This is a genomic window from Nocardia sp. CC227C (genome assembly GCF_030767025.1).
Taxonomy (GTDB): domain Bacteria; phylum Actinomycetota; class Actinomycetes; order Mycobacteriales; family Mycobacteriaceae; genus Nocardia.
In genome coordinates this window covers 172,242-228,659 of the sequence record NZ_JASITE010000011.1, presented here as the reverse complement: position 1 = coordinate 228,659, position 56,418 = coordinate 172,242, and the positions used below count along the sequence as shown (strand labels likewise).

The following is a 56,418-nucleotide window of genomic DNA, read 5'->3' as shown; positions in this document are numbered from 1 at the left end:
CGAGCTTCTTGTACGCGATCGTCTTCGTAAGGCACTGGCCGACACGGCATTCGCGGTGTGCCTGCATGGCCTCGTGCGGATGCTCGGCCGCCCACCGAAAGCTCGCGTGGTTGATGATCGCCGCGATGGTCGAGGCGTCGATATTCGGGGGAAGATGAATCGCCATGGCTACCCCCGCATCGGTACGAACTTGCGTGCGGCCTCGGCGTCTAGGCGCGCCTTGATCTCGGCGACTGTGGGACCGCGGTGGCGGCGCGCGTGCGCAACGTCGTCGAGGACGGCCGCCGCGACGACCAGGAGGAGTAGCGCAATGACCGTGATTGCGAGGATGATTTCCATGTCGGGTGCCTCCAGTGCCCTGGAACGGTTTGGAGTGCACCCGGCGCCGAGGAATGACCGCCCACCGACCCTGCGGTTGCAGTGCGATCAATGGGGTGAGGGTCGACTGGTCCCTCCCGGCACCGGGGCAGGACGAACGTAGAACGCCCACCGTGCTGCAACCCGGTCTCAGGGACCGGGCTGACTTTCAGTCCGGGTCAGACTGGGATGCTGAGGCGGTCGGCCAGACCTGCAGCCTGAACACGGTTCGGAGAGCGATGGCCTTGGAGCAGACGGCGCACCATCTCGTGTGCCTCGGAGTTGTACTGCAGGTCTTCAGGGGAGATCTGCTCGGCGTTGAGAAGGTGCAGTAAAGTCCCGGTCTCCTGGCGGCGAAGCTCGTAGGCGCGGGCCAGATCGAGCGCGAAGGTGAACCGCCGCTCGACCGACAGATACTCCGATGTGTCGAGCTGCTCAGCTATCCGCAGTGCCTCGAGCGCGTCCCCTGCTTGAAGTTCGATCGAGATGGCGTGAAACCCGACATTCGTCGTACTGAACATCGTGTGCCCGACATTGCTCATATTCGGCGATCGCACCGCGACCGGATACACACGGTTCAAGCGGTCACGTGCTTCCCAGAGTCGGCCTGTTCGCGCTTCGGCCACCGTCGCCACTAGTTCGAGCGCGCCCGCCAGCACAATTGCAGCGGGTTCGGCCCTACTCTCGGCGAGGACTGACGCTGCGGCGTTGGTCGCTAGCTCGATGGCTGCCTCGTACTCGTTGGAGATCAGCAGAGTGTGGCCGAGATTCCATCTTGCTACCGCAAGTCGAATTGGGTTGTCGGCATCCTCGGCTGCTCGGATACCGCGATCGGCGACCAAGTACGACAGATCTGATCGACCGACGCGCCGCGTCACCGTGCGCAGCAACCCGTACAGGTCGCTGGCTACGCCAGCGGTCTCGCGATGCCGTGAATCATGGCGGCTGGCCCGCAAGGTCGCTTCAGTATTGCGGATCAACTCCGGCAATGTAGGCAACACATCGCTGTATCGGTGGTCGCTAGTCTGCCAGGTTCGCCACGCGAGATCTGTCCGTGCGGAAAGATCGGCCAGATCAGTCGGAACACCGCCGCCCGACAACAACGCCAGCGCCAACCGGTTGCCGCAACCGGCCGCAGGTGACGTGGGGGCTGCGGGCGTATCGCCCAGCAATACGCCTGCCGGAATACGCAGCGCGTCGGCGAGCGACTGAATCACGCGGGTGCTCGGAATTTTCCGCCCGCGCTCGATCTGTCCGAGGTAGTCCTCGCTGATCCCGGCGAGGCCCGCAACGACGGCCTGTGACTTTCCAGACCGCTCGCGATGTACACGGATCCGTGCGCCGATACTGTCATTGGGGCGTGGCGCTCTGGCCATGTCTGCCACAGTAGGGGCCGGAGGTGACGACCCGCATGTCATTCAGGCAGAACGACAGCGTTCTCGTGCTGTGGGATGTCGACCATACGCTCATCGAGACCCGTGGGGTCGGTCGCGCATCGTTCGCCGCAGCGTTCGAGGACGTCACCAGCCGCACCTTGGAGCGCATGCCCCAAATCACCGGCCGTACTGAACCGGACATCTACGCTGCCGCGGCAGCACTGCATGATATCGATCGGCCGCCTCTCTTTCCGGTGTTCGCCGAGTCGCTCGCAGCGGCGTATATCGAACGGCAGGAGCAACTTCGCGAGCAAGGTCGCGTGATGCCCGGAGCCGAGGAAGCGCTCGAGCACCTCGCGACGATCAAGGGAATCCGGCAATCGGTCCTCACTGGCAATACCCGTCGAGTCACACGCATCAAGCTCGAAACCTTCGGCCTGCACAAGCATCTCGACCTCGCCACCGGCGCCTACGGCGACGACGATAGGCATCGGCCCGCGCTCGTCCCCATCGCACAAGCCCGTGCCAGCAACGACGGCGAATTCGGCCAACACAATACGGTGTTGATCGGCGACAGTCTCGGCGATATCGAGACTGCCCGCCAGGGTGGCGCACGCGTGATCGCGGTCGCAGCAGGCGGTACAGCCGCAGCTGATCTCGAGACCGCCGACGCCGTTCTCAGCGACCTCACCGATGCGGCGGGAATTGAACACCTGATCCGTGCGCTGGCGCGGGGCTGAGGCGCAGCCGTGAGGAGCGCGCGGCTCATACCCTTTCAGCACGCCGTTGGCAGCACGCGGAGCGGCGGTTGCGCCCCGTGGACGCGGGCTCGTAGTGCGCGACTACGACCCGGTGTCGCCGGAAGCGCTGGAGTCGTTGGCGCAGGGGCCCAACGTGGCGGTACTGCCGCTGACGCGAGTCGAAGCGCCGTCGTACCCCGACATCTAGCCGCGCGCACCTACGCGACTGTGCCACCCGCCAGCGGCCCGGCCGTGCGGCCACCCATGCGCGCGCCTCATGCACCTCGGCGATTTGTACCAGCGTACAAGCCAACTCGTCGACGTCGCTGTCGCGGCCGAGTTCCGCGACAGGGTGCGACCTTTCATCACCGCGCCTGTATAGAAGTGGGCATGACTCGTATCGGTGTGACCGGACATATGAACATCACCGCCGACTCGGTTCCGCTCATCTACGACGAGATCCACCGCGTCCTCGACGAGCACGGCGATGCGGCCGACCTCGTCGGCGTCAGCTGCATCGCCCGCGGTGCCGACTCGGTGTTCGCGCAGGCCGTACTCGACGCGGGCGGCCGACTCGAGGTCGTGCTGCCGTCGCGGAACTACCGTGAGCGCAAGGTCAAGCCCGATCACACCCAGCAGTTCGACGGGCTCATCCGGTGCGCCGACACCGTCCGTGTGATGGAGTTCGACGAGGCGGGCCGTGAGGCATACGAGGCCGCGAACGAGGCAGTCGTCGGTACCTGTGATGCGCTGATCGCCGTATGGGATTCCCAGCCCAACGGGAAGGGCGGTACCGGCACCGTCGTCGAGCTGGCCCGCGACAAGGGCGTGCCTGTCGTCATCGTCTGGCCCGACGGCGCTTCGCGAGGCTGATCAACAGCGATCGGTCTCGGCGGGTAGATGTTTCCCGAACTGTGGACGCCGTCCACTGGCAGACGAATCGAATCGGGCGTAGGCGCCGACGGGCCACACGAGCCATAAGCGGCATGGGGCATACTTCGAGAACCCTTGCTGGGTGGTGCGGCACGAATCTATGTGCGGTCGCTGGTTGGGAACGTACGTGCAGGGTCCGAGGCATCGGCAGTCGATCGTGGTCGAGTCTTACGCCGGACCCCGACAGCCGCCGCGCCGGCAGCAACTGCAAAGGCGAGGTAAAACGAGCCCAGCCCAACACGGCCGTACCAATACGTCGCTGTATCGGTAGAGTCCGAGAAGCTATCGTGAGGAAAAAACACGGCTAGCAGGCAACCGAACGAGAAGAACGCGAGTAGCCACGTCGTAGCCCAACTCAGCGCCTTACGCAGGCCCACGCTCCACGGTTCAATCCGAGCCGTACCACGCCGATGAATCCATAGAGCGGACGCGGCGAAACCGACGGCTAGCGACAAAGACACCACCGCCCACAACACCCGTGTCTGAATACCGTTGTCGGGGCTCCGGTTCCCAGTAACACCGAGGTACACACTGCACACCGCGAATACGCCAAACGACACCACCCACGCCCATCTCAGCGCACCCAATGTCCGCTCGCGTACAGACCGGCCATCGACGTTCACAAGAACAGCATACTTGCAGCAAATTACTCTGAAGTGCCTATAAGAGTCGAGACACCAGGCCATGGAAACCTCATTCGGCAATTTAGTGCGTTCGGCCCGGCACCCGATCGATTCGGCCCGTTGATCTTCGCCTCGCCCGCGCTGGCCGGTTCGGTCAGCGCGACCAGCGGCAAGAGCCGAGTTCTTCGCTAGTCGTCTGCTGCAACGATCAGTGTGAGGACTCGAACAGGTTCATCGATCGCTACCAGTTCATGAAAGCCATCTACGCCCACAACCCAACCCCAGTCATGCTGGGCATCGGGGCGAAGGTCGGGCAGTTGAAACAACTTCGGTGCCTCCAGCAACGGAAACACTTGCGTGTTCAACTCGGCCTGGAGGCTCGATCCAGCACGATGGACCGCTCGCTGTCGAAGGTAAGCAGACTGTCCATGCCGTGAGCTTGCCACACCGATCGAGCCCGACCAGGGAGGCTCGATTCGGCATCCTGCATTCGGCAGACCAGTGCGTTCGGGCCCGCCGGTTGATTCAGGATGAGGTGGAGAAGCACAGGGTAGGGGAGGTGCTCCTTGCCTCGGTGTGGCAGCAGCGTCCCGCATAGCAGGAGCCCGACTTGTACGGCGAATCCGCTGAGTTCCGCCGCTCCGGGTCTTCGCCATGACATTGAGGAGCATCCCGAGTAGCCCGCCTGGAATGGCGGAGATCCCCAGTGCCATCAGTGCCGCGCCCTGGGGATAGCTCTGAGTATGGGTATCGGCGAGTTCGTCCGTCAGATCCCAATCGGACGGATTACTGTTCGGAAGAGGTAGCGCCACTTGCTCGCAACCAACTGCGCCGCCTCTATCCGTCCGGTCGACTCCATGACCACGAGTCGATCCGCCACACGGTGTTCTCCTTGACGACACCAATGACGGCCTCGAGCGGGGATTTCGACCAGCCCTCGGGCATGGTTGCCGTGGCGCGCACAGAATGCGGAGGCGATCCCCACAGGTCATACTCGATCGGTTCGATCTTGGCTGGTACCCGATGCCAGCACACGGAATCGCGGAGGTCGTTGAGGCCGGGTTGGCCAGGTCGCTGGTCGAACTCGTGACGCCATCGAGCCGACAGGGCATGGCGAATATACGCACGGTTCTGTGTCGAGATCCCTCGCAGCAGACGGCCGATTTGGAAGTACACGTCCGCGCGATCGTGCTGGTCGGACTCGACGCGCCCGTCATCCATGCCGCGTTCTTCGGCAACGTCGACCAGTTGGGCCAAGGTCTCGGTGAGATCTCCACGGATGTGAGGTTCGTAGCGACACTGGGCGATATCCCCGGGCGGCGCATCGGGATCTGTACTGGAGAAGTTGCATACCAGGGCCTCGGGCTGTAATTCGTCATCGCCGATCAGGACATGAATTCGTCCGGCCGGGGGCGGATGGAAGATCGGTTCGATCATTTCCCAGTTCCGCATCTCGAAGCCCGGCGGATCTCCGGTGAAGTACTCGATCTCGAGAAAAGCGGTCCACTCCAGCCATCGTGGCGAGGCACCGAGCTCATCGGCTGGGTACAGGAAGGAACCACCGATCGCCTCGATGCCGCTGCAGATCGACATCAGCTCTCTGTATTGGTGATCGAAGCGGACCCCTAGTCGCGACTCTGCCGCAGCGAGCTCGGCCGAGGAAGCTGGAAGTCCGGGTGTTGCCCCGATGCGTACAGCTCGAGCTACAAGATCACGAAGCTCCATGGCGCTGACGCTACCAACGGAACTGGGCGGCCAGCGGGAACGCCTCGTATTGCGCTGTCCCACCCGAGTGCCCCCAGCCTCCTGATTGGCAGACGACAAAGTCAAGACTGCCCGAACAACGCACCGAACACAGAAACTGCGAACGGAGGCCCCCAGAGGATTCGGCGCAGACCTCGAAGGGGCCGCCTCTGCCCACACGCCGCGTCTACACCGCCCTCGCCCGCTGGCAGGAATGCGGCGGGTCGAATGCGACGGCACCTGCCCGTGCGACCGCCAACTCTCGGGGGCGCGCGGTCCATCCCCAGCCGCGTTCATGTCGGATGGGGTAGCTGACGCCGGGCCGTGGATGTGTTCCGGGGCTGGTGGGCGCAGCGGCGACGTGGCGTGATCCTCGGCAGGAGATGACGGTCGGCGCGGCCTCGCGAACGGCGTGGTTCGGTCTGCTGCCGCCGCGAAACTACCGCGAGCGCGGATCTAGCAGGGCCCCGGGATCTGGTCGGCGGACCACCTCGCGAGTACATAGGACAACGCGCCGAAGGCAGCACCCGCCAGGGCGATCGGGATGGATCCGATGATGAAGACCGGCAACCCGAGGAAGAATCCGATTACCGCACCGATCGCCGCGCGCGTGCCGATCGAGTCCCCCGGCATCATGCACATTGCGACAGGCTCACCCGTCTCATCGATCGTGACCCCTATCGCTGCCGGAGCCTCGACCGACCCGGCCGAAACAGGAGCTGCGGCCGCTCGGCCACTGAATCCTGCGACCAGGATGCCAATGACAAGGATGCCGAGCAGAGTTAGTGCAGCGCGTTTCATGAATTCCCCTGTAGATGAACGAATGTCAACGGTCCCCGACTGCGGGCAATCATCGCGCCAGGCCACGGAACCCGCCAGTCGAGCCACAGATTCGGCGCAGAATGTCAGCTTGAGGGGACCGGCCGAGACAGCGGTCGTGATGTACGGGCCGGATAGTGCCGAGGTTGTCCGCACCCGTGTGCCGGACAGGGTTGCCCGGCCGGGCAGTGGGCCGCGAGGCACGTGCATCGGATCCCTCCGCTGGAGGTCCGTACTTGTCACAGGCATGAGCGCCGCGTCGTTCCCGGCTGGTCTGTGATCGGTCACCAGGCGGGTCGTGGCGGCGGCGTGGTGGGGGGTTCGCGCCGTAAGGTGGCCCCATGGCCTCCACCGAGATCTCCAAGTTGGTTCAGTCGGTGGTCGAGCCGTATCTGCTGAGCGGGGAGCGCAAGTACAACCGGCGGCAGGTGGCCGACCGCACCGGGGTGCCGTCGACCTTGTCGCGGCGGCTGTGGGTGTCGCTGGGGTTTCCGGCCGATCCGGATGACGAGGCGATCGAGTTCACCGATGCCGATGTGCAGGCGGTGCGCACCTTCACCAATCTGAGTGTGCTTGCGCGCGCGGATGTTCCGCGGCAGACGGCGGCGGCGCGGCAGTTGGGGCAGTCCATGGCGCGGCTGGCGGAGTGGCAGGTGGATCTGGTCACCGAGGAGATCCTGGACCGGATCGCCGCCATTGCAGAGGCCGATCCCGCGGCCGATCCGCAGGAGGCGGCGCGGGCGGCCACCGAGGAGGTCGTCACCGAACTCGAGCAGCTGCTCTCCTATGCCTGGCGGCGGCAGCTCGCCTCCTCGCTGGCGCGCTCGCTGGACGGCGGCGCGGTGGCGGGGGACCAGGTGCGGCAGTTGGCGGTCGGTTTCGCCGATATGGTCAGCTACACGCGCCTGACCCGGCACCTCGATCCCGAGGAGCTCTCGGCGCTGTTGGAGTCCTTCGAGACCGTCACCAGCAATGCGATCACCGCGGGCGGCGGCTGGGTGATCAAGAACGTCGGCGACGAGGTCATGTACGCGGCCGGGTCCGCCGATCAGGGGGCGCGGATCTCCCTCGCCATTCAGGAGGCGGCGGAAGCGTCGCCGGGCATCACCACGCAGTTGCGCATCGGCCTGGCCTACGGGCCGGTATTGCAGCGCTTCGGCGACCTCTACGGCGATGTGGTGAACGTGGCCGCCCGGCTCACCGGTGTGGCGCGGCCGGGCACCGTGCTCATCGACGACGGCGCGGCCGCGCGGCTCGACGGCGATCCGGAGTTCACGCTCCGGCATCTGCGCAGTGTGCGGGTGCGCGGGATCAGCCGACTGCGCGGGCATGTGCTGCGCCGCAACGAGATTCGCCCACTCGTCTAGATCGTATTGGTCTAGTCCGGCGAACCGACTCCAGAAAGGGGGGCGGGCCTCGGCGAAGGGGGGGAGTTAGCCGAGGCCCGCGATTGGTCGGCCCGGGGGGGAGGGGCCGACGGGAACGATCCTACGCGACGAATCGTGTTTGTGTGCGCACGGGGACCATCGCGTTGGAGATTTTTTCGCCGAACTTGTCGTACCCCGCTGCGAACATGTGTTCGTGCACGAGCTGTCGAGAACCGCGCGCCGCCGGATCCCCACGGGATGCGGCTCCGCGTGCCCGACAGGCGTTTCGAAACGGGGTAAATGGGATGAAATCACGATCAGCCTGGGCAATACTGGGGCAATAGCTTCCCGGTCACGGTCGACAGTATCTGCGCAGCTCACAAGCCTGTACGAGCTCAGAACCCATACGACACCAGGAGAAACATGCCCGACGCAATAGTCGCAGAGGGGCTGGTCAAACGGTACGGCCGCGTGGTCGCACTGGACGGACTCGACCTACGGGTGCCGGAGGGCACCGTCAAAGCCCTGCTGGGGCCCAACGGCGCGGGGAAGACCACCACCGTCCGAGTCCTGACCACCCTGCTCATCCCCGACTCCGGCCGCGCCACCGTCGCCGGGGTCGACGTGCTGAAGGATCCGCAGCTGCTGCGCTCCCGGATCGGCACCTCCGGCCAGTACGCGGCCGTGGACGAATACCTCACCGGCTTCGAGAATCTCGAAATGGTCGGTCGGCTGTACCACCTCGGGATTCAGCGCAGTAAGCAGCGCGCCCGGGAGCTGCTGGAGCGCTTCCGGCTCGCCGACGCCGGTGACCGCCCGGTGAAGGGCTACTCCGGCGGTATGCGGCGGCGGCTCGACCTCGCGGGCGCTCTGGTCGCCAATCCGCCGGTGCTGTTCCTGGACGAACCCACCACCGGCCTCGATCCCCGTGCGCGCCTGGACCTCTGGGATGTCATGGAGGAGCTGGTCGCCGGGGGCACCACCCTGTTGCTGACCACCCAGTACCTGGAGGAGGCCGACCGGCTGGCCGACTCCATCGCCGTGATCGACCACGGCACGGTGATCGCCGAGGGCACCTCCGACGAACTCAAGTCCATGGTCGGCGGCGACCGCATCGAGCTGACCGTGGACCATGTGGACAATCTGGCGGTCGCCGAGCAGGCACTGTCCGGGCTGGCCCACGGCGAGATCCGGCTGGAGCCGGGGCTGCGGCGCATCATCGTTCCGGTCAGCAATGGTTCGCAGGCGCTGGTCGACGCCATCGGTCAGCTCACCAAGCACGAGGTGGCGATTCACGACGTGGGCCTGCGAAGGCCGTCGCTCGACGACGTGTTCCTGACGCTGACCGGCCACGAGGCCGAGGAACTTGTGAACGGATCGGGTTCGGCCGAGTTGGAGAAGGAGGGACAGGCCCGATGAGCGCCACGCTGACGTCCGTCGAGAAGCCGTCGCTGGCCCAGCGGGCCACCATGTTGGCGAGTGACAGCCTCACCATCACCAAGCGCAATGTCATCAAGATCAAGCGCGTTCCGGACGTGCTGATCTTCACGACGCTGTCGCCGATCATGTTCGTACTGCTGTTCGCGTACGTGTTCGGCACGGCCATCCAGGTGCCCGGTATGGAGGGCGGCTACCGCGAGTTCCTCATCGCGGGCATCTTCGCCCAGACCGTCGTATTCGGCGGCACCTTCACGGGGTTGAGCCTGGCCGAGGATATGCAGAAGGGGATCATCGACCGCTTCCGCTCACTACCCATGGAGCCCGCCGCCGTGCTCATCGGGCGCACCGGCGCGGATGTGGTCATCAATGTGGTGAGCCTGGTGGTGATGTCGCTGGCCGGTCTGGTGGTCGGCTGGCGGATTCGCGGCTCGTTCGTGGACGCGGTGCTGGCGTATCTGCTGCTGTTGCTGTTCGCCTACGCGATCTCGTGGATCATGGCCGTGATCGGCCTGATCGTGCGAGCGCCCGAGGTGTTCAACAATGCCGTCTTCATCGTGATCTTCCCGCTCACCTTCCTGGCCAACACCTTCGTGCCGATGGAGAATCTGCCGGGTCCGCTGAAGCTGTTCGCGGAATGGAATCCGGTGTCGGCGCTGACCCAGGCCACCCGTGATCTGTTCGGCAATACCAGCGCGGCCATGCCGCCGCCGGACACCTGGTCCATGCGGCATCCCGTCGCGACCACGCTCATGTGGGTCGTGGTGATCCTGGTGATCTTCGTCCCGCTGGCGGTGCGGCAGTACAAGCGCTCGGTGAGCAGGTAGGGAACTTTCCGGTCTCAGCGCGTGGTTTCCGTGCCCGCTCCGGCGAGCGGGGTGGGTGCGGAGCCATTGCGCGAGTAACCCAGTCGCGGGGGTTCCGGGGCGGGGGCGGGCGGCTGGGGTCGGCGGTTCAGGACGACCGCGACAATGCTGCCCACCGCTCCGAGTAGTGCCGCCGCGATGATTCGGTTGCGAAAACTCCCCAGCTCCATCCGACCACTGTGACACAGCACGCGGTTTCGCGCAGCAAGGGGCGGTGACCGCAGGTCGCTGGGGGTTCTCCCGCCGGCCACGACATAGCATGGGCGGCGTGACCTCACCGAATCAGACCGCCGTGGCGACGCTGCACACCAACCTCGGCGATATCAAGATCTCGCTCTTCGGTAACCACGCCCCCGCGACGGTGCGCAACTTCATCGGCCTGGCCGACGGTTCCGCCCCGTACACCACCGAGAACGCCGCCGGCACCACCTCCGGGCCGTTCTACGACGGGGCCGTCTTCCATCGCGTGATCGACGGCTTCATGATTCAGGGCGGCGACCCGACCGGCACCGGTCGTGGTGGACCGGGCTACGAGTTCAAGGACGAATTCCATCCCGAACTGCGCTTCGACCGCGGTTACCTGCTGGCCATGGCCAATGCCGGGCCGGGCACCAACGGTTCGCAGTTCTTCATCACCGTCGGTGCGCAGCCGCACCTCAACCGGAAGCACACCATCTTCGGAGAAGTGGTGGATCCCGACTCCCGCAAGGTGGTCGACACCATCGCCACCACCGCGACCGACCGCAACGACCGGCCCAAGGATCCGGTCGTGATCAACAGCGTCACCATCGGCTGAACTCGAAAGCAGTAGAGATGAATCCATACCCACCCGCACCGTCGTGTTACCGCCACCCGGACCGGGCCACCGGTCTGGCCTGCACACGGTGCGGGCGGCCCGCCTGCCCGGAATGCCTGCGCTCGGCCTCGGTCGGGCAGCACTGCGTGGACTGTGTCGCGCAGGGGCAGAAGGACGTTCGGCAGGTGCGCACGGTGGGCGGGGCGCAGCTGGCGCGCAATCCCGTGCCGTTCGTCACCTACGGGCTCATCGCGATCAATGTGATCGTGTTCGGCATCACGGCCTTCCAGGCGCAGAGCGTGTCCCAGAACAGGTTCTCCGAGCTGTTCACCGATTGGGTGCTGTTCCCGGCCTACGTCGCCGACGGCCAGTGGTTCCGTGTCATCGGTTCCGGATTCCTGCACTACGGCGTGCTTCACCTGCTGGTGAACATGCTCGCGCTGTACATCCTCGGCCCCTACTGTGAAACGGCGCTGGGGCGCGGCCGTTTTCTGGCGGTGTACCTGACCTCGCTCATCGGCGGTTCCGCTGCGGCACTGGCGCTGGGGCCCGAGAACGCCGCCACGGCTGGAGCCTCCGGAGCGATCTACGGACTCTTCGGCGCGGTCGCCATCATCATGCTGCGCACCCGGCAGAACCTCACCCAGATCGCCGTCCTGCTGGCCATCAACCTTTTCATCAGCGTGTCGGTGCCGGGCATCTCGCTGTGGGGGCACCTGGGCGGTCTGGCGGCCGGTACCGCCGCGACGGCCGGAATCCTCTACCTGCCGCGCTGGCTGCGGGCCGGCAGTCAGTCGACTGCGTCGGCGATCGGCTGGGGCGCGGTCGGCGTGGTCGCGTTCGCCGCGCTGGCGGTCGCGGCGGTGGCGACGGCGATGGTGACCAGTTGACGATGCCAACCGATGGTGGCGAGCCGAGCCGGTGACACGCACGGCCGGTCGCGCGCACGGGCCGGTGAGACGGACCCGCGTCAGCGGCCCAGATGGGCGCGCAGGGTTTCCAGCACCTCGTCGGGCGCGGCCCCGAGATCCCAGCGGCCGAAGATGAGCAGTCTCTCCTCGCCGCCGTCCTCCACATCCAGTTCGAGCATGGGCATGCGGCGGCCGAGCCGCCGGTACTTGACCACGCGCGCCCGCAGCACCTGCTCGGGCGTATAGCGCTTGGGTCCGGCCACGCCGCGCACCACGATCGGATCGGGGGTGCCCGGTTCGACGGCCAGGCGTGGGCGCTGCCGCAGGCCGACTCCGGCCATGATGAGCAGGGCGACGGCGGCCAGGCCGATGAGCAGCCGACCCGGCGGATCGTCGGACAGGATTGCCGCCACGGCGAGCACGATTCCGCCGAGGGCGCAGACGACGAGGGCGGCGGGCGGGGTGGACCACGCCAAGGCGCGGGAATCGGCCGGTGTCACAGTCCCCAAACCCTCCTCGAGTTGTCCACAGATTCATCCACAAGTGTGTATGAATAACACTGTTGTAAGGCGATCGAGCTCACTAGCAGCCGCTATATGTAGCGGTGGCACCCATCCACACACCGCTCATCTTGTGGAGACTGGGGAAAACTAGCGCCAGCGCATGGTCATGATCAGGCCCACGACCATGAGGCCGAAGCCGATCAGGAAGTTCCACGCACCCAGATCGCTCATCCAGCTGATCTGCTCCGCCGCCAGGTAGTACACCAGCAGCCACACCAGCCCGGCCAGCATGAAACCGAGCATGATGGAGACGTACCACACCGGCGAGGGACCCGCCGCCTTCACTCTGACGGGCGTCCGGCTGGCCGGATTGATCGTGTAGTCCGTCTTCTTCCGGACCTTCGACTTGGGCATGGGCTGTTCCGCCTCTCCGTGACTTCAGCGCATGGCTGAGTGCCGTCGATATTCTTGCATGCGTGCCGGCGGGTGGTGCCGACCCCGATTCTGGGCGTACCCAGGAGTTACCCCGATCGTTGCGAAATCAGCCGTCGCGCCCGCATACGTTCACGGTAGGTAGTGTCCATAGTAGGTATTGCCTGGGCTAGCGGCGGACGCGCCCATTACTCTCGAACCATGCGTGTTCTGGTCGTCGACAATTACGACAGCTTCGTGTTCAACCTGGTCCAGTATCTGGGGCAGCTGGGTGTGGACGCGACGGTCTGGCGCAACGACGATCCACAGCTCGCCGATGTGAACGCGGTGGTGACCGAGTTCGACGGTCTGCTCATCAGCCCCGGGCCGGGGACGCCGGAGCGCGCGGGGGCCAGCATCGAGCTGGTGCGCGCCTGTGCGAAGCACCGGGTGCCGCTGCTCGGGGTGTGCCTGGGGCATCAGGCCATCGGGACGGCGTTCGGGGCCACCGTGACGCGGGCACCGGAGCTGTTGCACGGCAAGACCTCCGACGTCTACCACGTCGGCGCGGGGGTGCTGGCCGGACTGCCCGACCCCTTCACCGCCACCCGCTACCACTCGCTGACCGTGCTCGAGGAGACCATGCCGCCGGAGCTGGAGGTGCTCGGCCGCACCGAGAGCGGGATCGTCATGGCCATGCGGCATCGCGAGCTGCCCATTCACGGCGTGCAGTTCCATCCCGAATCCGTGCTCACCCAGGGCGGGCACCGGATGCTGGCCAATTGGCTCGGCGTCTGCGGCGCTCGGCCCGACGAGGGCCTGGTGCGCACGTTGGAAGCGGAAGTCGCGGCGCTGGTGTGAACCGTCCCGGCGATGTGGTGGGCCGCCGACCGCACGTGGTGCTGTCGGTGGCGGTGAGCATCGACGGCTATATCGACGACGCGCGCACCGAGCGGCTGCTGCTGTCGAACTCGGCGGATTTCGACCGGGTGGATCGGCTGCGGGCCGAATCCGACGCCATTCTGGTCGGCGCGGAGACGCTGCGCCGCGACAATCCCCGGCTGCTGGTGAACAGCGCCGAGCGCCGCGCCGCCCGGGTCTCGGCGGGTCGCCCCGAATATCCCCTGCGCGTGGTCGTCTCGGCCAAGGGCGAACTCGACCCGGAGTTGCGCTTCTGGCACAGCGGCGGGGAGCGGATCGTCTACACCACCGAGGCCGGTGCGGCACGGCTGCACGATCGCCTCGCGCGGTCGGCGACGGTGGTGTCGCTGGGCGGCACGGTCGATTTCGCCGCGCTGCTGGACGATCTCGGCGCGCGGGGGGTCGAACGGCTGATGGTGGAGGGCGGCGGCGCCATCCACACCGCCTTCCTGTCGGCGGGACTGGCCGACGAGATGCTGATGGCGGTCGCGCCGATCCTGGTCGGCGATTCGGCCGCCCCGCGATTCCTGCGTTCCGCCGCGTATCCCGGTGGGCCGCACCGGCGGCTGCGGCTGGCCGAGGTCAGCCAGGTCGGCGATATCGCCCTGCTGCGCTACCTGCCGAAGGAGGAGGGTCCCCATGTCGGATGAACACCGCCTGCACCGGCAGTGGATGCGGCACGCCATCGGACTGGCCCGGCTGTGCCCGATCAGCGCGACCGCGTTCTCGGTGGGTGCGGTGATCGTCGGCGACGACGGCGTGGAGATCACGCACGGGTGGTCGCGGGAGACCGACGAGAAGGTGCACGCCGAGGAATCGGCGCTGGACAAACTGGAACCGGACGATCCCCGCCTACCCCACGCCACCCTCTACAGCACCCTGGAACCCTGCTCGCAGCGCGCCAGCCTCGACCGAACCCCCTGCACCGACCGCATCCTGCGCGCGGGCATCCGCCGCGTCGTCATCGCCTGGCGCGAACCCGCCACTTTCGTGGCGAACTGCGTCGGCGTGGAGAAACTCCGCGAACACGGCATCGAGGTGATCGAACTCCCCGACCTCGCCGACGAGGCCATGTCGATGAACCGCCACCTGAAGCTCTGAAGATGACGGTCTGAAAACGAATGGCCGCGCTCCTCGCGGACGCGGCCATATCGGTGATGCCGATGCGGCGGATCTCACGGGGGACCGAGGGACAACACACCGGTCGTAATGGTCACCGTCGCGGTCTTGCCGAGCGAGGAGCCGACCGCGGGCTGTTGGGCGATGACCCGGCCGACGCTGCCCGCGTCCAGGGTGGCCTGGGTGTTCTGGCTGATCTGGCCGACCCAGCCGCGGGAGCGGAGGGCGTCGGCGGCCTGGGCGGGGGTCATGCCGCGCAGGTCGGGCATATTGATGGCGTCGCCGGTGGAGACCTGGACGATCACCGTGGAGCCCTTGTCTGCCATGGAGCCGCCCGCCGGGCTGGTGCCGATCACCGTGCCCTTGGGCTGGGAGTTCTGCACCTCCTCCACGGTGATCTCGAATCCGGCGCTCTCCACCAGATTGGGTTCGGCCACCTCCAGCGGCTGGCCCACCACATCGGGGACGCGGACCTGGTCGGGGCCCTTGCCGAGGGTGATGGTGACCGCGCTGTTGGCGTCGATCCGCGCGCCCTCGGTCGGGGTCTGCGCGATCACCTTGTCCTTGTCCTCGACGCTGGAGGCGTCGCGCTGCACGTCCGAATCCAGCCGCAGCCCTTTGGCATTGAGCTGCTGTTCGGCCTGCTGCTGGGTGAGCCCGGCCAGGCGCGGCACCGCGACCTGCGCGGGACCGGTGGAGACCTGGAGGGTGACGGTGCTGCCCTCGTCCACGCGTGAGCCGCCGAGCGGCCGGGTGGCGATCACATTGTTCTGCGCCACCTTGCTGTCCGGCTTCTCCTGGATGGCGACGGTGAAACCGAGCCGTTCCAGTTCCTTCTGGGCGGCGGCGGCGGAACTGTTGGCCAGATCCGGCACCGTGACCTGGTCGGGGCGGGAGCCGGGTCCGAGCAGCGCCCAGAACAGTGCGAAGGCCACCACCACGGCGGCCGCACCCGCCAAGCCCAGGTACAGCCCGCGGCGGGAGCCGTCCGGGTCGACGATCTCCTGTTCGGAGGTGTCGTCGCCGCGTTCCACGGTGCGGTAGCGCGGTGCGGGGAACTCCTCGTCGAGGAAGGTGGTGCTCTCCTCCTCGGTCATGACCATGGGCGCGGTGGGCTTCTGCCCGCCCAGCACGCGGATCAGGTCGGCGCGCATCTCCGCGGCCGTCTGATACCGGTTGGCCGGGTTCTTGCTCATGGCCTTGAGCACGACCGAGTCGAGTTCGCGCGGCACACCCGGATGCACGTGCGAGGGCAGCCGCGGATCCTCCCGCACATGCTGGTAGGCCACCGCGACCGGGGAGTCACCGGTGAAAGGCGGCTCGCCGGTGAGGATTTCGTACAGCACGCAGCCGACCGAGTACACGTCCGAGCGGGCGTCGACCTGCTCGCCGCGGGCCTGCTCCGGGGACAGGTACTGCGCGGTGCCGATGACCGCCGCGGTCTGCGTCATGGGGTTGGAGCTGTCGGCGATGGCGCGCGCGATGCCGAAGTCCATCACCTTCACCGCGCCCGCGCGGTTGATCATGATGTTGGCGGGCTTCATATCTCGGTGCACGATGCCGTTGCGGTGCGAGAAGTCCAGCGCCGCACACACATCGGCGATGACCTCCATGGCCCGGCGCGGCGGCAGCGGTCCCTTGCCGCGCACGAGGTCGCGCAGCGTGTCACCGTCCACGTACTCCATGACGATGTAGGGCAGCGGCCCGCCGTCGACCTCTGCCTCACCGGTGTCGTAGACCGCCACGATGGCGGGGTGGTTCAGCGCGGCCGCGTTCTGCGCCTCCCGCTTGAACCGCAGATAGAACGTGGGGTCGCGGGCCAGGTCGGCACGCAACACCTTGATGGCCACATCGCGGCCGAGGCGCATATCCCGCGCCTTGTGGACTTCGGACATACCGCCGAACCCGATGATCTCGCCCAGCTCGTAGCGAGAGGAGAGATTCTTCGGGGTCGTCATGGCAGTCCTTGCTGGGCGGCGGGGGCTGGAGTACTGCTGTGGGCTGGTCGCGTGGTTCCGAAAGCGCCGCCGGCGCCACCGGGCACCGTCGGTGGCCACGATGGTATTTCGAACGGGGGCTCGATGGTGGTCCTGGTGGGTTTGACCGTCGTGGTCGGTGTCGGCTTGGTGGTGGTCGGCCGTTGCGTCGTGGTGGTCGGCGGCTGCGTCGTGGTGGTCGGTGTCGGCTCGGTGGTGGTCGGCACCGGTTCTTCGGTGGTCGGCGGCACCGTCGGCGGTGGCGGCACGAACCGGGTGGTGGTCGGCGGCTCGGTCGTCGTGGTGGTGGACTGCACCGGCGGCGGTACCACAACGGCGCTGGTCTTGGTGGGCGGCGTCGGCTCCGGCGGATCGTTGTTGAGCAGGACGAAGGCCGCGGCGGCTCCCACCGCCACCGCGCCGACACCGAGACCCGCGAGGGCCTTCTGGCTGTTGGTGAAGCGTCCACCGCCCTGATCGGCGGTCCGCCCACCGGTCGGCGGCGTGCCGGGCGGCGGGGTGTGCGGGCCCTGCATCATGGCCGTGGCGACCGGCGCCTGCTGCGCCCGCTGTGCGTGCGGCGGCGTCGGGTATCGCACGGTGGCCGCGTCACCGCGCGGGGCGGAGGGCAGGATCACGGTCGGTCCGGGCGGCAGCACCCGGGTGGCGCCGGAGGTCATCGGTCCGGACATGCCGCTGGGCGGCGGCGGGCGGCGGCCCGAGCGCACGGCGGCCACCGCGTCGGCGAATTCGCCGCCGCTGGTGTAGCGCTGGCCCGGCTCCTTGGCCATGGTGATCTCGATGAGTTCCCGCACGTTCGGCGGCAGGTCCGACGGGAGCGGCGGCGGGGTCTCCCGCACGTGCTTCATGGCGACGGTGAGCGCGCCGTCCCCGGTGAAGGGCCGCTGCCCGGCCAGGGCTTCGTAGCCGACCACACCGAGCGAGTACACGTCGGAGGCGGCGGTGGCGTCCTCGCCGGTGGCCTGTTCGGGCGCGATGTACTGGGCGGTGCCCATGACCATGCCGGTCTTGGTGACCGGGGAGGCGTCGACGGCTTTGGCGATGCCGAAGTCGGTGATCTTCACCTGGCCGGTCGGCGTCACCAGGATGTTGCCGGGCTTGACGTCGCGGTGCACCACGCCCGCGGCGTGCGCCACCTGTAGCGCGCGACCGGTCTGCTCGAGCATGTCCAGGCCCTGCGCCACCGAGAGGCGGCCGAGCCGGTTGAGGACGGCGTTCAGCGGCTCTCCGGACACCAGTTCCATGACCAGGTAGGCGGTTTCGCCGCCCGCCGGGTCCATCGTCTCGCCGTAGTCGTAGATGCCGGCGATGCCGGGGTGGTTGAGCTGCGCGGTCGTCTTGGCCTCGGTGCGGAACCGGTGCCGGAAGGTGGGGTCGGCCGAGAATTCGGCCTTGAGCACCTTCACCGCGACCCGGCGGTCGAGGCGGGTGTCCAAGGCTTCCCAGACCTGTCCCATTCCGCCGGTGGCGATGAGGCGATGCAGCCGGTAGCGGTCGGCGATCAAGGCACCGTTGGTCAGCATTCCAGCCCCCGTCCAGCGAGCACGTTCATATCGTTCAGCCCCCCGCCAGTCCGGCGTCGAGCACCGCGCGGGCGACCGGCGCCGCGACGGAACCACCGGTCGCGGCCAGCGCGCGGTCACCGCCGTTCTCCACGATGACCGCGATCGCGATCTTCGGGTTCTGCGCCGGTGCGAAGGCGATGTACCAGGCGTGGGGCGGGGTGTTGCGGGGATCGCTGCCGTGCTCGGCGGTGCCGGTCTTGGAAGCGATCGTGTAGGGGCTGCGGCCCCCGCCCTGGGTGTTCTTCTCCGATTCCATCATCAGAGTGGTCAGTTGGGACGCCACCTGGGCGTTCACCGCCTGACCCACCGACATCGGATTGGTGGTGCCGAGCACGCTGAGATCCGGGCCTTGCAGTTGGTCGACCAGGTAGGGCCGCATCCGGACGCCGCCGTTGGCGATGGTGGCCGCGATGACCGCGTTGTCCAGTGGCGTGAGCGCCACGTCGCGCTGGCCGATGCTGCTCTGTCCGAGCGCCGCGCCGTCCGGGATGGTGCCGACGGTGCTGTCCGCCACGGGAATCGGGATCCCCTCATGCTGTCCGATGCCGAACGCGGCCGCCTCGTCCTTGAGCTTCGCGGACCCAACCTTGATACCGAGCTCCACGAAAGCGGTGTTACACGACAGTTTGAACGCGGTGGTCAGTGATGCGGTCTGGTTGTCGCCGGGACCGCAGTGGTTGCCGTTGTAGTTCTCCAGCGTGGTGGCGGTGTCGGGCAGGGTGATGCGCGACGCGGCCGTGAACTGGTCGTCCGGCTGGGCGACGCCCGCGGACAGCGCGGCGGCCGTGACCACCACCTTGAAGGTGGAACCGGGCGGATAGGTCTGCGAGACGGCGCGGTTCAGCATGGGCGAGCGCGGATCCTGCTGGAGCTCGTTCCAGGTCTGGGTGACCGCGGCGCCGTCGTGGCTGGACAGCTGATTCGGGTCGTAACTCGGGGTGGACACCATGGTGAGGATGCGCCCGGTGCTCGGTTCGATGGCCACCACCGAACCGGTGTACCCCTTCGAGGTGAGCTGCTCGTAGGCGACCTTCTGCATGACCGGGTCGATGGTGGTGACCACATTGCCGCCGCGCGGATCGCGGCCGGAGACCAGATCGACGAGGTGGCGGCCGAACAGCTGATTGTCGGAGCCGTTGAGCACCGAGTCCTCGGCGTGCTCGAGCCCGGTGCTGCCGTACTGCATGGAGTAGAACCCGGTCACCGGTGCGTAGGCCGCCGGATCGGTCGGGTAGGTGCGCAGGTACTTGTACCGGTCGTCGGTGGCGACGGAACTGGCCAAAACCGTGCCCTGCGCGGAGATCTGGCCGCGCTGGCGCGAGTACTCGTCCATCAGCACCCGCACGTTGCGCGGGTCGCTGCGCAAGCTGTCGGCCTTGATGACCTGTACGTAGGTGGCGTTGGCGAGCAGGGCGACGACCATGATCATCACGGCCATGGCGACGCGACGCAGGGGAGTGTTCACGCGGTGCCTCCCTTCGGAGGTCGCCGCACCATCTCGGTGGGGGCGTCGGCAATGGGTTCGGGGGCGCGCTTGCGGACCGGGGCGGGTGCGCGCGCCGCGTCGGAGATCTTGATCAGCAGCGCCACCAGCGCGTAGTTGGCCAGCAGTGAGGAACCGCCGTACGAGACGAACGGCGTGGTGAGACCGGTCAGTGGAATCAGTTTGGTGACACCGCCGACCACCACGAACACCTGCACGGCGATGGTGAACGAGAGTCCGGCGGCCAGCAGCTTGCCGAAGCTGTCGCGCACCGCCAGCGCCGTGCGCAGCCCGCGCACCACGAGCATGGTGAACAGCATGAGCACTGCGGTCAGGCCGACCAGCCCGAGTTCCTCACCGATGGTGGTGATGATGAAGTCGGTCTTGGCGAAGGGCACCTGCGAGGGCCGTCCGCTGCCCAGCCCGGTCCCCGCCAGCCCACCGGTGGCCAGACCGAACAGCGACTGCGAGATCTGGTAGCCGGTGTTGTTGTAGTCGTCGAACGGGTGCAGCCAGGTCTCCACGCGCACCCGCACATGCCCGAACCAGTTGTAGGCGAAGAGGAAGCCGATGGCCAGCAGCCCGCCGCCGATGACCAGCCAGCCCACCCGCTCGGTGGCGATGTAGAGCATGGTCAGCACGGTGGCGAAGATGAGCAGCGAGGTGCCGAGGTCCTTCTCCAGCACCAGCACGCCGATGCAGACCACCCACACCACCAGGATCGGGCCCATGTCGCGGGGGCGCGGCAACTCCAGCCCCAGCACATGCTTGCCCGCCACGGTGAACAGGTCGCGCTTGGCGACCAGCACCCCGGCGAAGAAGATGATCAGCAGCAGCTTCGCGAATTCGCCCGGCTGGACACTGAATCCGGGTAGCCGGATCCAGATCTTCGCGCCGTTGACCATGGAGTAGCGGTCCGGCAGCAGGGCCGGGATGGCCAGCGCGATCAGGCCGATCAGACCCAGGGTGTAGGCGTAGCGCGCCAGCGTGCGGTAATCGCGCAGCGTGATGAGCAGACCCATGAACACCACCATCCCCAGACCCGTCCACAGCACCTGCTGATTGGCGTCGGGGGAGGGGATGGCCGTGGAATTGAAGATGGCGTCCTGTTTGTCGGCCAGATCCAGGCGATGGATGAGCACCAGCCCTAGGCCGTTGAGCAGCGCCACGATCGGTAGCAGCACCGGATCGGCGAAGGCCGCGAAGCGTCGCACCGCCAGGTGCGCGACCCCGAACAGCGCCAGGTACGCCAAACCCAGCTTGGCGATGTCCCAGCTGATGGACTGTTCCTGGCTGGCCTCCACCAGCACCAGTGCCACCGTGGTGACGAGTGCGGCGAGGCCGAGTAGCAGCAACTCGATATTCCGCCGGGTGGACGGCGGCGGCGCGGGAGCGAATCCGCCCGGAGGACTGGGAAAAGCCCCGGCGGACGGCGGTGCCGGTGCGGACATCAGTCCGTCGCTCGGCAGTTCTGGCCTGCGATCTGCGGGGCCTGGGTGGTCGTGACGGGGGTGTTCGTCGGGGGCTGCTCGCGGTTCTCGGGTTGACGCAGCTCCCCGGTGCGCTCGCCGCCGGGCTCGGGCTCCGGCTGGCCGGTGGTGGTCGGCGGCACCGCCGTGGTCGGCGCGCCCGTGGCGGGCGGCTGTTCCGTCTCGCCCGGCGGCGTCGGCTCCGGTTCGGCGGGCTTCTCGCACGGCGGCAGCAGTTCCCGCTGCGCCAGCGATCGCATCTGCGTGACGGCGTCCGCACGGGAGCCGGGCGGCAGGCCCTTCTCGACGGAATCGCGACCGGTGGGCTTGAGATCGTCGAAGGTCAGTTCGCGGCAGCCGGCCGGGAAGTCGGCGTCCGGGGCGACGAGGGACAGTTCGCCGTCGCGGGTGACGCATCCGATCTGATCGACATCGTGGATGGAGTAGCCCAGCACGGAACCGGGCAGCCCGCGTAGTACCACCACCCGATCGCCGTCCGCACCCACGTAGTAGTTGCTGCGAATCATGTTGTAGCCGACCGTGAGCCCGGCGCCGACGGCCACGATGAGCGCCACCGCCAGCAGCAGCCAGCGCAGCTTGTGGCTCTTGCGCGCAGGTTCGGGCTCGGACTGCTGGACGGCGCGGCGTGGGGCGGCGCGCGGCGGTCTCATGGCGGCCGCGCGACCGGCGGCGGTGTTCGGCGGGGGCGTGTCCTCGTCCTCACCGGAGGCCGCGCCCGCCACGATGGGGTGGCTCTGGCCGTAGTCGAGGTCGATCACGTCGGCGACGACGACGGTCACATTGTCGGGACCGCCGCTGCGCAGCGCCAATTCGATGAGTCGGTCGGCGGCCTCGTCGGTGGTGCCCTCGCGCAGGGTGTTGCCGATGGTCTCGTCGCTGACCACGTCGGACAGGCCGTCGGAGCACAGCAGGTAGCGGTCTCCGGCGCGGGACTCGCGCACGATGAGCGTCGGCTCGATCTCGTTGCCGGTGAGCGCGCGCATGATGAGCGACCGCTGCGGATGGGTGTGCGCCTGCTCCGGGGTGATGCGCCCCTCGTCCACCAGCGATTGCACGAAGGTGTCGTCGCGGGTGATCTGGGTCAGCTCGTCGTTGCGGAACAGGTAGGCGCGGGAGTCGCCGACGTGGGCGAGGCCTAGTTTCTTGCCCGCGAACAGGATGGCGGTGAGCGTGGTGCCCATACCGTCGAGTTCGGGTTCCTCCTCGACCTGATCGGCGATGGCGGCATTGCCGTCGCGCACCGCCCGGTCGAGCTTGCCGAGTAGGTCGTCGCCGGGTTCGTCGTCGTCGAGATGGGCCAGGGCGGCGATCATCAACTGTGAGGCGATCTCACCGGCGGCGTGGCCGCCCATCCCGTCCGCGAGTGCGAGCAGCCGCGCACCCGCGTAGACGGAGTCCTCGTTGTTGGATCGGACGAGACCGCGGTCGCTGCGCGCTGCGTAGCGGAGAACAAGTGTCACGATCGGAGCTCGATCACTGTCTTGCCGACACGGACGGGGGTGCCGAGCGGAACCCGCACCGGCGTGGTGACTTTCGCGCGGTCGAGGTAGGTCCCGTTGGTGGAACCGAGGTCCTCGACATACCAGTCCTCACCACGCGGCGACAGGCGCGCGTGGCGGGTGGAGGCGTAGTCGTCGGTGAGTACCAGCGTGGAATCATCGGCCCGCCCGATCAGCACCGGCTGGGTGCCGAGGGTGATGCGGGTGCCGGCGAGTGAGCCTTGAGTCACCACGAGATATTTGGCGCCCTTCTGGCCCCGGCGAAACGATGGCAGCACCGCGGAACCACTCGGGGACCGTGGCGCGACTCTGATGCCGGATGCCGCGTAGATATCGCTGCGCAAGGTCCGGAGCACCGCCCACACGAACAGCCACAGCAGCAGCAGGAACCCCGCACGGGTCAATTGCAGGATCAATCCCTGCACGGTGCTCCACCTCCTGTTCGACCGTGTTGTTGGTACGGTTCGTCGACCCCCAACCGGTGTTGCCTGTCAGCACGGGCCGGGTTTCGCCACCGCGTGAGTGTTGGCAGCATCATAGGGCCGTAGACCGGTTGCGATCACGATACGACCGAGGATTCTCGGGCCATATCGTGACCTGCACCGCGAGCTTACGGGATCAGACGATCCGGATCAGGATCTCGGAATGCCCGGCGCGGATGACATCCCCGTCGGCGAGCTGCCAATCCTGTACCGGCGAGCCGTTGACCAGCGTTCCATTGGTCGAACCGAGATCGGAGAGCATGGCCGTCTGGCCGTCCCAACGCACCTCGATGTGCCGGCGGGACACCCCGGTGTCGGGAAGCCGGAAGTGCGCGTCCTGGCCGCGGCCGATGATGTTGGATCCCTCACGCAACTGGTAGGTGCGACCGCTGCCGTCGTCGAGCTGGAGGGTGGCCGAGTAGCTGGAGCCGCCGTGCGGCGGGGCCGCCGGAGCCTGCCCGTAGCCCTGCTGGCCGTAGCCGGGCTGCTGGCCGTAGCCCTGCTGGCCGTACTGGTCGTCGGGCGCGTAGCCGCCCTGCTCGTAGCCGGGGTCGGCGTAGCCCTGCTGCCCGTAACCCGGGTCGGCGTAGCCCTGCTGCCCGTACGCCTGATCGGCGTAGCCCTGCTGGCCGTAGCCACCCTGGTCGTAGCCCTGCTGCCCGTACCCCTGGTCGTAGCCCTGCTGCTGCCCGTAACCGCCCTGGTCGTAACCCTGCTGGTAGCCCTGCTGGTCGTAGCCGGGGTCGGCGTAGCCCTGCTGCTGCCCGTAGCCCGGGTCGGCGTAGCCCTGCTGCCCGTACGCCTGATCGGCGTAGCCGGGCTGCTGGCCGTACCCCTGCTGGCCGTAGCCACCCTGGTCGTACCCGTTCTGGTACTCGCCGTAGCCCGGGTCGGCGTAGCCGGGCTGCTGGCCGTACGCCTGGTCGCCGTAGCCCTGCTGGCCCGCCGGAGGGGGCGCGTACCCACCGCGGCGTGGATCGGACTCCGCGGCGTCACGGCTGGGGTCGTAGCCTGAGTTCTGCGTCATGGGGCCAGCTCCTGGTTGCGGGTGTTCGGGTCGTTGTGGTCGTTCAGAGGCCGGTGGTGGGCCGGTCCGACGGCCCACGTCCGGGTCCACCCGGCCGCGGGTTCTGAACTGTCCGGTGTGCAGCGTAGGTGATGCCTCGAACGCCACGTGCACTTCGCCGTAGGTCTGCCACCCCTGCTCGCGGATGTAGTCCTGCAGATGTTTGGCGAACGCGCGGGTGGTCAGTTCGTGGTCGGCCTCGAGTTGCCGCAGGTCCGATTCGTTGATGGTGATGGTGTAACTGTTGGGAGCCAACAGATGCCCACCGCCGAGTTCCTGGATGTGATCGGTGGCCTCGCACTGGAGGGCCGACTCGACTTCCTGGGGCACGACGCTACCGCCGAACACGCGGGCGAAGACATCCCCGACAGCTCCCTGGAGGCGGCGTTCGAACCGCGAAACGATACCCATCGCCCCTCCTCCCGGGTCATGACGCTCCCTCGAGAGCGAGCGTTTCTCGTGTCGTGGTCTGCAGACGCCGTGTCATGCACGGCGCGTCCGATACGGCGACACGCGAGAAGGGCGTGTCGCCGTAGGGACACGGTGATTGCATGATATCCACGATCGTCCACACCTGTAACTCTTGGCGAAAGCCCCTGGTTCCCGCGCGGCCCGCAACTTGGTGTACGGCCGGTCACCAGGCGATTTCGTTTTAGGGCATACCCCGTGATAACTTTTTCACGTCGCTCGGGCGAGTGGCGGAATGGCAGACGCGCTGGCTTCAGGTGCCAGTGTCCGCAAGGACGTGGGGGTTCAAGTCCCCCCTCGCCCACCAGACGAGGAGCTCGATCCGGATTCCGGATCGAGCTTTTTCGCGTTTCAGGCGACGTTCGTCTGGTGAGGGTTCGTCTCGTGCGGGTTCGTCTCGTGGGGTTGGCAGGGGAAGCTGCGGCGGTAGCCGCCGGGGGAGACGCCCATGCGCTCGAGGAAATGGTGCCGCAGATTGTTGGCGGTGCCGAGGCCGCTGAGTTCGGCGATCTTCTCGATCGGCAGGTGGGTGGTCTCCAACAGCACCCGGGCGCGGGCCAGGCGCTGGTTCAACAGCCATTGCAGCGGCGTGGTGCCGGTCGTCTCCTGGAAGCGGCGGTAGAGGGTGCGGGGGCTGACGGCGGCGCGGCGGGCCAGATCCTCGACGGTGAGCGGCTGGTCGAGCCGGGTGCGCGCCCAGTCCATGACCGGCGCGAGGGCGCGGTCGTCGGTCTCCGGCACCGATTCCTCGATGAACTGGGCCTGACCGCCCGGCCGGTGCGCGGGCACCACCATGCGCCGCGCCAGTTGATTCGCCACCCGGGAGCCGAGATCGCGGCGCACCAGGTGCAGGCACAGGTCGAGGCCGGCGGTCATCCCGGCGCTGGTGAGCACATCGCCGTCGTCCACGTAGAGCACCGAATCATCCACGCGCACTTCGGGATAGCGCCGGGCCAGCTCCGCGGTGTGCATCCAGTGCGCGGTGGCGCGGCGGCCGTCCAGCAGTCCGGCCTCGGCCAGGGCGAAGGCTCCCGTGCACAGCGAGACCATGCGGGCGCCAGCGGCGTGCGCGGCGCGCAGGGCCTCGATCAGATTGGGTGGCAGCGGCTTTCCTTCATCGACACAGTCGTCCGGCACCGATGGGACGATCACGGTGTCGGCACCCGCCAGACCCTCGAGGCCGTAGGGGGTACGCAGTGTGAAGCCCGGTGAGCCGCGATCGCTCCGATCACCGGTGCCGCACAGTCGCAATTCATACCAGGTCGCGGACAGGTCCGGTTGCGGCTTGCCGAAAACCGTTGCGGGAATGCTCAATTCGTAGAGATCCCAGGTGGGCACGCCGATATCGGCGGGAACGACCAGGGCTACGGAACCGACGCTCATGCCGGTCAGTCTATGGCAGGAATTTGGTGGTACCCGGCATCCGTGTCACTGGTCGGCTCCGGCGCGGACTGCGAATCTTGCTCTCGGTCATCCACGAAGCGATCGAAAATCCAAGGGAGACAAGAGATGGACACCACACCGCAGGCCGTCACCGTACTCGGTCTGGGCCAGATGGGCTCGGCGCTGGCCGCCGCGCTGCTCGACCGGGGCCACCGGGTCACCGTGTGGAACCGGTCGGAGCACAAGGCCCGCGCGCTGGTGGACCGGGGCGCGGTGCTCGCGGCCGACCCGCGCCGGGCGGTCGAGGCCAGCCCGCTGGTCCTCGTCTGCGTCTTCGACCAGGAGGCGATGCGGGAGCTGACCGATCCGATCGTGGCCGAACTCGCGGGAAAGGCGCTGGTCAACCTCACCTCGTGCGGTGCCGAACAGGCCCGCGCGGCCGCCGAGTGGTTCGGCGCGCGCGGTGTCGACTATCTCGACGGCGGCATCATGACCACCCCGCCCGGGGTCGGCAGTTCCGAGGTGATGTTCCTCTACAGCGGTGCCGCGGCGGCGTTCGAGCCGCATCGCGAGACCCTCGCCGCCCTCGGCGATCCGCTGTACCTCGGTGCGGACGCCGGTATCGCCGCCCTCTACGACTCGGCGCTGCTGAATCTCATGTGGTCCACCATGACCGGCTGGCTGCACGGCGTCGCCCTGGTGGGCGCGGAACAGGTGACGGCGCAGGCGTTCACCCCCATCGCGATCCGCTGGCTGGCCACCGTGAACTCCTTTCTCACCCGCTACGCCGCCCAGGTGGACGAGGGCAGCTACCCGGGCGACGACGCCACCGTGGACGTGCAGATCGCCACCATCGACCATGTGCTGCACGAGGAAGCGGCACGCGACATCGACACCGCCCTGCCCGAACTGCTGAAGGCCACCATGCTGCGCGCCCGGGAATCGGGGCACGGCGCGGACAGTTTCGCCAGTGTGATCGAAGTTCTCCGGAAGGGAGTCGCCTCATGAGCGCCAAGGTCGATCGATTCGAGGATCTGGAAAGCGAATTCAACGCCTACGTCGGATCCATCAACTACGCCACCATGGTGACGGTCGACGCCCGCAACCGCCCCCGCACCCGCGTCCTGATCCCGGTGTGGGAGAAGGTGGACGGCGAACCCCTCGGCTGGCTGGCCACCTACCGCACCCCGATCAAGGAGAAGCACCTCGCCGCCAACCCGCACACCAGCTTCTCCTACTGGAAACCCGGCAACAATTCCGTGGCGGTGGAGGCGACCGCCGAAGGCGTCGACGACATAACCGTCAAATCCCACGTCTGGGACCTCTACCGCCGCACCAGCCCCCGCGGCGCGGGCTACCACCTCGGCCAGTTCTGGCACGGCCCCGACGACCCCAAACTACGCCTCCTACGCCTGACCCCCTGGCGCATCCAGGTGATCCGCGGCGCGGACCTGCGCAGCCGAATCTGGCAGCCACCCGCCCGAGCGGCATGATCAAGCTCGGCGTCGCCAGCTCGTGCCGGAGCGCGCGGGCAGCTCATGCCGACCGCTGTTGCGCTCTCCGGCATCTGGTGCACATGCCACCTCCGGCGTGTACGACGTAGCCGGGACGCTTCCGATGCCGGGTGGTCATCGGTGCGTCGCAGCCAAGACACTGTGTTGGCCGTCGCGCAGGGGCGGCCGTGCAGTTCTCTCCTCGGAGCTGCCGGGGGGATCGCAGGGCTCGTAGAGTTCTGGGAACGTTTCGGTGCCGCGCTCGACTACGACCTGCTCGAGCGCGGCATCGACGTCCGGGACTGCTTCGGGCCCGCCACCATCAGAACCCGTGACTGGCGCACCATCTGGGCGTTCAAGGACCGGCTGCCGCACGGCTCCCACTATCGGGCCGCACTGGCCATGGACCGCGAACTCGCCGAACAGATGGTCGCCGCCGAAGAGGCCGAGGCGACCCTCGACCTCTACGAAGAAGCCGCTCAGCCCAGTGGGACGACACCCGAGGGCTACACCATCGACAGCTATCTCCTGCTGTCGGTCATCGATGCGCTGCAAGGGGTCCAGGCCGCGGTGATCGCCGCCGCCGGCGGCGACCCGCCCACCATCAAACCCATGCCTCGCCCGGTCACCGCGGCCGACATCGTTCGTGATGAGCACCGCGACCGGTCGATGCAGCGCCTCATCGACGAATTCACCGCACCCACCTGGGAGAACTGATGATCTTTACGGCCACCCTCCCGGCGCAGGACGCCGGAGGCGCTGACGTTGTCGCCCTGGCCGGCGTGTACGCGTCCGCGTTCTACAGCGGTGATACCGTCACCGACGTCGAACTGGTAGCGCCGCCGGGGTTTTCCGTTGTGACCGGCGACCCGAACGACAACATCACGATCAACGTACGTCAGCTCAGAAACGGCGTCCCGATTCAAAGCTTCGCCAGCCTCACCGTGGGTGAAGGAACCGTCCTCGCCCCGGAAACACCTGTCTCCCTACCTATAACAGCGCAGCCGATTTTGCGAGCCGGGGACGTCATCGATGTTCAGATGCAGCAGAACGGTCAAGGGAAGGCCGTTGGCATGGGATTGAATGTCTCGGTCTTTGTGAGCTGACGAACAGCACACCACGCACCGCTGGCCGGTACTCCACATGACGTGCACTGGGTTTGAGTTCCGTCGTTCGCGCCCGTGGGCTGAGCCAACCAACCGCTATGGATGCGGAATCGTCTCAGGTAGAGGCGGCGCACCGTTTCGGTTGGTGCCAGGGAAACACTGTGAAGCAATCGTGAAGGCGGTATCCCCATTGGTTGCCACTGACGCGGTGAGCATGAAGTGATCTGGGCTTATCGCCTGGATAATGGCGCGGTTGGCGGGGTTGGTGCGAACTTCCCAGCCGAGTTCCGACCATCCTCGCGCAAAGTCGACGAGGTAGTCCGTAGGAGGGCGGGTCTGACCTACTACCAGGTAGTCGATCAGTAGGCGTTGCGGGTCGTCGGGATTATCGCTACCGAAGATGCAGGCGCCGACAAGTCGTGGGTCGAGGGGGTCGCCATTCCATTGATCGCCGAGGACCAGGGACAGCTCGTGCGGGGAGGCGCCGAGCGCCTCGGAGAGAAGGTCTACCGCCTTCTGTTGCGCGAGAGCCTCGGTCAGGGTCGGGTCTACGGGAAACTCACTGACGGACGTGACCTCTGGCATCCGAGTCCATTTCGGGTCAATGGACGCGTCATCACCAGCGCGCGCATTCTGACCGCACGCGGCCGTGACCAACGTCGTGAAAACTGCTGCCACGGCAAGAACTCGAGACATCAGTGCCACCTTTCGCGCTCGAGATGCTATCGCAGCCAACGAATCTGCACCCACGGCGGTTCGCATGCCGACTGGGCTCGGGGGCCAGTCCACTCACTCTCGGTCAACTCAGGAATTGAAGCAAGTGTGACGAAAATAACTGATAATTCAGCTGGTACACCACCTATCGGTCCCTCGTTGACCGACCTCATCCAACCTGTCATTGCTCCTATCGATCGACTGATTGGCGGCGTCCGATCGTTCTTGGACTCCAGCACTCGGATTCCGAGTGTCGATGGAACATCGTTAATCGACGAGGACCCACGACGTATTGCCTCGCGCGATGCGTTCAAGGCGATGTTCGGGCGCTTGCCGGTGGACGCGGTGGACTGGGAGACCGCCTACGCGCTCAACCCTCGCAGCTATGACCCGAAGTACATGGGTGCCGACCCCGAGATTCGTGTCGTGCGAATCAACCCGGTCGAAGGACAGGGGGTAGTTCGTATTGGAGCCTTCATCCGTGAAGACCAAGTGCTGAATTGGTTCACCCGGAAGTACAACTCGGGCGATGATCGCGGTCCCCAGGCTGATTTCGATCCGGAACACACCCGGATGACGATGTATGTGGACTATAAGAACGGCGCTGTAATCATCCGCCAAAACCCCTCGATCGAACTCGAGGACGGCGAGGCCGTTCGTGCGCAATCTGCTGTTCCAGAAGCTCAGGTATGGCAGGCCGAGGACGGCTCGGTTCGCATCAGATACAGCGGCCACGACGCCTTCGTGCCTAGCGTGTCACCGACGCTGGGCACAGTGAACGGCGACATCGTTGTCACACCGGGGCACGGTGTGGCCGGCACACCCGGTTCTACCGGAGCCACGGTCGACGGGACGGTCACAAAGTACCCCTGGATGGAGATCTACCAGCATGCTCCAAATGGCAACAAGCACACGATCGCGGTACTACCGGCCCCGGCGATCATCGACAATGAGAAGGTAGGCCCGAATGCGGGCTTGTGGGTCAACCGAGACATCGGAGTCGGCGAAAAGGCCATCGCGCCTTTCCAACGCACCATCGAGCCAGACCCCCGGGCCATGCGGGGCGCGCCCTCGGTCGACCTGACAATCGATCAGCCGTTCGCGGAGGCCGGACCGGTCGGCAACGCTCCCAAGGCTCCTGTCTACGCAAATGGTGGCGATGTTCGGGGTGCGGGCTCGTCGATCGGTGACAAGATCCCGGCCTGGTTGTCCGATGGCGAGTTCGTGATGAATGCCCGCTCGACGGCGGTGAATCGGCCGTTCCTACAGGCTCTCAACGCGGACCCATTCTTCCTGCAGAAGATGCTGGCGTCGCGGTCGGAGCGTAGCCGGTCGAGTGCCGCGAATGGCTACGGTGGCGCTGTTCCTTCGGGACAGCCCGCCACAGTGAATATTTCGATGTCCAATCAGGAGGACATCATCGGCAGATTGAAAGTTCTTGCCTTGCAGTGGGAATTGTCCCATTCGTAGTGGCGGTATCTATTTCTTGGATTGAGGTGAATCTGTGGCGTCGAACGCTGCGATGATCACGGTGACCGGCGTTGATGGTTCGTTGTGGACGATCGCCGGTCAAGGTCGTGGTCGCGAGGGTGTGGAGTTGGCTACGTCGCCGAGCGGGCTGTATGACGCTCCGGTGACGACGATTTGGAATCAGTCGGCGTTTCAGGTCGGGTCGTCGTTCGGTGGTTTCCGTACGAACAAGCGCGATGTCGTGTTCGCTGTGAACATCTTCGAGGCCGCGGGGCGGTCGTGGGAGTCGGTGGATTCCGCGTGGCGTAAGGCGTGGGCAGGAACCTTCAGCTAGATCTAGCGAAAAATCCAGATCTAGCAAGTGAGTTGGAACGCTATGAATTTGATCTGGATGATGTTGTTATCGATCGCGTGGAGACAATCAGGTGGAACAATGAATGGGCGCCGTCGGATAGCGTGCTCCAGCGGGCTGCGGACGACCCGTTGATACTCGGCCCGTTGGTTGATGGCACAATAAACAATCCAGAATGGCGTGATTCGGCGCTGACTGCATTTTCTCAGCTCAACGCCGAGGCGGCTCGGCGCGCATTCAATTCCGGCGACTATCTGGCTTCTGTGCATTATCAGTCCCGGCATCAGGCGCTTGAACTAGTTCGAAATCTAGCTCCGAGTCTGCAGACGCTGAATGATAGTCTGATAGGTGCCGGTGAGCTGCCAACGCGCCATGTTGCTAGGCCGCTGGTGGATGGCATCAGTGGGTCTTACATTTCGCAGCGATCTCTTGGAGAAGGCGCTCCAGCACTATCGTTTCTCAAGAACGTGTCAGATGCGGCAGGCCAGCTGGGTGGGTCTCTATTCCCGAGTGCGACCAATCAATCGATGACTGTCAATATCTCGATGCCGACGGTTGATCCCAGTCTGTCCAGTCAAGCCGAGGAGTTGAGCGCTAACACGTATCGATCCCATCTATACGTGTGAACTTCCAACTTCGCCAGCTGCGGTCATTGGTATAGAGTTGAGTTGGCCAACCCGAGATGGAATGCAATGACGAGTAATAGCACACAGTTGATCCGACAGATCGTCGGTCAACTAACCGATGCATTGGCTACTGAGGGCTTCACTCCATCGAACCCGCTGGATGGCGTAGCCGCTGCTGGGTGCGGGACCAACTCTTCGTCGGAGGCTTCTGTTTGGTTTGCCAGGATCGTCGATGGTGTACCGCAGTTGACGGCCGCAGTTAACGCCCACATCCAGCGCAACGGAAGGTTTGGGATGGGTATTACCGCCGGTGCTTGGGTCGTGTCAAAGGCGGCACAAGATATCCTGCAGGAGCTTCCTGCCGAGGCGTTGAGTAGAGGTAGTTGGCCTCTTGGTCGACTGGAGTCCGTCAACTTCGGTTTCTTTGAACGGACGCTAGACCCTGGCGAGATACCAGTCGGTGCTGACCCAGATTACGCTGTGAGTGAGTATATGCGACTCCTTCGCGGCCCTGTCGAGCAGTGGTTTTCTCGGTATAGTAGCTCCTCTGAACTGCTCGCGACTGCACGGACCGCAACCGTCCAAAGCCTGGATCAGAATAGTCCGAACCCTGTCAGAATACGCGCAACTGTTGTGCTGCTTCTTCTGAATGAATTGGCATCGGATGCAGTTGCACTTATGGACTGGTATCTTCGCCATGACAGATTTCATAAATGGGATTCTATTGATCGTGCCGTTGCTTTTGATATCGCAATTAGTAACCGCTTCCCCGCGTACGCTCTAGCGCGTACAGCTGTTGATTAGTTGAGGTACACGATGAGGTGTGCAATAGGATACGCTCTTCTTCGCGAACGTAACCGGACCCGGTTCTGAATCGGGTGAGCAAGGTGAGTAGCTATTCCTCGCGCTTGATGAAGCTAGTAGGTCTGCGGTTGTCCGGGGCTATGGTTGACGCTGGCTTCGAGATATCCGCTCCGCTCGACGGTCGGCCAGTCGCGGAAGGTAGGGGGCGCCTCCTCGAGGTGAGGCGGTTCTGGTTCTCCATGCCGAGCAGTCCGGTCGATGGAATGACTGAGGCTGTAGAGGTGACTCTCGTTCGAGAGTCTAAACGCGTGGCTGTGCGCGGACTGGCATGGATTGGATCGCCATTCGTGGGTGAGATAGCGGAGATTGTACCGCAGAGTGGCTTTCGAAATGCTGAGATCGATGTGGCAACATTCGGGTACTTCGATGATCCTAATGATGTCTATTGTCGCCTGTATGTCGGTTCCGAAGCTAGCTTGGATTATATGGTAAGCAAGTTTATGGACTATGTTCACGGTCCTGCCGCGCGATGGTTTGACGATCGGGGTTCACTGGATAAGCCTTTCTCTCTCGCCACACAAGGAAATCCTATGCGTGTTGATACGCTCAATCCAGATCCGACCCGTTTGAGGGGAGTTGCGACTCTGGGAGTGGCAAACGATAGGCCTGAAGCTGTTGCGGACCTGATGCAATGGTATCTGAGTCGGTCTGAGTTTCATCATTGGGATTCATTTGAGCGCGTATCCGCGTTCGATGCAGTGTTAGCGAGCAGATACCCTTCCTATGCTCGCGTGCGCGGCATATAGCACGACGACTGTGCTTCCTTGCTTGATGGCATTCGTTCGATTACATGCGATTGGATAGGTCTGAATGGCGGTATCGGAATACGACCGTATCGATCATCTCGCGGTCGGTCCGGAAGGTCGGTTGTTGTTAGCGATGACCGAGGATCGTAGCTATAGCGAGGAATCGGATGCTTTGCTGACCGAGGATTTTCGGCGGAAGCTGAATGGTTACCTCGGTGCTGTGCGTTCGGGAGAAGTGCGGCGAATGGCGGACAAGGCCGGTGTAGAGGGCGGCGGGGAGGTAGAGATCGTGCTCTTCAGCGCGACGAAGCCGACGTCCACGGTGCTGAAGATGCTGGAGACGGTCAACTCGAACCTCGGCGGGGAGGGGATCTCGGCTCGGTGGGAGTCCCTGGGAGTCAATGAGAATGGTCCCGAGGTGTACGAGCGGGCGATGGTGGATGAGGTAGTCGGGCTGCTCGGGGCTGACTGGAAGTTCGCGTTGCTGTGGGTGTCGTTGGTCGGCGACGAGGGGAGTGGGGGCATTCGGGTCGTCCGGAGTGATGATTCGGTTGACACTGTGGATCTGTCGGAACTGTTGCGGGCGTTGTTGATTGAGTACAAACAGGTGACCTGTGACCAGGTGGCCGGGGCGTGGTTGGGTGGTCAGGTTCGTATCGCGCCACCGGACCGGTACCGGGTGGAGTTCTCCTGGGATTCGCTTCCGGAGTGGGTTCCCATGCCGAGTACGCATGACCTTCGCCAGGAGTTGGCGAGCTATCCGCGTGCGGTCGATCAAGTTCCGGTGTGGATGCGCGCACAGCTCGGTTGATCTCGGCTGCTCCGCCTCTGCAGATGCTCGGGTTGTCGCTACGGTCGGTTTGATGCAGAATTCTTGCGCTGCAACAGTTTTTCACCGTGAGCACACGGTGTTTGGAGGTGTCATGAATATCGGTAGGTCCGCGGTGCGGATGGTTGTCGGGGTGGTCGTCGTGGCGGCGGGGCTGCTGGCGGGTGGGGCTACCGCCGCTGCGTCGGTGCCGTTGCAGCCGTATGAGGAAGTCCGATGCTGGTGGAGTGGAGATGGTCTGCTCGCGCAGCGGTATTGCGATGATCGGGGGCCGTCGTCGTCGGGTAGTGCGAGTGGGTCCGGTCAGGCGTTGGGGCAGATGCTTGGGCGGCATCTGTTCGGTGGTCGCTGATCATTGCGGAACCGGACACCATGTGAGTGGTGGTTCTGAATCGGTTGTCGCACCAACCGTTTCGGTGGCTGATCCAGAGTTGATGCCATAAGTCCAGGGCAGGTCCCGCTGGGCGGGGCCGATCTGGCGTAACGCGCGAGGGATAGGTACGCCTCGGGCAGTATCGGCGGCTGTGTCAGCACGGAGAATCGGACGGTCGGCATTGGGGCTGCTGGCGGTCGGCATGTTGGGGGCTATCGCGGCGGGGCCGGGGGCGGCGGCTCCCGGGTGGGGGCCGTTGGCGGAGCCGAATCCTTATCTGGGGCCGGTGGGTACGGCGACTATGCACGGGGATGCGGGCTCCTCGGATGTGGTGCCGTATCCGGGACCGGGGACCGATGCGCGGGGGATCGGGGTGTATCCGCTGGGGGCGGCCTGTCCGACGCTGTTGCAGGGGTCGGACGGGCTGGTGGTGGCGTTGTGCACCGGGGTGGTTGATCGTGCGCCGGTGGTGCATCTCATCGACCCGGCTGACTCAGGGCTGCTCGGCACCGGGTCCGGGGGCCCGGCCACCGGATCGGCCGGGCTCGCGAGCGGGTCGGCGAGCGGGTCCACCAGTGGGTCGGCGGGGGTGCTCACCGGGTCGCTGGCGCAGCTGAAGCTGACCAAGGGTGGACTGCTGGGCGGCGTGTACGCCTATCTCGACAATGACGATCGTCTCGTGGTGGTGGACGGCACCCGGAAGCTGCTGCGCATCGCGCACGAGCGCAGCGGAGCCGGATGGGAACTGCGCGTGGTCGATTCGGTGGATCTCACGGCGGCCATCCCGGACGGTGACAGTGTCACCGGGCTGGTGCCGGACTGGTCGGGCACGGTCTGGTTCGCCACCGCGCGCGGCATTGTCGGCACGGTGACCCTCGGCGGTGCCGTCGCCACCCTCGGGCTGCCCGCGGGGGAGCAGGTGGCCAACAGCATCTCGGCCGCGCCGAGCGGGCGGGTCGCGGTGGCGACCACGCACGCGCTCTACGAATTCGACGCCGACGCCGCCGGGCGGCCGGTGCAGTTGTGGCGCGCGGCCTACGACCGGGGTCCGGCGCGCAAGCCGGGGCAGCTGTCCTGGGGGACCGGTTCCACGCCCACCTACTTCGGGCCGAGCACCGGGGCCGATTACGTGACGATTGTCGACAATGCGGCGGATCAGGTGAGCCTGCTGGTATTCCGCTCCGGCAGCGGCGAACTCGTGTGCACGCGGCCGGTGTTGACGCGCGGTGGGGCTGGCAGTGAGAACTCGCCCGTCGGTATCGGGGAGTCGGTGTTCGTGGCCTCCACCTACGGGTACCCGTATCCGGCGGTGCCCGAGGGCGCGGGTCCGGCGGAACCGGCGTCGGCCCCCTTCGTCGGCGGTATGACGCGGGTGGATGTGGACGGCGGCGGCTGCCACACGGTGTGGGAGAACACGGTGCGCAGTTCCGCCGTTCCGCATCTTTCTGCGGGTGACGGACTGCTCTACACGGTGAGCCGGGTGGGGCTGCCGGTCACCACTCCGCTGGACGGTTACGCGTTCACGGTCGTGGACCCGCAAACCGGGGAGGTGGTGAGCGAGCGCGGGCTGCCGTCCACATTGCTCGCCGATCCATTGCAGACCTCGCCGCTGCTGCTGCATTCCGGCGATGTGCTGCAAGGGACCACGACGGGCATCGTCCGGATCGCGGGCTGAGGAAAACCGCAGGTCGCGGTGAGATGTGACGAAGATCGCAGTACTGCCCGGCGGCCCCCGGTCGGGGCGTTGCCGGGCGGCGGCGGATGGGTGCGTGACGGTGCGGTGAGAGCGAAATTCGATTGCCGCCGGACGGCGCTCGGGGTACCCGACACCTTTTCGGCGACTTTTGCTAGACCTGCGTACGGCCTTAGCTCGGTTAAACAGACTTCGAGTTTGTTTCGAATCTGGCGAACGGTAGGCAATAGCCTCCTGCTCTCGGAAAACGCCAGATGAACGCGGGTGACCGAGTTGTTGGCGAGTTTTGTCCGAAACCGAAGCAAACGTTCAGGCGGGGTTCACACCAAGCAGTCCTTAGGGTCGCGCGGCGGTGGCGCGGAAGTTGCTACGAAATGATCACGGTGATCGTTACCTAGCCTCGAAAATGGGGAAGCTGGAAATTTGCGATCTCGCCGGATCACCCTCCCGCAGTGTTCGATTCGCCTGGTCGGCTTATACGCCCGCAGTCCGTGTCGAGGGTTGCGTCGGCATAACGATTGTGTAGAGTTGTCGGCAACGCTGGCCGCAGCTGAGCTGGACTCGCTGCGGCCAGTGGAAATCAACTTCCGACCGCTGCCACCGAGGTCGAAGACCCTGTCACCGCAGCCGGATCCGGTCCGATTCCCCCCGGGTAGCTCGACATGTGCTCACCCTCATCCTCTGCCAGCGCCGCCCGGCGACCCACGCCGAACACGTAGCCGAGGAAGATCAGCTCCGCCAGCAGTCCGACCCCGATGCGCAGCGGATCGGGCAGCTGACTCGGGGTGACGAAACCCTCGATGAGACCGGACACGAACAGCACCACCGCCAAGCCCACCGCGATCACGGCGGTGGCCCGGCCTTGGTGCGCGAGCGCCTGCACCCGGCTGCGCCGCCCCGGATCGACCAGCGTCCACCCCAGCTTCAGCCCCGCGCCGCCCGCCACGAAAATGGCGGTGAGCTCCAGCATTCCGTGCGGGAGGATGAACGTGAAGAACGACTCCAGCCGTCCCGCGTTCCCCATCATCCCGGCGGTGATGCCCAGATTCACGGCGTTCATGACCAACACGTAGACCGCGGGCACCATGAGGAAGCCGGTGAACAGGGCGATCGCGGCCACCCACGCGTTATTGGTCCACACCTGGGCGGCGAACGCGTCGTTCGGATGTTCGGAGTAGTAGGACTCGAACGCCCCACCCGGCCCGGTCAGCTCCGGCGCGTGCTCCGGCAGCCCGAGAGTGCGCCGCGCATGCGACGATTCGGCCACCCACCAGGCCAGCACCGTCGACCCGAGCAGGAACGCCGCTGCCACGCCCACCCACCAGCCCCACGCCCGGTACACCGCCATGGGGAACCGGTGCGTGAAGAAGTAACCGATCTCCCGCCCGATATCGGTGCGCGCACTCAGCACCCGCCCCCGCGCCCGCGTCAGAATCGCCGACAGCCCCGCCACCAACTCCGCATCGGCCCCCTGCGTCTGCAACGACGCCAACTGCTGCGAGGTCAGCCGATACAGCCGCACCAGCTCATCGGTCTCCGCCCCCGACAGCCGCTTACGCCGGGTGGCGAGCTGATCGAGCCGCTCCCAGGAATGCCTGTGCACATAGGTGTACGCGTCCAGATCCATCAACTGCCCTCCTGCCGCACGGCTGAGAGAAATGCTATCGGCCATCACCGACGCGCCCCGCCCGACGCGGCGGCCGGCACCGGGTGGCTTCGCTCATGAAGTCCCGACGGTGGGAATCGGCGAATCCCGACGTCGATACCCCGGGCCGAGACCCCGTAGGTATCGGCGAGCATGCTCGGCGGCCCGGGCACGTCTGAACGCACGCTCATGGCGAATTGAGGGGCTTTTGTGGTTGCACGTGCTCCCGCTGGGGGCCATGTCGTGGGGCTGGGAAGTCGGGGAAAGGGCGGTGCCGAAACCCTCGTCACATCGCTAGGTTTGTCTCTGATGCCCACCTTCGACGAGATCACCCGCCACCACGAACCCGATCCCTCCGAAGACCCTTGGGTCAACGGGCCGCCCTCACCCGAGACGGTCACGATCGTCTCCTACAACCGGGAGTGGGCGCACCGCTTTCATGCCTTGGCCGACGACATCCTTGCTGCGCTCGGCGAGGTGGCCCTCGACATCGAACACATCGGATCCACATCCGTCGAGGGGCTTGCCGCAAAGGACGTCATCGACATCGATCTCACCGTTGCCGACCCTCGAGAGGAGAGCGTGTACGTCCCACCGCTCGAACGGCTCGGCTATTTCCTCACCGTTCGAGAGCCGTCATTCCATGAGCATCGGTGCCTGCGGCTCGCCGACCCTCGGGTGAACCTGCACGTATTCGGCCCGAACTGTCCGGAGGTGCTCAGACACCGCATGTTCCGCGACTGGTTGCGCACCCATCCCGAGGATCGCGCATTTTACGAGAACGCCAAACGAGCGGCGATCCCCGGAGGTGTCAACGTCATGGATTACAACGCGCGTAAGCAACAGGTCATCCGTGAGATCTACGATCGTCTCTTCCGCGCCGCCGGGATGAAGTAGTTGCCGCGACCCGGGCGTGCCGAGCTGACGCTGCGGTCGCTGGTCTGGCTGTATCGCCGTGTGGATTTCGGCAGGGTTGCGGCAGCTGGTTCGGTGGAGATCGGGCGACTTCGCTGGTACGAGGATCTGGACTGGCAACCGCTTCTCATTCGAGACGACTGCGTCTTCTGGCCCTGACCACATGCCGTGCGCAATTCCAACGCGCGCAATTCTGCCGCGTGGCGTGTTGTCCGGACCGGCCAGCTGTGCTGATCCAGGGACGGACGACGTGCGTGGACTTGCCGCACATCAAGAATCGGACAGTACAGAGTCACACACCGAGTTCATCGCACAGATCGATGTATCGGTCGAGGTAGTCAGGTGTCGACCGATGCGCCGCCAGACCGACCGTGTCGAACTCATCCGATCCTGCCGTGGCTCTGACACCCAGCGCACGCAACGCTGTGTTGATGGAGTTCACCGACCGCACTGGCCTACCACCGATCGACATCGCTGCCCACTGTTCGCCGGTACCGCCGAAGTAGTCTGTGAGCACCACCGCGAAGGACGAGTCGGGCCGAGCCGCCAACTCGATCGCAATGGTCGTCACGACACCTTCGCGGGGGAACAGCCCCGGCCGCCCCGGCGCTTCGGAAGGGATTTCGAGGTAGCTCGAAATCCCAAGTCGCGCTTGCCAATATGCGGTGTAGTAGTGGGTAACGTGCAACAGCGTGAGATCGCCTGGCAATGGCACTGCCACCAGATCCCAGCGGTCCGCCGCTTCCGCGCTGATGGGGTCGGGCAATATCAATGCGGTGATTGCGTGCGACACGGCAGAACCCTATCGCGCCAGTGATTGCGGGCCTCGTCTAGAACATCCACAAATGCCGATGAGCGTGTCAGCCAGCGTGATCGAAGGTGACCTGGGTCCGGAACGGGCGGACGCTGCTGACTCTCCCGACCGCGGTTGGCCACTACGCCGGTACGGTCAGCGCCCGCACAATCGACCGCACATTCTGGAGATTGCGGCCGTAGTCGACGGTCGTGATCGGAAGGCGCGGACGACTGGAGACCTCCACGATGCTGCCGTCGGGTCGTTCCGCCACCGCCACCCGCAGGTTCTCGCCCCAGCTCAGCCATGACATCTTCGTGCGCGCGGTGAGCACACCAGCGGCGGGATCACGCTGTGTGATGGTCGCCGGTACCTCGGCCATAACTTGTTCGGCCATCGCGAACGTCTCCGCGGCGGGCCGCTTCACCTCGATCGAAACCTGCTGGCGCACATCGGCTCCGAGTTCATGGCCGGTGCCATCGCGCCGTGCCCGCAGCAGAGACACGCCAGTGATGATCGCACCGAACAGCAGCCCGCCGATCAATCCGCCGACCACCCCACTCTGGACGGAGCCGGAGAACAATCCCAGGTAGAGCGCCATGAAAATGCCGAAAATCACGCCGCTGCGCAGAAATATCCGGGTTGCCCCGCGCCAGAGTGGACTCATGATCGGCAGCCTACTGAACTCGTCGAAGCCGAGTCGCTCCACTGCACGCCGATGCTCCGGAGATGAGCGACGGTGCGAAATCGGCTGTGGTACCGCGGCGAACCCCGATCAATAGGTGCGTCCCGAGTCCGGGGTGATCCGCCCCGCCGCGACCAGGGTTCGCCACGCCACGGTCTTGCGCGGGCACTCGCCGACTCGACACGACCGGTGCCGCTGCATGGTTCGCTGCGCCTCGAGTTCCCCCATCGGTCGGTCGGGCGCATCATGCGGGTACCCGACCGGCCACACGGCCGTGTCCATCTCGCTCCGCTCCTCCCGCACCCGTTGCTGTATCTCGGCCACGCTGCGCCCATCCGGTGTCCGACGCGGCCACATCCACGCGACCGCGTACGCGGCCGCTGTCAGCATGAGTGCGGCTGTCACGCAGATAACGAACACCCACGACGGCATGAGTGATCACCGAATCTCGATGTCCACGACCCACAGTGGGTCTACGTCGATCGGTGCGAAGGTCAGTGCGGCAAGCGCGGTCCTCGTTTCGGAGTCGAGGTCGTCGGGAGCGATCTCCCATCCGTCGTCACCGATCAGCGACCATGACCCGTCGGTGCGCTGGAGGTAGCGGAAGCCGTCGCCAGGTGCGAAAGCCCAGTTGTCCTCATCGTCGAATCGTGCGGGCGGTTCCACCGGCCCGGCCCCTTCCGTGTCGAGGTGGTGAGCACCCACCGCCAAGGGCCCTGTGCGGGGCACGGGACCGGCCTGGCGGCGGGGCTGCCACTGAGCTTCGCTGCCCGCAAGGCGGCGGAGGGACAGTGCGGGGACAGGAAGACATGGGACTATCGCGGGTCTACGCTCGAATCATGGGCGAACATGTGGGGCATCGGATCGCCGCGGAACGCAAGATAGCCGGGCTGAGTCAACAGGGGCTCGCTACGCGCGCGGCGTACAGCCTCAGCATGGTCAAGGCTGTTGAGCAGGGGCGGGAACCGGCGTCGCCGGGCTTTGTTTCGGCGGTTGCTCGCGCCCTGCGCATTACGCCCGAGCAACTGACCGGAGCACCTTATGACGACGGGAAGCCGCTGTCGGATGCGGTGAACGCGCTGTCGGTTCTGCTCACCGAAGGCCGATACGCCCGCGCCTCCGAGCCCGGCCCGCTGCCTCGGATCGAGGCCGATCTCGAGGCGGCGCAACAGCTTTACCGCAGTGATCGGACGCGCCAGACCATCGAGGTGTTGCCCGACATCATCCGCCGCCTGCACGGCGCGGTGCGCGAACTGTCCGGTGTCGAACGGACGCACGCGTATACCCTGATCACCTCGGCGTACGTCCTCGCCGAGTGGTCGGCTCGACGCACCGGGCACCTCATGCTTGCCCTGCCCGCGCTCGATCTCGCGGACACCTACGCACCGCTGGCCGACGACCCGTACTACAGCGCCCTCTCAGCGCTTGCGCGTGCTCGGCTACTCACGCACTATGGCGAGTCCGATGTGGCCGGACAGCTGATCGAGTCCGCGATCGCTCACGCCGACACCAGTCGGGCGGGCCTGGTCATGGCCGGATGCTCCCACCTGGCCGGTGCGATCAACGAGGCACGGAAACTCAACTACCCCGGCGCGGTCGATCACATCGAGGCCGCGCGGGACATGGCGGCGCACACGGGCGAGACCGACCTGTACATGACGGCATTCGGTCCGTTGAACGTCGAAATACATGCCCATGCGATCGAGCTCGAATCGGGTGACCCGAACCGCGCGGCGCTGGAGGGCGCGCGGCTCACCTACGCCCCGGACGCACCGCCCACCCGTATCGGCCACCACTGGCAGGACAATGCCCGAGCCTGGTTGCTCAGCGGGAAGCCGGACAAGGCGCTGTCGGCGCTGAACAAGGCTCGCGCGGCAGCGCCGCAGCAGACCCGTTTGCACCCCTCGGTGCGAGAGACCGTGCACGGGATCGCCGCCGCCCAGCGTCGGCAGTCGGACAGCCTGCTCGGCTTCGCCTCCTGGTTGGGTGCGGCCCTATAGCGCCGCGGACCATCCGAATCCACGCCCGGCACCGATCACATTCATCCGCGCTGCACCGCGAGATATCGGCCAAGTGGCCGACCATCCGGCGTCGATGCGGCGGAGGATAGCCGCACAGTTCCCAAGCACGTGCCTGAGCCGCGAACATCTGCGTACCGCCAGGACAGGGCGGAATTCGACTACCGACCATGCCACCTGGAACGGTGACCCCTGATCTCGTAAGGTCGGGGTGATCCACCGGGCACGCCCGAGAGCGGTTCGACATCCCATCGTCGGCAGACGGAGGGTGACGGGGATCGGCCGCACGGCGACGATGTAGGGGCGAGAAGGAGGCGGGCTCATGTTGTTCACCACCGGCGAGGCCGTCGCCGTCGAACTGCCGGTCGCGCGGCTGCCCGCGCGGGCGGCAGCGTTCGTCATCGACCTGGTGGTGCAGTTGGTGGGCGGGCTGCTGCTGATCTTCGTGGCGGAGATGGTGCTGGCCGGGCTGAACGCGGATTCGGCGTGGGAGGACGCGGCGCTCATCACGATCGTCGTGGGGGTGCTCATCGGGTATCCGGTGGCGTGCGAGACGCTCACGCGCGGGCGCACCGTCGGCAAGCTGGCGCTGGGGCTGCGGGTGGTGCGCGCCGACGGCGGGCCCGTCGACTTCCGGCACGCGCTCACCCGGGGGCTGGGCGGCATCGTGGACTTCTGGATTCTCGGCACGGGGCTGATCGCGATTCTGGTGTCGCTGTGCTCCCCGCAGGCGCGGCGGGTCGGCGACATCCTGGCGGGCACGGTGGTCGTGCACGGGCAGACCCGGGTCCCCTATGTCGGGCTCGCGGTGCCGCCGCCCTGGCTGCTGGCCTGGTCGCGCCAGCTCGATGTGTCCGGTCTGTCCGATGAGCTGGCCCGTGCGGTGCGCCAGTACCTGCTGCGCTATCCCGGTCTCACCCCGCCCGCACAACAGCAACTCGGTGCGGCGCTGCTGCACGCGGTCTGCGCGGAATTGGCCATGCCCGTGCCGGTCGGCCATCCGCCCATGCACATCCTGGGCGCTGTCCTGGCCGAACGGCAGCGCCGGACCCTGCCGCCGCCTACTGCACCGGCCGCGCCGATGCCGGTGGAAACCCAGTGGGCGCGGCCGACGGTGGCCCGCGTCTAGGTTCCGACGGTGTGCCGCGCCTGGCCGTCGATTCCGTACGTCCGATCTGTTGGAATCAGCTCGGCGCGGCGCTGTACTCGCGGTCTGCGCGGAGTCGGCCGTGCCCGTGCCGGTGGGCTATCCGCTCATGTAGATCCTGGCCGAACAGCAGCGTCGGGCTCTGTCTCCGCCGCCCGGCCGTACTGCTGCCGCCGGAAACCCAGTGAGCGCGACCGATCGTGACCCACGCCCAGCGAACAGCCGCGACGCGCATCGACGGCGGGCGGGCGCTCGCTCATCGACCGCGACCAGGCGGAGCTCAGAGCGCACCCGTCTGCTTGAGCTCCAGGTACTCGTTAGCCAGTGCCTCCGGCAGTTGCTCCGGCGGTGCGGCGATCACGCGGACGCCCATGCGCTGCAAGTTCTCCCGGGTCAGGGTGTGCTCGATGACCAGGCTCTCCGCGGCGGCGGCCGTGTACAGGTCGTCGACGGTGGCGCGGCGGGTGGCGGCGGCAGCGACCTCCGGATCGGTGACCGCCACGATCAGCACCCGGTGGCGGCGGGTGAGCACCGGCAGCACCGGCAGCAGCCGCTCCTGCACCACCGCGGCGTCCAGGTGGGTGAACCACACCACCAGGCTGCGGCGGCGGGCGCGTTGCAGGGTGGCGTTCAGCAGGGCCTGGTAGTCGGTGTCCACCAGGCGCGGCGCGACCGCGGCCAGGGCGTGCATGAGCTTGAACTGCAACCGTTTTCCGCCGACCCCGCGCACCTCGGTGCGCAGCTCCCGGTCGAACGCCAGCAGATCCACCGAATCGCCGCCCGCGGCGGCCAGCCCGGCCAGCAGCAGCGCCGCCTCCACCATGGCGTCCAGCCGGGTGCCGTCGCCGACGCGGCCCGCGCTGATCCGCCCGGTGTCCAGCAGCATCACCACGTGCCGGTTGCGTTCCGGCCGCCAGGTGCGCACCAGCACATCGTCGGCGCGGGCGGTGGCGCGCCAGTCGATGGTGCGCACATCGTCGCCGACCACGTACTCCCGGAACGAGTCGAACTCGGTGCCCTGGCCGCGGATGGTGGCGGTATTGCGCCCCTCCATCTGCTGCAAGCGCCGAATCTTCGCGCCCAACAGCCGTTCCGAGCGGAAGGGCGGCAGCGCGCGCAGCCGGGCGGGCACCGCCCTGCGCGTCTGCCGTCCCGCCATGCCGAGCGGGCCGAGCAGCCGGATCGTCACCGGCCCGGCGATGCGGTCGCCGCGATAGTCCGGGGTGAGTTCGGTGTGGAACCGCACCCGCGTATTGGCGGGCAGACGCAGTTCGTGCGTGCGATGTTCGGCGTGCGCGCTGTCGGGCCAGTCGTCCCACACGATGCCGCGCAGCGTGCGCGAACCTTTGTTCAGCACAACCAATTCCACCTCGGCGGCGCGTCCGGTGCGCACCGTGGTGACCGGCTCCCGGGTCAGCTCGAGGTCGTCGGCGGAGCCGAGCAGCGCCAGGTCGGCGATCACCAGCGCCGCCAGCGCCGCCGTCGCCGCCAGCACCCCGAGCCAGGACGGCAGCACCAGGGTGACGAACAGCGCCGCGGCCGCCGCGGCGAGGGCCAACCGGCCGGTCACGACCATCGGTTACACCGGAACGGGAACGGACATGAGCAGCGAGGTCAGCACGCCCTCGGCCGTCACACCCGCCACCTCGTGTTCGGGCCGCAACTGCAACCGGTGCCGGAGCACCGGCAGCGCAATGGCTTTCACGTCGTCGGGGGTCACATAGCCGCGGCCGTTGAGCCAGGCGAAGGCGCGCGCCGCCGCCATCAGCGCGGTCGCGCCGCGCGTGGACGCACCGTGGGCGACGGCGGGGGAGGTGCGGGTGGCCCGGCACAGGTCCACGATGTAGGCCAGCACCTCCGGGCTCAGGGTGACCTGTGCGATCGCCCGGCGCGCGGCCTCGATATGGGCCGGACCGGCCACCGGCCGCAGCCCCGCGCCCGCCAGGTCGCGCGGATCGAATCCGGCGGCATGCCGTTGCAGAATCCGGAATTCGTCGTCGCGGCCGGGCAGCTGCACATCGACCTTGAACAGGAACCGGTCCAGCTGCGCCTCCGGCAGCGGATAGGTGCCCTCCTGCTCGATGGGGTTCTGGGTGGCGATCACCACGAACGGTTCCGGCAGCGGCTGCGGCACCCCGTCCACCGAAACCTGGCGCTCCTCCATGGATTCCAACAGTGCGGACTGCGTTTTCGGTGGGGTGCGGTTGATTTCGTCGGCGAGCAGCAGATTGGTGAACACCGGACCGCGCCGGAAGGTGAACTCGGCCGAATGCGGATCGTAGATCTGCGAGCCGGTGACATCGCCGGGCATCAGGTCCGGGGTGAACTGGACGCGCGTGTGCTCCAGCTCGAGGGCGGTGGCGAGCGAGCGCACCAGCAGTGTCTTCGCCACGCCCGGAACACCTTCGAGCAGTACGTGGCCCCGGCACAGCAGTGCCAGCACCAGGTACATGACGGCATTGTCGTTGCCGACGACGGCTTTGCCGATCTCGGCGCGCAGGGCCAGCAGGGCCTGCTGCGCGTCCTCGGCGGTGGGGGTCTGGGTGGTGTCCACTGTGGTCACAGGACCTCCGCTTCGATCCATTCGAGTTGGGCGGCGACGAGTTCGAGGGTGCCCCGGTCGGGGACCGGGTCGTACAGGGCGGCGGTGACGAGCGCCGGTTCGGCCCCGCTGCGGGTGCTCACCGCAGCCAGCACCCGCGCGGGCGGGCTGTCGGCGGTGAGGCCGAGCACGGGCCGCAGCCGCCGCAGCGACGCCGAGCGCAGCCGGGCGGCCACATGCTCGAAGTCGCGGGAGCGACGGTACAGCCCGGCCTGTCCGGCCAGCAGTTCGTGGGCGGGCACCTGCACCGGCAACGGGTCCGGTACCACGCTGCCGCGGCGGCGGGCCCGCCACCACAGCACGATCACCCAGGCGATGGCCCATTGCAGGCCGCCGAAGGCGACCCAGCCGGGGAGCCGTTCGAACAGGGAGTCCGAACCCTCACCGAACTCCGGGCCGTCGATCTCGGGGGACTCCGGCGGCGGTCCGTCCGGGGCGGTCGGCCGGGGTACCGAGGGCGCGCTGAGGGCGTTCACCAGCGAGAAGACCAGCAGCGCCACCGCGAGCACACCGAGGATCACCGCCCAGAACCGCCAGTCGCGCAACAGTTCCGGGGTGTCCCTGCGCTGCCGGGAGCGCGCGGCCTTCTTACGCGGCTTGCGGCGGCGCTCGCTGACCTCGGCCGGTTCCGTGCCGGGCGGCGGCGCGGTGGAGTAGCGGTCGGCCTGCTCCAGGCGGCGGTACTCGAATTCGGTGGCGGGTCGGCCGCCGTACACGATCTCGTCGAAACTGCGCGCGGCCGAGGGAAGTTCGGTGGGATCGGCGAGATCGCCCCGCTCGCCGAGCGCGGTGGTGGCGGCGTGCGCGGTCTCGTCGGCGGTGCGGGCGCGGCTGACCTCGAGCACCCCGTGCTGCTCCAACCCGCGCGTCACCGCCCGGAACCGCTCCCGCTGCGCGGTGGCGAAATCCCGCTGCCGCGCGGCGGCTTCGGCGGCGGCCAGATGCACGTCCGCCGCGCTCAACGCCGGAATGGGTGGGGCGCTGGGCATCACGGCCGGATACCGCCCGCTTGTGTCACCAGTCCGGGCTGGTGCCTCCGTGCCGGTGCCCGGCGGTGGTTCGGTGCGAGCACCACCGGGCAATGGTGTGCCGGTGTTGTCACCGTGTGGCGATGGGGCCGCCTCGTAGCCGGGTGGCGTTGTGCTCACCGGGCTTCCGGATCGCGGCGTGCCCGCGTCGCCACCGGGTGGTCGCGCTCCCGTGTTGCGGCTGGTCGGCTGAATCCCGCCGTCGTCGGCGGGAAACTCCGCGTTCGTCTCACCGTGCGGACTCGCGGGTGGCCCCGGCCTGCCCTCGTTGTCGCGCTCTCCCCCCGAGCCGGTCATGACGGTGCTCCGTTTCCGGTGGGAACCGCGTGCCGGGGGATGCGGATGTCCCAACCCTCGCGGCGGCAGCGGCGGTCCACGTATACGACTGTCTGCGTGGCGGATTCGATGGTGTCGGCGAAGGCCGTCCAGAGCATGACCACGCTGATGAGCAGGGCGATGACCGCGGGTCGGTGGGTGCCGGTGAATTCGGCGACGAGGTCCAAGGCCAGCAGCATCGGCAGCAGCAGCACCGGGAGCAGGGTGCGCAGCGCCATCCATACGCCGACCAGCTGCCATTCCGTGCCCTGCGCCAGGGTTTTCGCGCGTTGCGCGGCGAGCGTGGCGGTGGCGGACTCCCCGATGATCACCGGCGCGGTGGTGTACTGCCGCGCTCGCAGCCAACCCAGCCAGATCACCGCGAACGGCAGCGTGATGACCAGCGGTATGCCCAGTGCCAGCACGCCGATCCCGATCAGCGTGTACTTGAGCTGGAACAGCGCCAGCGCGGGCAGGTGCGACGGGAGCCGACCCAGCGCGCCCCGCCAGCCCACCGGCTGCCGCCGCACCACGGCGATCGCGACGACGGTGGTCACCCCGCGCACGTAGAGCCGCAGGAACCAGACGCACAGCAGGCTGATGAGCACCGCGCCGACGGCGACGGCGGCGTCGGAGTCACCGGCCAGCGCGATCACCACGAAGGTGCAGCCGACCGCGACCGCCGCGCTCACCACCGCCCCGGCCCCGGACAGGGCGGCCAACAGCTTGATCCGGCTCTGCACCAGCGCGAACGGCAGGTCCATCAGCTCCCGGAACCGCAGCGGGCGGATCGGCACCGGTGCGGGTTCGGGCTGGGGTTCCGTCGCCGATCCGGTCGTCGGACCGGCGTGGTCGGCGGCTGGCAACACGGGCCGAGTCTATCGGTCCGGCGGCTTTCGGTCGCGACTCGACGCTTTCGGCGGGTGGCGGGCGATTCTCGGTAGGAACTCAGCCGTCGTCGACGCGGCGGCGGCAATCGTCGTCGTGCCTTCGGCCACGGCCGAACCCGGCGGACACTGCCGCCTCCGGTCCGGTGGCACCTTCGGTGCGAACGACGCATGCCGGTGTGATGTGATGCTCTGCCAGCATGCGCGGTCGCCTCTCCATGAAGCGTGTGCGGTGCGGCGGTGTCGCTGACTTCCGTGCTCGGTCCGCCGTTCCAGGCGCGCGCGGGGCCGCGCGACACACACCTACGCGTCGAGCAGCCGGGCGACGACCCGGCGGTACAACTCCGGGTCGGTCGGTGGCAGGCCGAGCAGGGCGCGCAGGTAGACGCCGTCACCGACCAGGCTGACGATCTCGGCGCGCACCGGATCGTCGATCTCGTTGTCCAGACCGGTCTTCCAAGTGGTCATCACCTCGGAGAGGGCGCGGTCGACCTCGTCCACCTCGGTGTCGTGCGGGCCGTCGACGGTGCGCATGGCCGCCAGCATGGAGCGGTACAGGGCCAGTTCGAGGGCGTCGGACTCGTTGTCCGGATGCGGGCTCTGCAGATACCACTCGGCCACCGAGCGGCCCTGCGCCACCGCGGACTCGAGCTGCTGGTGGGCGCGGTCGCCGAGGCGGCGGACCAGTCCGGCCAGCAGGGCGTCCTTGGATTTGAAGTGGTAGAGCAGGCCGCCCTTGGAGACGCCGGCCGCGGCGGCCACGTTCTCCAGGGTCACCTGGGACATGCCCTTGTCGAGCAGCAGGGTTTCGAGGGCGTCGAGGATGCGGTCGCGCGTCGATGTCACGGCCATCACTGTACCGTCCGGACGGTTGGTCTGTTACTGTACCGTCTGGACGGTTCAAACTCGGAAAGCAGCGAAGGATATGGCCACCCACCGCAACACCCGGTCCGCACCCGGAACCGCGGCGTTCCCCGACATCGCGGCCGACCGCCGCACCGTCGACACCCCTTTCCCGGCCGGTCGACCCCCACGGGCGACCGCCCGCACCTGGGCCGGTCTGAGCGTGCTCGCCCTCGCCCTGCTGCTGGTCTCGGTCGACGCCACCGTGCTCGACCTCGCGATCCCAGCCATCAGCGGCGACCTCGCGCCGACCACCCCGCAGCTGCTGTGGATCATCGACGTCTACTCGTTCGTGCTGGCCGGACTGCTGATCACCATGGGCACCCTCGGCGACCGCATCGGCCGCCGGAAGCTGCTGCTCATCGGCGCGGCCGGATTCGCGCTGGCCTCGGCGCTGGCCGCCTGGTCGATCAGCCCCGAGATGCTCATCGCCGCCCGCGTGCTGCAGGGCGTCGCGGGCGCGACCCTCATGCCCGCCACCCTCGGGCTGATCCGCGGCATGTTCGCCGACCCGCGGCAGCGCACGGTCGCTATCGCGGTTTGGGGCGCGATGGCGGGCAGCGGCGCGGCTGTCGGCCCGCTGCTGGGCGGCTGGCTGCTCGAGCACTACTGGTGGGGTTCGGTATTCCTGGTGAACCTGCCGGTCATGGCGCTGCTCGTGGCACTGGCCCCGATGCTGGTGCCGGAGTCGCGGGACCCGAATCCGGGTCGCTTCGACCTGGTCAGCGCCGGACTGTCCATGCTGGCGCTGATCCCGATCGTGTTCGCGGTCAAGCAGATCGCCGCGCACGGGGTGAGTTCGGTCGCGCTGGTCGCGGCGGTGGTCGGCGTGCTGGCAGGTGCGGCGTTCCTGCGCCGTCAGCGCCGCCTCACCGCGCCGCTCATCGACCTGGAGCTGTTCGCGCTGCCGCCCTTCCGCGCGGCGGTGCTGACCAATCTGCTGTCGGTATTCGCGCTGGCCGGTGTGCTGTTCTTCGGATCGCAGTATCTGCAACTGGTGCTGGGCCTGGCTCCGCTGCGCGCGGGACTGCTGCTGATTCCGGGCACCATCGGCAGTATGGCCGGTTCGCTCGGCGCGGCCTGGCTGGTGCGCCGCTGGCGTCCGGTGTCGGTGCTGGTCGCCGCGCTGCTGGTGGCGGCCGCGGGCGCGCTGCTGTTCTGGCTGCTGCGCGCCGATCCGTCGGCCTCGGTGCTGCCGTTCGTGCTCGGCTTCCTGCTGATCGGGCTGGGAGCCGGTGTGGCGCTGACGGTTTCGGCCGACATGATCGTCAGCTCGGCACCCGCCGAGCGGTCGGGCAATGCGGCCGCGATCTCCGAGACAGCCCTGGAGGGCGGCATCGCGCTGGGCGTCGCCATCCTCGGCAGCGTGGTGATGTCGGCCTTCCGCCACGGCTTGGACCTGACCACGGTCCCGCCCGCCCAGGTGGAGGCGGCCCGCGAATCCCTCGGCGGCGCTGTCGAAACCGCCCGCCACCTACCCGCTCCGGCGGCCGCCACCCTGGTCGACTCGGCCCACGCGGCCTTCGTCACGGGCATGCACCTCGCCGCCACCGCCACCACGGCGATCCTGCTCCTCGCGGCGGTCATCGTCCACCGGGCGGCCGGGGTCTCGGACCGCCGGGACAGGGTCTTCCGGGACTGAACTTTGGCACGGAATGTCGGCGGTTGTGTCAGAACCGCCGGCTTCCGCCGGGCTAGCGTTTTCTCGCGGTTCGCTTTGGTCGGGGGCGCGCTGCCCGAGGGCGTGGGCACTCCACGCTCCCCGGCACGTTTTGGACGCAGTGGACACGGTCTCACCTGCGCGTATCAGTCAGGAATATCAGCGTGAACATCTCGATTACCCGGTGGCGCGGACGCACGGGCGCGGTTGCGGCCGGACTGCTCACCACCGCAGCACTCACCCTCGGCGCACCGATCGCGTCGGCCGACCCGATCACCGATCTGCTCTGCAATGCCGGGTCGTCCCAGTTCTGTCCGGCTCCGCAGGCCCCCGCCCCCGCTCCGCAGGCCCAGCCGGAGCAGCCCGCTCCGGAGCCGCAGGCCCCGTCGACCTACTACCGGAACTGCGACGAGGTCCGCCGCGCGGGCCAGGCCCCACTGCACCGGGGCGACCCGGGATACGCCCCGCATCTCGACCGCGACAACGACGGAATCGCCTGCGAGCGAGCCTGATCCACCAGGCATGCGGCCGACCGACGCTGCGATCTACTCGTTCTTGCCGGGCGGCAGTTCGCGCGGCCCGCGGTATTCGAGGGCCGGGTGCTGCCGAGCGCTCAGCTCGGTCTGCTGGGGCGCGGGCGGGAGGCCGTAGCCGTGGGCGGCCTGCCCGCCCGGCAGGGCGGTGTAGCCGGGGGCGTAGCCCGGGTGCTGGGCGTACGGCTGGTCGACCACGGTCGAGGCGACGTGGTGGGCGTACTGCTGCTGGGCTCCCGGGGGCAGCTGGTAGCCAGGCTGCTGGAGTTGGTAGCCGGGCTGCTGCGGCTGGGCCGAATCCTCGGAGTCGACGGTCACCTTGCGGGTGCGGCGCAGGGTGAAGGTGATCTCCTCGGCCTCCTCGAACGCCTGGCGGACGGTGCGCAGCGGATGGGTCGCGGTGTCGATGGCGCTGGCGACGAACGAGGGCACCAGCGGGCGGATCCAGCGCGCGGCGGTATCGGTGAAGGGCACCGTGCCGATGATCGGAAGCTCCAGGCCGCCACCGGGTTTCGCGTGATCCGGGTGCGGTGCGGCACCGGCGGGGGCGAGCGCGCCGCCCGCGGCCGCCGGGGCCACCGTGCCCGGTGCGATCTGGGCGGGCAGGTTCGACGGTGTCACGATCCCCTCCTGAGGCACGGAGCTGTCCTTTCGGTCTCCGGCCGCTGCGGCCGGTAGTTCTGGCACCCGCGCGTCGTCCAGCGCGGCGCGGTCGAATTCGCTCACCGCGCGGCGGCCGGATTCGGTGATGCCGATCTCCAGCCCGCCGATGGCGGCGATGATGCGTTTGCGCTGCTGTTCCCGGTTGATGGCGGTGTCGGCGTGCGCGGTGAGCCGGGCGGCGGTGATGGCCTGTTCGGCGTGCAGCTTCTCGAGCTCGACCCGGGTCTGCGCGCGCTCCACCGCGATGGCGGTCTCGGCCCGCTGCGCTGCGCGGTCGGTGTCGGTGCGGAAGGCGACCCGCCGGTCGAACGAGGTCTCCCCGCGCCACCAGCGCAGCAGCAGCGGCAGCAGGGCGAGCAGCACCATGAACACCATGGTGGCGATGCGCAGCGTCAGCGCGCCGCCGTGCGCGGCGGTGTGGTCGTTCATGGCCACCCAGCGCGCGCCGAGCCCGCGGTCGCCCTCGGTGTAGGCGGCGTCGCGAGCCGCCGCGAGGGCCTGCTCCTCGTCGGCGACTCGGGCGTCGAGCCCGGCCGTCCGCTCCTCGGCCGCGGTGAGCCGGGCGCGCGCGTCGTCGAGCATCTCGTTGGCGGTGCGCTCCTCGGGGCCGCGGCCGGGCACGCCGGTGATGCGGTTGCTCGGGCACTCCGGGCCGGGGTTGTATTCGCAGCGCGCGATCACCAGCGCGGCGTCGATATCGGTTTTGGCCTGGGCGATCCGCTGGTCGAGTGCGGCACGGTCGGCGCGGGCGCGATCGAGTTCGTCACGGGCGGTGACCACGGTCGCGACGGATTCGGTCTCGGTCCGCGCCCGGTCGTCCAGCAGCCGGTCCACGGTGCCGCCGAAGAGCACGGTGCTCGCCAACTCGGCCACCACCACGCCCGCCAGCACCGCCACGGCGACACGCCCGGCGAATTCGGCGCGGCGGCGGCGTGTTTCACCGCGTGTGGGTGCGGGAGCCGTCGCCAGCACCCGCCCGACGGCTCCCGCCAACAGGGTCGCGACCAGTGCGATGAGAACGATGCCGACGATCGGCCAGCCCGCTGCCCCGGCGGCGAGCGCGGTGACCGCTCCGGCGACACCCGCGAACAGCGCAACCACCGCGCCGGTGAGCGCGTAACCGGACAGCTCGTGCCGGTCGGTCAGGCGGCTGTCGCCGCCGCCCAGCCAGGTCAGCAGCGTGCGGATTCCGGCCGCGGGATCGAACGGCCCGGGGGAGGGCTGGGAGGACGGTGCGTTGCCGCTCGGATCGGCGGGAACGTGCGGCTCAGGGACGTGTGGGGTGGTCATGGGATCTCACATCCTCTAAGTCCCAGGGTGTTTCGGCCGTGCGAAACCATCGCTTATTCGTTATCTCAGCGTGACAGGCCGAGCCTGGTTCCATCGAGTGGGCCGACGGGGATGTGTTCAGGCTCACATCGGCGAGTTTCCGGCGCGATTCGTGCGCTTGGTCACGCCGAATCGCCCGGCAAATGTGAGCTACCGCATATTCGGTGTTAGCCAGTCGTGTGCTGAGCTGGGTGAACGGCAAACGATTCCGTACGGTCGGAACATTGCTGTTACCTGTCTCCCAGGCGCTCTCGCCGGGCCGGTGAGGTGTCCGGAGAGTTAGCCACCTTACGTCCGGTTTATCCGAAGTGATTGCGGGGAAATCTGTTTCGATGCAGGTGAGAGGGCATACCGGCATGTGAGCGGGGCGATCCTCCGCTCGGGCCGGTCACCTGGACAACAGTGGCGAACTCGACTGAAACGATGCCGCTCGGCTGCTTTACACTAGAGAACGCGCAGGTAGTGGAGGATCGATGGAGAAGCCCAGCTAGACGCTGTTATTAGTGCAACCTAAGTTGGTTGGGCTCGAGTCCTGACTTATCGTTTGCTCTTACGTCGAACACGACAAGTTCGGCATATCGCCCCAACAGCCGGGACCAGATCGGTGCCCAGACTAAAGGGCGAAAACGGCGCGGCAGGTAGCCAACACGTAAGCGTTGGGTTACCGCCGAGCACCCGACTAGGAATTCGAAGCGGGTGGACAACTAGAGAGTTGACTGCACGGAATGACCATCAGCGCCGCTGGTCAGGAAGCCGACCGTGGACGCAACGTCCGGGCGCAGTCTGACGAAGGCGTTCGACGAAGGCCGCATTCTTCGAAGGCCTGTTTTTGTGAAGGCAGAGGCATGACGCAACTTCCTGGCCACAGGTCCCCCACCGGCGGTGCCGGTTACGGGCACGGACCCCGCGGGCTCTATGATCCGGCGAACGAACACGACGCCTGTGGTGTCGCATTCGTCGTCGACATGCACGGCCGTCGCAGCCGCGACATTGTCGACAAGGCAATCACGGCACTGCTGAACCTGGAGCACCGAGGCGCAGCCGGCGCGGAGCCGAACTCCGGCGACGGCGCGGGCATCCTGATCCAGCTCCCGGATCGCTTCTTCCGGGCGATCGTCGACTTCGAGCTGCCCGCCGAGGGCTCGTACGCCACCGGCATCGCCTTCCTCCCGCAGGCCCGCCGCGAAGCCGCGCGCGCCGCCTACCGGGTCGAGAAGATCGTCCGCGAGGAGGGCCTCGAGGTCCTCGGCTGGCGCGAGGTGCCGATCGACGAATCGTCGCTGGGCGCGCTGGCCCGCGACGCCATGCCGACCTTCCGGCAGATCTTCATCGCCTCGCCCCAGGCTGATGCCGATGGCCGTTCCGCAAGCTCCACGGCTGGCACCGAGCAGCTCTCCGGCATGGACCTGGAGCGGCGCGCCTACGTGGTCCGCAAGCGCATCGAGCACGAGCTCGGCAAGGCGGGCGCCGGTGCGGGCGCGGTCGGCAAGGAATCGGTCTACTTCCCGAGCCTGTCCGGTCAGACCTTCGTCTACAAGGGCATGTTCACCACGCCGCAGCTGCGCGCGTTCTACCTGGACCTTCAGGACGACCGCGTCGAATCCGCGCTCGGCATCGTGCACTCCCGCTTCTCCACCAACACCTTCCCCTCGTGGCCGCTGGCGCACCCCTTCCGCCGGGTCGCGCACAACGGTGAGATCAACACCGTCACCGGCAACGAGAACTGGATGCGCGCCCGTGAGGCGCTGCTGAACTCCGATGTCTTCGGTACCGACGCCGAGGGCAACAACCGCCTGGAGAAGATCTTCCCCGTCTGCACCCCGGGCGCGTCGGACACCGCGCGCTTCGACGAGGTGCTGGAACTGCTGCACCTGGGCGGCCGCAAGCTGCCGCACGCCGTGCTCATGATGATCCCGGAGGCGTGGGAGCGCCACGAGAACATGAGCCCCGCGCAGCGCGCGTTCTACCGCTACCACTCGTTCCTCATGGAGCCGTGGGACGGCCCGGCGTCGGTGTGCTTCTCCGACGGCACCGTCATCGGCGCGGTGCTGGACCGCAACGGTCTGCGCCCCTCGCGCATCTGGGTCACCGACGACGGTCTGGTCGTGATGGCCTCCGAGGTCGGCGTGCTCGACATCGACCCCGCCAAGGTGGTCAAGAAGGCGCGCCTGCAGCCCGGCCGCATGTTCCTGGTCGACACCTCGCAGGGCCGCATCATCGGCGACGAGGAGATCAAGGAAGAGCTGGCCGGCGAGCACCCGTACCAGGAATGGCTGGACGAGGGCCCGACCAAGCTGAGCGATCTGCCCGACCGCCCGCACGTGCACATGTCGCACGACCGCGTGCTCATTCGCCAGCAGATCTTCGGATACACCAACGAAGAGCTGAACCTGCTGCTCGCTCCCATGGCGGAGAAGGGCATGGAGGCGCTCGGCTCCATGGGCACCGACACCCCCATCGCGGTGCTGTCCAACCGGTCGCGGCTGCTGTTCGACTACTTCGCGCAGCTGTTCGCGCAGGTCACCAACCCGCCGCTGGACGCGATCCGCGAGGAGGTCGTGACCTCGCTGCGCACCCTGATCGGGCCCGAGTCCGATCTGCTGCACCCGGGTCCGGAGTCCTGCCGTCAGATCACCCTGACCCAGCCGATCCTGGACAACGACGAGCTGGCCAA

The 56,418-nt window shown here is 67.2% G+C and carries 55 protein-coding genes and 1 tRNA gene (2 of these 56 running past the window's edge); 28 read left to right on the top strand and 28 right to left on the bottom strand.

Annotated features, from left to right (window positions below; all coding sequences use genetic code 11):
* From QMO76_RS23060 to QMO76_RS23050, 3 genes are all read right to left on the bottom strand, one after another.
* A protein-coding gene (locus QMO76_RS23060) for a hypothetical protein (protein ID WP_306363402.1) crosses the window boundary here: on the bottom strand, window positions 1-166 show its 5' portion. The gene continues 41 nt to the left of window position 1, outside the view; 166 of the gene's 207 nt are visible here — the first part of the coding sequence; the start codon lies at window positions 164-166; the stop codon falls past the left edge of the window.
* 2 nt (window positions 167-168) lie between these two features.
* A complete protein-coding gene (locus QMO76_RS23055) occupies window positions 169-339 on the bottom strand; it encodes a hypothetical protein (RefSeq protein WP_306363401.1) in 171 nt (56 codons plus the stop codon).
* Window positions 340-536: 197 nt separating this feature from the next.
* Entirely contained in the window at window positions 537-1,733 is a 1,197-nt protein-coding gene (locus QMO76_RS23050; RefSeq protein ID WP_306363400.1) for a helix-turn-helix domain-containing protein, read from the bottom strand.
* 23 nt (window positions 1,734-1,756) lie between these two features.
* Here QMO76_RS23050 and QMO76_RS23045 point away from each other — a divergent pair, with 23 nt between their 5' ends.
* Together QMO76_RS23045 and QMO76_RS23040 are read left to right on the top strand one after the other, a co-directional pair.
* On the top strand, window positions 1,757-2,473 hold the full coding sequence (locus QMO76_RS23045; RefSeq protein ID WP_306363399.1) for an HAD family hydrolase: 717 nt from the start codon (window positions 1,757-1,759) through the stop codon (window positions 2,471-2,473).
* Window positions 2,474-2,863: 390 nt separating this feature from the next.
* Window positions 2,864-3,346, top strand: coding sequence for a hypothetical protein (locus QMO76_RS23040; protein ID WP_306363398.1), 483 nt, complete (start codon window positions 2,864-2,866; stop codon window positions 3,344-3,346).
* Between the two features lie 1,520 nt (window positions 3,347-4,866).
* Here the strand turns inward: QMO76_RS23040 and QMO76_RS23035 are convergent.
* Entirely contained in the window at window positions 4,867-5,754 is an 888-nt protein-coding gene (locus QMO76_RS23035) for an SMI1/KNR4 family protein (protein WP_306363397.1), read from the bottom strand.
* Window positions 5,755-6,228: 474 nt separating this feature from the next.
* Window positions 6,229-6,573 carry a hypothetical protein gene (locus tag QMO76_RS23030; protein WP_306363396.1) on the bottom strand — a complete coding sequence of 115 codons (345 nt, stop codon included), beginning with the start codon at window positions 6,571-6,573 and terminating at the stop codon, window positions 6,229-6,231.
* 359 nt (window positions 6,574-6,932) lie between these two features.
* On the opposite strand from QMO76_RS23030, the gene QMO76_RS23025 reads away from it, so the two are divergent.
* The 3 genes from QMO76_RS23025 to QMO76_RS23015 all read left to right on the top strand — a co-directional run bounded on the left by QMO76_RS23025 (window position 6,933) and on the right by QMO76_RS23015 (window position 10,222).
* A complete protein-coding gene (locus QMO76_RS23025; RefSeq protein ID WP_306363395.1) occupies window positions 6,933-7,958 on the top strand; it encodes an adenylate/guanylate cyclase domain-containing protein in 1,026 nt (341 codons plus the stop codon).
* A 423-nt stretch (window positions 7,959-8,381) separates the two neighbouring features.
* Window positions 8,382-9,377: an ATP-binding cassette domain-containing protein gene (locus QMO76_RS23020; protein ID WP_306363394.1), complete on the top strand. Its 996-nt coding sequence runs from the start codon at window positions 8,382-8,384 to the stop codon at window positions 9,375-9,377.
* Window positions 9,374-10,222 carry an ABC transporter permease gene (locus QMO76_RS23015; protein WP_372342047.1) on the top strand — a complete coding sequence of 283 codons (849 nt, stop codon included), beginning with the start codon at window positions 9,374-9,376 and terminating at the stop codon, window positions 10,220-10,222. The genes QMO76_RS23020 and QMO76_RS23015 overlap by 4 nt, the downstream gene beginning before the upstream one ends.
* Before the next feature lie 14 nt (window positions 10,223-10,236).
* On the opposite strand, the gene QMO76_RS23010 is transcribed toward QMO76_RS23015, so the two are convergent.
* On the bottom strand, window positions 10,237-10,431 hold the full coding sequence (locus QMO76_RS23010; protein WP_143983372.1) for a hypothetical protein: 195 nt from the start codon (window positions 10,429-10,431) through the stop codon (window positions 10,237-10,239).
* Between the two features lie 98 nt (window positions 10,432-10,529).
* Here QMO76_RS23010 and QMO76_RS23005 point away from each other — a divergent pair, with 98 nt between their 5' ends.
* Together QMO76_RS23005 and QMO76_RS23000 are read left to right on the top strand one after the other, a co-directional pair.
* On the top strand, window positions 10,530-11,057 hold the full coding sequence (locus tag QMO76_RS23005) for a peptidylprolyl isomerase (protein WP_306363393.1): 528 nt from the start codon (window positions 10,530-10,532) through the stop codon (window positions 11,055-11,057).
* A 17-nt stretch (window positions 11,058-11,074) separates the two neighbouring features.
* The gene (locus QMO76_RS23000; RefSeq protein ID WP_306363392.1) at window positions 11,075-11,947 is read left to right on the top strand and encodes a rhomboid family intramembrane serine protease; all 873 of its coding nucleotides are present in this window, start codon (window positions 11,075-11,077) and stop codon (window positions 11,945-11,947) included.
* Between the two features lie 80 nt (window positions 11,948-12,027).
* On the opposite strand, the gene QMO76_RS22995 is transcribed toward QMO76_RS23000, so the two are convergent.
* Both QMO76_RS22995 and crgA read right to left on the bottom strand, forming a co-directional pair.
* Window positions 12,028-12,468, bottom strand: a complete 441-nt coding sequence (locus QMO76_RS22995; RefSeq protein ID WP_306363391.1) for a PH domain-containing protein — start codon at window positions 12,466-12,468, stop codon at window positions 12,028-12,030.
* 150 nt (window positions 12,469-12,618) lie between these two features.
* Window positions 12,619-12,885 carry a cell division protein CrgA gene (gene crgA, locus QMO76_RS22990; RefSeq protein WP_306363390.1) on the bottom strand — a complete coding sequence of 89 codons (267 nt, stop codon included), beginning with the start codon at window positions 12,883-12,885 and terminating at the stop codon, window positions 12,619-12,621.
* Between the two features lie 219 nt (window positions 12,886-13,104).
* On the opposite strand from crgA, the gene QMO76_RS22985 reads away from it, so the two are divergent.
* Genes QMO76_RS22985 through QMO76_RS22975 form a run of 3 tightly spaced genes read left to right on the top strand, consistent with a single transcriptional unit; the run spans window position 13,105 to window position 14,904 of the window.
* The gene (locus QMO76_RS22985; protein WP_306363389.1) at window positions 13,105-13,743 is read left to right on the top strand and encodes an aminodeoxychorismate/anthranilate synthase component II; all 639 of its coding nucleotides are present in this window, start codon (window positions 13,105-13,107) and stop codon (window positions 13,741-13,743) included.
* On the top strand, window positions 13,740-14,453 hold the full coding sequence (locus tag QMO76_RS22980; protein ID WP_306363388.1) for a dihydrofolate reductase family protein: 714 nt from the start codon (window positions 13,740-13,742) through the stop codon (window positions 14,451-14,453). The genes QMO76_RS22985 and QMO76_RS22980 overlap by 4 nt, the downstream gene beginning before the upstream one ends.
* A complete protein-coding gene (locus QMO76_RS22975; protein WP_306363387.1) occupies window positions 14,443-14,904 on the top strand; it encodes a deaminase in 462 nt (153 codons plus the stop codon). The genes QMO76_RS22980 and QMO76_RS22975 overlap by 11 nt, the downstream gene beginning before the upstream one ends.
* A 74-nt stretch (window positions 14,905-14,978) precedes the next feature.
* Here QMO76_RS22975 and pknB read toward each other — a convergent pair whose 3' ends face one another.
* The 7 genes from pknB to QMO76_RS22940 form a co-directional block, all read right to left on the bottom strand.
* Entirely contained in the window at window positions 14,979-16,880 is a 1,902-nt protein-coding gene (gene pknB, locus QMO76_RS22970; protein ID WP_306363386.1) for a Stk1 family PASTA domain-containing Ser/Thr kinase, read from the bottom strand.
* Complete coding sequence (locus tag QMO76_RS22965; RefSeq protein WP_306363385.1) at window positions 16,877-18,442, bottom strand: protein kinase; 1,566 nt, start codon at window positions 18,440-18,442, stop codon at window positions 16,877-16,879. Before QMO76_RS22965 ends, pknB begins: the two co-directional genes overlap by 4 nt.
* 34 nt (window positions 18,443-18,476) lie before the next feature.
* Entirely contained in the window at window positions 18,477-19,949 is a 1,473-nt protein-coding gene (locus QMO76_RS22960; protein ID WP_306363384.1) for a penicillin-binding protein 2, read from the bottom strand.
* On the bottom strand, window positions 19,946-21,418 hold the full coding sequence (locus QMO76_RS22955) for an FtsW/RodA/SpoVE family cell cycle protein (protein WP_306363383.1): 1,473 nt from the start codon (window positions 21,416-21,418) through the stop codon (window positions 19,946-19,948). The genes QMO76_RS22960 and QMO76_RS22955 overlap by 4 nt, the downstream gene beginning before the upstream one ends.
* Window positions 21,418-22,917: a PP2C family serine/threonine-protein phosphatase gene (locus QMO76_RS22950; protein WP_306363382.1), complete on the bottom strand. Its 1,500-nt coding sequence runs from the start codon at window positions 22,915-22,917 to the stop codon at window positions 21,418-21,420. Before QMO76_RS22950 ends, QMO76_RS22955 begins: the two co-directional genes overlap by 1 nt.
* Window positions 22,914-23,381 (bottom strand): FHA domain-containing protein, encoded by a 468-nt coding sequence (locus QMO76_RS22945; protein WP_282777532.1) that lies wholly within the window; start codon window positions 23,379-23,381, stop codon window positions 22,914-22,916. Before QMO76_RS22945 ends, QMO76_RS22950 begins: the two co-directional genes overlap by 4 nt.
* 193 nt (window positions 23,382-23,574) lie before the next feature.
* Window positions 23,575-24,915, bottom strand: a complete 1,341-nt coding sequence (locus QMO76_RS22940) for a DUF3662 and FHA domain-containing protein (RefSeq protein ID WP_306363381.1) — start codon at window positions 24,913-24,915, stop codon at window positions 23,575-23,577.
* A gap of 278 nt (window positions 24,916-25,193) precedes the next feature.
* On the opposite strand from QMO76_RS22940, the gene QMO76_RS22935 reads away from it, so the two are divergent.
* A tRNA-Leu gene (locus tag QMO76_RS22935) sits at window positions 25,194-25,279 on the top strand.
* A 44-nt stretch (window positions 25,280-25,323) separates the two neighbouring features.
* Here the strand turns inward: QMO76_RS22935 and QMO76_RS22930 are convergent.
* Complete coding sequence (locus QMO76_RS22930) at window positions 25,324-26,355, bottom strand: helix-turn-helix domain-containing protein (RefSeq protein WP_306363380.1); 1,032 nt, start codon at window positions 26,353-26,355, stop codon at window positions 25,324-25,326.
* Between the two features lie 126 nt (window positions 26,356-26,481).
* On the opposite strand from QMO76_RS22930, the gene QMO76_RS22925 reads away from it, so the two are divergent.
* The 4 genes from QMO76_RS22925 to QMO76_RS22910 all read left to right on the top strand — a co-directional run bounded on the left by QMO76_RS22925 (window position 26,482) and on the right by QMO76_RS22910 (window position 28,954).
* Complete coding sequence (locus tag QMO76_RS22925; protein WP_306363379.1) at window positions 26,482-27,363, top strand: NAD(P)-dependent oxidoreductase; 882 nt, start codon at window positions 26,482-26,484, stop codon at window positions 27,361-27,363.
* Window positions 27,360-27,848, top strand: a complete 489-nt coding sequence (locus QMO76_RS22920; protein WP_306363378.1) for a pyridoxamine 5'-phosphate oxidase family protein — start codon at window positions 27,360-27,362, stop codon at window positions 27,846-27,848. Before QMO76_RS22925 ends, QMO76_RS22920 begins: the two co-directional genes overlap by 4 nt.
* Before the next feature lie 141 nt (window positions 27,849-27,989).
* Entirely contained in the window at window positions 27,990-28,565 is a 576-nt protein-coding gene (locus QMO76_RS22915) for a hypothetical protein (protein WP_306363377.1), read from the top strand.
* Window positions 28,565-28,954: a hypothetical protein gene (locus QMO76_RS22910; protein ID WP_306363376.1), complete on the top strand. Its 390-nt coding sequence runs from the start codon at window positions 28,565-28,567 to the stop codon at window positions 28,952-28,954. Before QMO76_RS22915 ends, QMO76_RS22910 begins: the two co-directional genes overlap by 1 nt.
* A gap of 96 nt (window positions 28,955-29,050) precedes the next feature.
* Here the strand turns inward: QMO76_RS22910 and QMO76_RS22905 are convergent, their stop codons facing one another.
* Window positions 29,051-29,650, bottom strand: a complete 600-nt coding sequence (locus QMO76_RS22905; RefSeq protein ID WP_306363375.1) for a hypothetical protein — start codon at window positions 29,648-29,650, stop codon at window positions 29,051-29,053.
* Between the two features lie 177 nt (window positions 29,651-29,827).
* Between QMO76_RS22905 and QMO76_RS22900 the strand changes: the two genes are divergently transcribed.
* The 7 genes from QMO76_RS22900 (at window position 29,828) to QMO76_RS22870 (ending at window position 36,603) form a co-directional block, all read left to right on the top strand.
* A complete protein-coding gene (locus QMO76_RS22900; RefSeq protein WP_306363374.1) occupies window positions 29,828-31,138 on the top strand; it encodes a hypothetical protein in 1,311 nt (436 codons plus the stop codon).
* Between the two features lie 34 nt (window positions 31,139-31,172).
* Entirely contained in the window at window positions 31,173-31,472 is a 300-nt protein-coding gene (locus QMO76_RS22895; protein ID WP_306363373.1) for a hypothetical protein, read from the top strand.
* Window positions 31,473-31,504: 32 nt separating this feature from the next.
* Window positions 31,505-32,116 carry a hypothetical protein gene (locus tag QMO76_RS22890; RefSeq protein ID WP_306363372.1) on the top strand — a complete coding sequence of 204 codons (612 nt, stop codon included), beginning with the start codon at window positions 31,505-31,507 and terminating at the stop codon, window positions 32,114-32,116.
* Window positions 32,117-32,182: 66 nt separating this feature from the next.
* A complete protein-coding gene (locus tag QMO76_RS22885) occupies window positions 32,183-32,920 on the top strand; it encodes a hypothetical protein (RefSeq protein WP_306363371.1) in 738 nt (245 codons plus the stop codon).
* A gap of 347 nt (window positions 32,921-33,267) precedes the next feature.
* On the top strand, window positions 33,268-33,726 hold the full coding sequence (locus QMO76_RS22880; protein WP_306363370.1) for a hypothetical protein: 459 nt from the start codon (window positions 33,268-33,270) through the stop codon (window positions 33,724-33,726).
* 64 nt (window positions 33,727-33,790) lie between these two features.
* Window positions 33,791-34,537: a DUF6572 domain-containing protein gene (locus QMO76_RS22875; protein ID WP_306363369.1), complete on the top strand. Its 747-nt coding sequence runs from the start codon at window positions 33,791-33,793 to the stop codon at window positions 34,535-34,537.
* Between the two features lie 593 nt (window positions 34,538-35,130).
* The gene (locus tag QMO76_RS22870) at window positions 35,131-36,603 is read left to right on the top strand and encodes a hypothetical protein (protein ID WP_306363449.1); all 1,473 of its coding nucleotides are present in this window, start codon (window positions 35,131-35,133) and stop codon (window positions 36,601-36,603) included.
* Window positions 36,604-37,201: 598 nt separating this feature from the next.
* Here QMO76_RS22870 and QMO76_RS22865 read toward each other — a convergent pair.
* Window positions 37,202-38,248: a stage II sporulation protein M gene (locus QMO76_RS22865; protein WP_306363368.1), complete on the bottom strand. Its 1,047-nt coding sequence runs from the start codon at window positions 38,246-38,248 to the stop codon at window positions 37,202-37,204.
* Between the two features lie 327 nt (window positions 38,249-38,575).
* Here QMO76_RS22865 and QMO76_RS22860 point away from each other — a divergent pair, with 327 nt between their 5' ends.
* Window positions 38,576-39,163, top strand: coding sequence for a GrpB family protein (locus tag QMO76_RS22860; protein WP_306363367.1), 588 nt, complete (start codon window positions 38,576-38,578; stop codon window positions 39,161-39,163).
* 310 nt (window positions 39,164-39,473) lie between these two features.
* Here QMO76_RS22860 and QMO76_RS22855 read toward each other — a convergent pair whose 3' ends face one another.
* From QMO76_RS22855 to QMO76_RS22840, 4 genes are all read right to left on the bottom strand, one after another.
* Window positions 39,474-39,974 carry a hypothetical protein gene (locus QMO76_RS22855; protein ID WP_306363366.1) on the bottom strand — a complete coding sequence of 167 codons (501 nt, stop codon included), beginning with the start codon at window positions 39,972-39,974 and terminating at the stop codon, window positions 39,474-39,476.
* Window positions 39,975-40,116: 142 nt separating this feature from the next.
* Window positions 40,117-40,683 carry a hypothetical protein gene (locus QMO76_RS22850; protein ID WP_306363365.1) on the bottom strand — a complete coding sequence of 189 codons (567 nt, stop codon included), beginning with the start codon at window positions 40,681-40,683 and terminating at the stop codon, window positions 40,117-40,119.
* A gap of 66 nt (window positions 40,684-40,749) precedes the next feature.
* Window positions 40,750-41,064 (bottom strand): hypothetical protein, encoded by a 315-nt coding sequence (locus QMO76_RS22845; protein ID WP_306363364.1) that lies wholly within the window; start codon window positions 41,062-41,064, stop codon window positions 40,750-40,752.
* Window positions 41,065-41,097: 33 nt separating this feature from the next.
* On the bottom strand, window positions 41,098-41,325 hold the full coding sequence (locus QMO76_RS22840) for a hypothetical protein (protein WP_306363363.1): 228 nt from the start codon (window positions 41,323-41,325) through the stop codon (window positions 41,098-41,100).
* A 173-nt stretch (window positions 41,326-41,498) separates the two neighbouring features.
* Between QMO76_RS22840 and QMO76_RS22835 the strand changes: the two genes are divergently transcribed.
* Complete coding sequence (locus QMO76_RS22835) at window positions 41,499-42,659, top strand: helix-turn-helix domain-containing protein (RefSeq protein ID WP_306363362.1); 1,161 nt, start codon at window positions 41,499-41,501, stop codon at window positions 42,657-42,659.
* A gap of 340 nt (window positions 42,660-42,999) precedes the next feature.
* On the top strand, window positions 43,000-43,806 hold the full coding sequence (locus tag QMO76_RS22830; protein WP_306363361.1) for an RDD family protein: 807 nt from the start codon (window positions 43,000-43,002) through the stop codon (window positions 43,804-43,806).
* Window positions 43,807-44,104: 298 nt separating this feature from the next.
* On the opposite strand, the gene QMO76_RS22825 is transcribed toward QMO76_RS22830, so the two are convergent.
* The 5 genes from QMO76_RS22825 to QMO76_RS22805 form a co-directional block, all read right to left on the bottom strand.
* Window positions 44,105-45,400 (bottom strand): DUF58 domain-containing protein, encoded by a 1,296-nt coding sequence (locus QMO76_RS22825; RefSeq protein WP_306363360.1) that lies wholly within the window; start codon window positions 45,398-45,400, stop codon window positions 44,105-44,107.
* A gap of 3 nt (window positions 45,401-45,403) precedes the next feature.
* Complete coding sequence (locus QMO76_RS22820) at window positions 45,404-46,408, bottom strand: MoxR family ATPase (RefSeq protein ID WP_306363359.1); 1,005 nt, start codon at window positions 46,406-46,408, stop codon at window positions 45,404-45,406.
* On the bottom strand, window positions 46,384-47,415 hold the full coding sequence (locus QMO76_RS22815) for a DUF4129 domain-containing protein (protein ID WP_306363358.1): 1,032 nt from the start codon (window positions 47,413-47,415) through the stop codon (window positions 46,384-46,386). Before QMO76_RS22815 ends, QMO76_RS22820 begins: the two co-directional genes overlap by 25 nt.
* A 332-nt stretch (window positions 47,416-47,747) precedes the next feature.
* On the bottom strand, window positions 47,748-48,638 hold the full coding sequence (locus tag QMO76_RS22810; RefSeq protein WP_306363357.1) for a hypothetical protein: 891 nt from the start codon (window positions 48,636-48,638) through the stop codon (window positions 47,748-47,750).
* 321 nt (window positions 48,639-48,959) lie between these two features.
* Window positions 48,960-49,508 carry a TetR/AcrR family transcriptional regulator gene (locus tag QMO76_RS22805; RefSeq protein WP_306363356.1) on the bottom strand — a complete coding sequence of 183 codons (549 nt, stop codon included), beginning with the start codon at window positions 49,506-49,508 and terminating at the stop codon, window positions 48,960-48,962.
* 73 nt (window positions 49,509-49,581) lie between these two features.
* Here QMO76_RS22805 and QMO76_RS22800 point away from each other — a divergent pair, with 73 nt between their 5' ends.
* Together QMO76_RS22800 and QMO76_RS22795 are read left to right on the top strand one after the other, a co-directional pair.
* Window positions 49,582-51,201: an MFS transporter gene (locus tag QMO76_RS22800; RefSeq protein ID WP_306363355.1), complete on the top strand. Its 1,620-nt coding sequence runs from the start codon at window positions 49,582-49,584 to the stop codon at window positions 51,199-51,201.
* Between the two features lie 188 nt (window positions 51,202-51,389).
* Window positions 51,390-51,731, top strand: a complete 342-nt coding sequence (locus tag QMO76_RS22795) for an excalibur calcium-binding domain-containing protein (RefSeq protein ID WP_143984428.1) — start codon at window positions 51,390-51,392, stop codon at window positions 51,729-51,731.
* A gap of 33 nt (window positions 51,732-51,764) precedes the next feature.
* On the opposite strand, the gene QMO76_RS22790 is transcribed toward QMO76_RS22795, so the two are convergent.
* The gene (locus QMO76_RS22790; RefSeq protein WP_306363354.1) at window positions 51,765-53,705 is read right to left on the bottom strand and encodes a DUF4407 domain-containing protein; all 1,941 of its coding nucleotides are present in this window, start codon (window positions 53,703-53,705) and stop codon (window positions 51,765-51,767) included.
* An 884-nt stretch (window positions 53,706-54,589) separates the two neighbouring features.
* Between QMO76_RS22790 and gltB the strand changes: the two genes are divergently transcribed.
* Window positions 54,590-56,418, top strand: partial view of a glutamate synthase large subunit gene (gltB, locus tag QMO76_RS22785; protein WP_306363353.1) — the start only. It continues 2,875 nt past the right edge of the window; only the first 1,829 of its 4,704 coding nucleotides appear in the window; the start codon lies at window positions 54,590-54,592; its stop codon lies off the right edge, out of view.

Bases quoted from the DNA above. Each gene is read 5' to 3' on its own strand.
- QMO76_RS23010 (WP_143983372.1), bottom strand. From the start codon at position 10,431: ATGGAGCTGGGGAGTTTTCGCAACCGAATCATCGCGGCGGCACTACTC.
- QMO76_RS22835 (WP_306363362.1), top strand. From the start codon at position 41,499: ATGGGCGAACATGTGGGGCATCGGATCGCCGCGGAACGCAAGATAGCC.
- pknB (WP_306363386.1), bottom strand. From the start codon at position 16,880: ATGACGACCCCGAAGAATCTCTCCTCTCGCTACGAGCTGGGCGAGATC.
- QMO76_RS22885 (WP_306363371.1), top strand. From the start codon at position 32,183: ATGACGAGTAATAGCACACAGTTGATCCGACAGATCGTCGGTCAACTA.
- crgA (WP_306363390.1), bottom strand. From the start codon at position 12,885: ATGCCCAAGTCGAAGGTCCGGAAGAAGACGGACTACACGATCAATCCG.
- QMO76_RS22870 (WP_306363449.1), top strand. From the start codon at position 35,131: ATGTTGGGGGCTATCGCGGCGGGGCCGGGGGCGGCGGCTCCCGGGTGG.
- QMO76_RS22965 (WP_306363385.1), bottom strand. From the start codon at position 18,442: ATGCTGACCAACGGTGCCTTGATCGCCGACCGCTACCGGCTGCATCGC.
- QMO76_RS22975 (WP_306363387.1), top strand. From the start codon at position 14,443: ATGTCGGATGAACACCGCCTGCACCGGCAGTGGATGCGGCACGCCATC.
- QMO76_RS22860 (WP_306363367.1), top strand. From the start codon at position 38,576: ATGCCCACCTTCGACGAGATCACCCGCCACCACGAACCCGATCCCTCC.
- QMO76_RS23055 (WP_306363401.1), bottom strand. From the start codon at position 339: ATGGAAATCATCCTCGCAATCACGGTCATTGCGCTACTCCTCCTGGTC.
- QMO76_RS22910 (WP_306363376.1), top strand. From the start codon at position 28,565: ATGATCTTTACGGCCACCCTCCCGGCGCAGGACGCCGGAGGCGCTGAC.
- QMO76_RS22800 (WP_306363355.1), top strand. From the start codon at position 49,582: ATGGCCACCCACCGCAACACCCGGTCCGCACCCGGAACCGCGGCGTTC.
- QMO76_RS22930 (WP_306363380.1), bottom strand. From the start codon at position 26,355: ATGAGCGTCGGTTCCGTAGCCCTGGTCGTTCCCGCCGATATCGGCGTG.
- QMO76_RS22940 (WP_306363381.1), bottom strand. From the start codon at position 24,915: ATGGGTATCGTTTCGCGGTTCGAACGCCGCCTCCAGGGAGCTGTCGGG.
- QMO76_RS22825 (WP_306363360.1), bottom strand. From the start codon at position 45,400: ATGGTCGTGACCGGCCGGTTGGCCCTCGCCGCGGCGGCCGCGGCGCTG.
- QMO76_RS22955 (WP_306363383.1), bottom strand. From the start codon at position 21,418: ATGTCCGCACCGGCACCGCCGTCCGCCGGGGCTTTTCCCAGTCCTCCG.
- QMO76_RS23040 (WP_306363398.1), top strand. From the start codon at position 2,864: ATGACTCGTATCGGTGTGACCGGACATATGAACATCACCGCCGACTCG.
- QMO76_RS22830 (WP_306363361.1), top strand. From the start codon at position 43,000: ATGTTGTTCACCACCGGCGAGGCCGTCGCCGTCGAACTGCCGGTCGCG.
- QMO76_RS22790 (WP_306363354.1), bottom strand. From the start codon at position 53,705: ATGACCACCCCACACGTCCCTGAGCCGCACGTTCCCGCCGATCCGAGC.
- QMO76_RS22815 (WP_306363358.1), bottom strand. From the start codon at position 47,415: ATGCCCAGCGCCCCACCCATTCCGGCGTTGAGCGCGGCGGACGTGCAT.
- QMO76_RS23030 (WP_306363396.1), bottom strand. From the start codon at position 6,573: ATGAAACGCGCTGCACTAACTCTGCTCGGCATCCTTGTCATTGGCATC.
- QMO76_RS22925 (WP_306363379.1), top strand. From the start codon at position 26,482: ATGGACACCACACCGCAGGCCGTCACCGTACTCGGTCTGGGCCAGATG.
- QMO76_RS23015 (WP_372342047.1), top strand. From the start codon at position 9,374: ATGAGCGCCACGCTGACGTCCGTCGAGAAGCCGTCGCTGGCCCAGCGG.
- QMO76_RS22920 (WP_306363378.1), top strand. From the start codon at position 27,360: ATGAGCGCCAAGGTCGATCGATTCGAGGATCTGGAAAGCGAATTCAAC.
- QMO76_RS23035 (WP_306363397.1), bottom strand. From the start codon at position 5,754: ATGGAGCTTCGTGATCTTGTAGCTCGAGCTGTACGCATCGGGGCAACA.
- QMO76_RS23020 (WP_306363394.1), top strand. From the start codon at position 8,382: ATGCCCGACGCAATAGTCGCAGAGGGGCTGGTCAAACGGTACGGCCGC.
- QMO76_RS22985 (WP_306363389.1), top strand. From the start codon at position 13,105: ATGCGTGTTCTGGTCGTCGACAATTACGACAGCTTCGTGTTCAACCTG.
- QMO76_RS22875 (WP_306363369.1), top strand. From the start codon at position 33,791: ATGGCGGTATCGGAATACGACCGTATCGATCATCTCGCGGTCGGTCCG.
- QMO76_RS22820 (WP_306363359.1), bottom strand. From the start codon at position 46,408: ATGGATCGAAGCGGAGGTCCTGTGACCACAGTGGACACCACCCAGACC.
- QMO76_RS23050 (WP_306363400.1), bottom strand. From the start codon at position 1,733: ATGGCCAGAGCGCCACGCCCCAATGACAGTATCGGCGCACGGATCCGT.
- QMO76_RS23000 (WP_306363392.1), top strand. From the start codon at position 11,075: ATGAATCCATACCCACCCGCACCGTCGTGTTACCGCCACCCGGACCGG.
- QMO76_RS22805 (WP_306363356.1), bottom strand. From the start codon at position 49,508: ATGGCCGTGACATCGACGCGCGACCGCATCCTCGACGCCCTCGAAACC.
- QMO76_RS23025 (WP_306363395.1), top strand. From the start codon at position 6,933: ATGGCCTCCACCGAGATCTCCAAGTTGGTTCAGTCGGTGGTCGAGCCG.
- QMO76_RS22905 (WP_306363375.1), bottom strand. From the start codon at position 29,650: ATGTCTCGAGTTCTTGCCGTGGCAGCAGTTTTCACGACGTTGGTCACG.
- QMO76_RS22865 (WP_306363368.1), bottom strand. From the start codon at position 38,248: ATGGATCTGGACGCGTACACCTATGTGCACAGGCATTCCTGGGAGCGG.